44 protein-coding genes and 11 pseudogenes (2 of these 55 cut by a window edge) are annotated in these 57,671 nt (G+C 61.2%); 29 read left to right on the forward strand and 26 right to left on the reverse strand.

All coding sequences use genetic code 11. The features are described from left to right. From K307_RS05055 to K307_RS05075, 5 genes are all read right to left on the reverse strand, one after another. A protein-coding gene (locus K307_RS05055; protein WP_419187104.1) for a phospholipase D-like domain-containing protein crosses the window boundary here: on the reverse strand, window positions 1-495 show its 5' portion. 156 nt of this gene lie to the left of the window's left edge; the window shows 495 of its 651 coding nt (coding positions 1-495); its start codon is at window positions 493-495; its stop codon lies off the left edge, out of view. Window positions 496-854: 359 nt separating this feature from the next. Beyond that, window positions 855-1,166 carry a BON domain-containing protein gene (locus tag K307_RS05060; RefSeq protein ID WP_042876732.1) on the reverse strand — a complete coding sequence of 104 codons (312 nt, stop codon included), beginning with the start codon at window positions 1,164-1,166 and terminating at the stop codon, window positions 855-857. Between the two features lie 159 nt (window positions 1,167-1,325). Continuing rightward, the gene (locus K307_RS45610; RefSeq protein WP_042876734.1) at window positions 1,326-1,484 is read right to left on the reverse strand and encodes a DUF3309 family protein; all 159 of its coding nucleotides are present in this window, start codon (window positions 1,482-1,484) and stop codon (window positions 1,326-1,328) included. Window positions 1,485-1,501: 17 nt separating this feature from the next. Then, the gene (locus K307_RS05070; protein WP_042876736.1) at window positions 1,502-2,680 is read right to left on the reverse strand and encodes a fatty acid desaturase; all 1,179 of its coding nucleotides are present in this window, start codon (window positions 2,678-2,680) and stop codon (window positions 1,502-1,504) included. 384 nt (window positions 2,681-3,064) lie between these two features. Beyond that, complete coding sequence (locus K307_RS05075) at window positions 3,065-4,825, reverse strand: ABC transporter ATP-binding protein/permease (protein WP_042876738.1); 1,761 nt, start codon at window positions 4,823-4,825, stop codon at window positions 3,065-3,067. Window positions 4,826-5,219: 394 nt separating this feature from the next. Between K307_RS05075 and K307_RS47545 the strand changes: the two genes are divergently transcribed. Then, window positions 5,220-5,645 (forward strand): hypothetical protein, encoded by a 426-nt coding sequence (locus K307_RS47545; RefSeq protein WP_155301087.1) that lies wholly within the window; start codon window positions 5,220-5,222, stop codon window positions 5,643-5,645. Between the two features lie 188 nt (window positions 5,646-5,833). After that, window positions 5,834-6,085, forward strand: a complete 252-nt coding sequence (locus K307_RS05080) for a DUF1488 domain-containing protein (RefSeq protein WP_042876740.1) — start codon at window positions 5,834-5,836, stop codon at window positions 6,083-6,085. 52 nt (window positions 6,086-6,137) lie between these two features. On the opposite strand, the gene K307_RS05085 is transcribed toward K307_RS05080, so the two are convergent. After that, entirely contained in the window at window positions 6,138-6,857 is a 720-nt protein-coding gene (locus K307_RS05085; protein WP_042876742.1) for a Crp/Fnr family transcriptional regulator, read from the reverse strand. Window positions 6,858-7,250: 393 nt separating this feature from the next. On the opposite strand from K307_RS05085, the pseudogene K307_RS05090 reads away from it, so the two are divergent. The 4 genes and pseudogenes from K307_RS05090 to K307_RS05100 all read left to right on the forward strand — a co-directional run bounded on the left by K307_RS05090 (window position 7,251) and on the right by K307_RS05100 (window position 16,855). Continuing rightward, window positions 7,251-15,780, forward strand: a pseudogene (locus tag K307_RS05090) (GH36-type glycosyl hydrolase domain-containing protein). Between the two features lie 270 nt (window positions 15,781-16,050). Then, window positions 16,051-16,201: pseudogene (locus tag K307_RS45615) on the forward strand (DUF3309 family protein). Between the two features lie 97 nt (window positions 16,202-16,298). Next, complete coding sequence (locus K307_RS05095; RefSeq protein WP_042876743.1) at window positions 16,299-16,475, forward strand: CsbD family protein; 177 nt, start codon at window positions 16,299-16,301, stop codon at window positions 16,473-16,475. A gap of 128 nt (window positions 16,476-16,603) precedes the next feature. Beyond that, a complete protein-coding gene (locus K307_RS05100; RefSeq protein ID WP_042876744.1) occupies window positions 16,604-16,855 on the forward strand; it encodes a hypothetical protein in 252 nt (83 codons plus the stop codon). A 926-nt stretch (window positions 16,856-17,781) separates the two neighbouring features. On the opposite strand, the gene K307_RS05105 is transcribed toward K307_RS05100, so the two are convergent. The 4 genes and pseudogenes from K307_RS05105 to K307_RS05120 form a co-directional block, all read right to left on the reverse strand. Further along, the gene (locus K307_RS05105; protein WP_155301198.1) at window positions 17,782-18,456 is read right to left on the reverse strand and encodes a DUF1345 domain-containing protein; all 675 of its coding nucleotides are present in this window, start codon (window positions 18,454-18,456) and stop codon (window positions 17,782-17,784) included. A gap of 295 nt (window positions 18,457-18,751) precedes the next feature. Then, window positions 18,752-19,993, reverse strand: a pseudogene (locus tag K307_RS05110) (MFS transporter); the annotation flags it as partial. A gap of 40 nt (window positions 19,994-20,033) precedes the next feature. Beyond that, window positions 20,034-20,282, reverse strand: a pseudogene (locus K307_RS05115) (acetate--CoA ligase); the annotation flags it as partial. Between the two features lie 37 nt (window positions 20,283-20,319). Continuing rightward, complete coding sequence (locus K307_RS05120; protein WP_042876748.1) at window positions 20,320-20,616, reverse strand: acyl-CoA dehydrogenase family protein; 297 nt, start codon at window positions 20,614-20,616, stop codon at window positions 20,320-20,322. A 325-nt stretch (window positions 20,617-20,941) separates the two neighbouring features. Here K307_RS05120 and K307_RS49155 point away from each other — a divergent pair. The 8 genes and pseudogenes from K307_RS49155 to K307_RS05145 all read left to right on the forward strand — a co-directional run. Beyond that, window positions 20,942-21,277 (forward strand): annotated as a pseudogene (locus tag K307_RS49155) (MFS transporter); the annotation flags it as partial. Window positions 21,278-21,419: 142 nt separating this feature from the next. Beyond that, on the forward strand, window positions 21,420-21,608 hold the full coding sequence (locus K307_RS05125; RefSeq protein ID WP_042876750.1) for a hypothetical protein: 189 nt from the start codon (window positions 21,420-21,422) through the stop codon (window positions 21,606-21,608). Between the two features lie 58 nt (window positions 21,609-21,666). Continuing rightward, window positions 21,667-22,764, forward strand: a complete 1,098-nt coding sequence (amrS, locus tag K307_RS05130) for an AmmeMemoRadiSam system radical SAM enzyme (RefSeq protein WP_042876751.1) — start codon at window positions 21,667-21,669, stop codon at window positions 22,762-22,764. A gap of 37 nt (window positions 22,765-22,801) precedes the next feature. After that, entirely contained in the window at window positions 22,802-23,158 is a 357-nt protein-coding gene (locus K307_RS05135) for a VOC family protein (RefSeq protein WP_042881371.1), read from the forward strand. A gap of 134 nt (window positions 23,159-23,292) precedes the next feature. Next, window positions 23,293-23,385, forward strand: a pseudogene (locus tag K307_RS50920) (integrase); the annotation flags it as partial. A gap of 280 nt (window positions 23,386-23,665) precedes the next feature. Continuing rightward, window positions 23,666-24,547 (forward strand): iron-containing alcohol dehydrogenase, encoded by an 882-nt coding sequence (locus K307_RS50925; RefSeq protein WP_419187105.1) that lies wholly within the window; start codon window positions 23,666-23,668, stop codon window positions 24,545-24,547. Further along, window positions 24,507-24,851, forward strand: a complete 345-nt coding sequence (locus K307_RS50930; RefSeq protein ID WP_419187106.1) for a hypothetical protein — start codon at window positions 24,507-24,509, stop codon at window positions 24,849-24,851. Before K307_RS50925 ends, K307_RS50930 begins: the two co-directional genes overlap by 41 nt. A gap of 37 nt (window positions 24,852-24,888) precedes the next feature. Continuing rightward, complete coding sequence (locus tag K307_RS05145; RefSeq protein WP_042876753.1) at window positions 24,889-25,809, forward strand: LysR family transcriptional regulator; 921 nt, start codon at window positions 24,889-24,891, stop codon at window positions 25,807-25,809. An 8-nt stretch (window positions 25,810-25,817) separates the two neighbouring features. Here the strand turns inward: K307_RS05145 and K307_RS05150 are convergent, their stop codons facing one another. The 4 genes and pseudogenes from K307_RS05150 to K307_RS05160 all read right to left on the reverse strand — a co-directional run bounded on the left by K307_RS05150 (window position 25,818) and on the right by K307_RS05160 (window position 28,969). Further along, the gene (locus tag K307_RS05150) at window positions 25,818-26,786 is read right to left on the reverse strand and encodes a tripartite tricarboxylate transporter substrate binding protein (RefSeq protein ID WP_042876755.1); all 969 of its coding nucleotides are present in this window, start codon (window positions 26,784-26,786) and stop codon (window positions 25,818-25,820) included. Between the two features lie 291 nt (window positions 26,787-27,077). Continuing rightward, complete coding sequence (locus tag K307_RS05155) at window positions 27,078-27,533, reverse strand: carboxymuconolactone decarboxylase family protein (RefSeq protein WP_042876757.1); 456 nt, start codon at window positions 27,531-27,533, stop codon at window positions 27,078-27,080. A gap of 11 nt (window positions 27,534-27,544) precedes the next feature. Further along, window positions 27,545-27,664 (reverse strand): annotated as a pseudogene (locus K307_RS49160) (cupin domain-containing protein); the annotation flags it as partial. Between the two features lie 90 nt (window positions 27,665-27,754). Beyond that, complete coding sequence (locus tag K307_RS05160) at window positions 27,755-28,969, reverse strand: MFS transporter (protein ID WP_051974667.1); 1,215 nt, start codon at window positions 28,967-28,969, stop codon at window positions 27,755-27,757. A gap of 156 nt (window positions 28,970-29,125) precedes the next feature. Between K307_RS05160 and K307_RS05165 the strand changes: the two genes are divergently transcribed. Beyond that, window positions 29,126-30,091 carry a helix-turn-helix domain-containing protein gene (locus K307_RS05165; protein ID WP_042881375.1) on the forward strand — a complete coding sequence of 322 codons (966 nt, stop codon included), beginning with the start codon at window positions 29,126-29,128 and terminating at the stop codon, window positions 30,089-30,091. 92 nt (window positions 30,092-30,183) lie between these two features. On the opposite strand, the gene K307_RS05170 is transcribed toward K307_RS05165, so the two are convergent. From K307_RS05170 to K307_RS05185, 4 genes are all read right to left on the reverse strand, one after another. Further along, window positions 30,184-31,638, reverse strand: a complete 1,455-nt coding sequence (locus K307_RS05170; RefSeq protein WP_051974669.1) for an amidase family protein — start codon at window positions 31,636-31,638, stop codon at window positions 30,184-30,186. Window positions 31,639-31,749: 111 nt separating this feature from the next. Then, window positions 31,750-33,126: an MFS transporter gene (locus K307_RS05175; protein ID WP_042876759.1), complete on the reverse strand. Its 1,377-nt coding sequence runs from the start codon at window positions 33,124-33,126 to the stop codon at window positions 31,750-31,752. Between the two features lie 188 nt (window positions 33,127-33,314). After that, window positions 33,315-34,349: a GlxA family transcriptional regulator gene (locus K307_RS05180; protein ID WP_042876761.1), complete on the reverse strand. Its 1,035-nt coding sequence runs from the start codon at window positions 34,347-34,349 to the stop codon at window positions 33,315-33,317. Between the two features lie 58 nt (window positions 34,350-34,407). Further along, window positions 34,408-34,611 (reverse strand): hypothetical protein, encoded by a 204-nt coding sequence (locus K307_RS05185; protein WP_042876763.1) that lies wholly within the window; start codon window positions 34,609-34,611, stop codon window positions 34,408-34,410. Window positions 34,612-34,978: 367 nt separating this feature from the next. On the opposite strand from K307_RS05185, the gene K307_RS05190 reads away from it, so the two are divergent. Next, window positions 34,979-36,106: an AraC family transcriptional regulator gene (locus K307_RS05190; protein WP_230625499.1), complete on the forward strand. Its 1,128-nt coding sequence runs from the start codon at window positions 34,979-34,981 to the stop codon at window positions 36,104-36,106. 770 nt (window positions 36,107-36,876) lie between these two features. Here K307_RS05190 and K307_RS05195 read toward each other — a convergent pair. Beyond that, complete coding sequence (locus K307_RS05195) at window positions 36,877-37,332, reverse strand: carboxymuconolactone decarboxylase family protein (protein ID WP_042876767.1); 456 nt, start codon at window positions 37,330-37,332, stop codon at window positions 36,877-36,879. 9 nt (window positions 37,333-37,341) lie between these two features. Then, window positions 37,342-37,758 (reverse strand): cupin domain-containing protein, encoded by a 417-nt coding sequence (locus tag K307_RS05200; RefSeq protein WP_042876390.1) that lies wholly within the window; start codon window positions 37,756-37,758, stop codon window positions 37,342-37,344. Window positions 37,759-37,845: 87 nt separating this feature from the next. Between K307_RS05200 and K307_RS05205 the strand changes: the two genes are divergently transcribed. The 5 genes and pseudogenes from K307_RS05205 to K307_RS45635 all read left to right on the forward strand — a co-directional run bounded on the left by K307_RS05205 (window position 37,846) and on the right by K307_RS45635 (window position 42,928). Beyond that, a complete protein-coding gene (locus tag K307_RS05205; RefSeq protein WP_042876768.1) occupies window positions 37,846-39,258 on the forward strand; it encodes a PLP-dependent aminotransferase family protein in 1,413 nt (470 codons plus the stop codon). A 184-nt stretch (window positions 39,259-39,442) separates the two neighbouring features. Next, on the forward strand, window positions 39,443-40,429 hold the full coding sequence (locus K307_RS05210) for an NAD-dependent epimerase/dehydratase family protein (RefSeq protein WP_042876770.1): 987 nt from the start codon (window positions 39,443-39,445) through the stop codon (window positions 40,427-40,429). Between the two features lie 104 nt (window positions 40,430-40,533). Continuing rightward, the gene (locus K307_RS05215) at window positions 40,534-41,373 is read left to right on the forward strand and encodes a ferritin (protein WP_042876771.1); all 840 of its coding nucleotides are present in this window, start codon (window positions 40,534-40,536) and stop codon (window positions 41,371-41,373) included. 737 nt (window positions 41,374-42,110) lie between these two features. After that, window positions 42,111-42,305 (forward strand): annotated as a pseudogene (locus tag K307_RS49165) (transposase); the annotation flags it as partial. Between the two features lie 44 nt (window positions 42,306-42,349). Next, window positions 42,350-42,928, forward strand: a complete 579-nt coding sequence (locus K307_RS45635; RefSeq protein ID WP_230625501.1) for an IS5 family transposase — start codon at window positions 42,350-42,352, stop codon at window positions 42,926-42,928. A 97-nt stretch (window positions 42,929-43,025) separates the two neighbouring features. Here K307_RS45635 and K307_RS05225 read toward each other — a convergent pair whose 3' ends face one another. Then, window positions 43,026-44,060: an IS630 family transposase gene (locus tag K307_RS05225; protein ID WP_042876773.1), complete on the reverse strand. Its 1,035-nt coding sequence runs from the start codon at window positions 44,058-44,060 to the stop codon at window positions 43,026-43,028. A 313-nt stretch (window positions 44,061-44,373) separates the two neighbouring features. Beyond that, the gene (locus K307_RS05230; protein ID WP_042876775.1) at window positions 44,374-45,522 is read right to left on the reverse strand and encodes an IS110 family transposase; all 1,149 of its coding nucleotides are present in this window, start codon (window positions 45,520-45,522) and stop codon (window positions 44,374-44,376) included. Between the two features lie 204 nt (window positions 45,523-45,726). On the opposite strand from K307_RS05230, the pseudogene K307_RS05235 reads away from it, so the two are divergent. From K307_RS05235 to K307_RS45640, 4 genes and pseudogenes are all read left to right on the forward strand, one after another. Next, window positions 45,727-46,861, forward strand: a pseudogene (locus K307_RS05235) (IS110 family transposase). Window positions 46,862-47,830: 969 nt separating this feature from the next. Then, window positions 47,831-48,205, forward strand: coding sequence for a hypothetical protein (locus K307_RS05240; protein ID WP_042881379.1), 375 nt, complete (start codon window positions 47,831-47,833; stop codon window positions 48,203-48,205). Between the two features lie 220 nt (window positions 48,206-48,425). Then, on the forward strand, window positions 48,426-48,629 hold the full coding sequence (locus tag K307_RS05245; RefSeq protein ID WP_042881381.1) for a cold-shock protein: 204 nt from the start codon (window positions 48,426-48,428) through the stop codon (window positions 48,627-48,629). A gap of 266 nt (window positions 48,630-48,895) precedes the next feature. Further along, window positions 48,896-49,165, forward strand: coding sequence for an NUDIX domain-containing protein (locus tag K307_RS45640; protein ID WP_230625839.1), 270 nt, complete (start codon window positions 48,896-48,898; stop codon window positions 49,163-49,165). Between the two features lie 2,220 nt (window positions 49,166-51,385). On the opposite strand, the gene K307_RS05255 is transcribed toward K307_RS45640, so the two are convergent. The 4 genes and pseudogenes from K307_RS05255 to K307_RS49170 form a co-directional block, all read right to left on the reverse strand. Beyond that, on the reverse strand, window positions 51,386-51,727 hold the full coding sequence (locus tag K307_RS05255) for a hypothetical protein (RefSeq protein WP_042881383.1): 342 nt from the start codon (window positions 51,725-51,727) through the stop codon (window positions 51,386-51,388). Window positions 51,728-52,261: 534 nt separating this feature from the next. Beyond that, on the reverse strand, window positions 52,262-52,990 hold the full coding sequence (locus K307_RS05260) for an IS5 family transposase (protein WP_268989180.1): 729 nt from the start codon (window positions 52,988-52,990) through the stop codon (window positions 52,262-52,264). A gap of 512 nt (window positions 52,991-53,502) precedes the next feature. Continuing rightward, a pseudogene (locus tag K307_RS05265) lies at window positions 53,503-54,024 on the reverse strand (IS5 family transposase); the annotation flags it as partial. An 838-nt stretch (window positions 54,025-54,862) separates the two neighbouring features. Beyond that, a pseudogene (locus tag K307_RS49170) lies at window positions 54,863-55,106 on the reverse strand (integrase); the annotation flags it as partial. A gap of 10 nt (window positions 55,107-55,116) precedes the next feature. On the opposite strand from K307_RS49170, the gene K307_RS49175 reads away from it, so the two are divergent. From K307_RS49175 to K307_RS05285, 4 genes are all read left to right on the forward strand, one after another. Beyond that, a complete protein-coding gene (locus K307_RS49175) occupies window positions 55,117-55,740 on the forward strand; it encodes a hypothetical protein (protein ID WP_051974670.1) in 624 nt (207 codons plus the stop codon). 91 nt (window positions 55,741-55,831) lie between these two features. Further along, complete coding sequence (locus K307_RS49180) at window positions 55,832-56,305, forward strand: IS4 family transposase (RefSeq protein ID WP_051974671.1); 474 nt, start codon at window positions 55,832-55,834, stop codon at window positions 56,303-56,305. 216 nt (window positions 56,306-56,521) lie between these two features. After that, complete coding sequence (locus tag K307_RS05280; RefSeq protein ID WP_042876779.1) at window positions 56,522-56,815, forward strand: hypothetical protein; 294 nt, start codon at window positions 56,522-56,524, stop codon at window positions 56,813-56,815. A gap of 266 nt (window positions 56,816-57,081) precedes the next feature. Beyond that, on the forward strand, window positions 57,082-57,671 hold the 5' end (the start) of the coding sequence (locus K307_RS05285; RefSeq protein ID WP_042876780.1) for an IS4 family transposase. The gene runs 739 nt beyond the window's last position; the window shows 590 of its 1,329 coding nt (coding positions 1-590); its start codon is at window positions 57,082-57,084; its stop codon lies off the right edge, out of view.

The raw sequence follows: 57,671 nt of genomic DNA on the forward strand, positions 1-57,671 counted from the left end.
GGCGTTGACCTCGTCGTTATGCAAGAAGCTGCGCCAGTCGAGGTTGGTCGATCCGATGGTGGACCAAACACCGTCGATAACCGCTGTCTTCGAATGCAGCAGCACGTCACGCCGCTCGTAGAGCTTTACGCCGGAGCGCAACAGCTCGTCGTAAAAGGAGCGTCCGGCGAAGAACACCAGCCACGAATCGGTCTTGCTCGGGAGGATGAGTTTGACATCAACACCGCGAACTGCGGCATCCTTGAGCGCGGCTAGCAACTGCGGGTCGGGGACGAAATAGGCGTTGGTCAAATATACGCTGGTTACCGCGCTGCCGATTGCCGAGAGCAGTGTCGCGTAGATGAGGCTGTAGGGCTCATCAGGCGAACTGCCGATGGCGCGCACGACCTCCGTTCCTGTATTGCCGAGTTGTGGAAAATAATTCTTCGGCGCAAGCGGTTCCCCTTTTTGCTTACCCCACGTTGCCAGAAACAGCTTCTGAAATTCGCGGACCACCGGGCCCTCCACTTTCACGTGGGTATCGCGCCAGGGTGGGCTTCCATCGGGTCGAGGCCTGGATTTCGGCCTGAATCCCCTCAAGAAACAAGGCTGCCTCCGTCAATTACAAATATCTCGGAGTCCAACCAGGCGACTGTCATGGTAGGGCCCACTCACCCGCGTCCGACCAAGCGCACTGTGTACCGCGATCTACGCGACGACCCCGTTCCGTTGCGACGAACCGGTTCAACCTTGCCTGCGATCAGGCGATTTGTTTGAGGCGCGTCCATCGCGAGATCGCTGACGCGTGGCAACGGTACCCGCGCTCACCCGTGGACGTGAGGCGCAGGCCGGCAATCGCTCGCGGCCAGCGACTGTCATTTGATCCGCATGTCACTCTTGACCGACTTCACCCCCTTGACGCCACGTGCAACTTCGACTGCCTTGTTGGCGTCGGCCTGAGATCTGACAAAGCCGCTCAGTTGGACCACACCTTTGAAGGTTTCGACGTTGATTTCGGCGGACTTCAAGGTCGGCTCATTGAAAACTGCCGCCTTTACTTTCGTGGTAAGGACCGTGTCATCGACGTACTCTCCAGTCCCTTCTTGCTTGGGCGTCGATGCGCACCCCAGGGAAAAGGCCATCAGGACGGTTAGGAAAAAGGCGGAAAGACGGTTTAGGTATCTCATGGCTAGGCCCTCCAGATGAATGACAATGCGAAAATCCCTCTCGAAGTTCGATCCGAGTCGAGAGTCCGCCCGAATGCAAGCTCTATTGCTCGAAAAATCGAAACGTGGATCTCACTGTCTCATGAACGAGCGTCAGTAGCGCGACCTCGGCACAGCGCGCTATATCTTGCCCATCAGCAACAGTACGAGCAGGATGACCAACACCAGCCCAAGACCACCGCTGGGACCATAGCCCCACCCCCGGCTGTGCGGCCAGGCTGGAAACACGCCGATCAACAGCAAGATCAGCACGATCAACAGTATCGTTCCCAATGACATTTGATGTCTCCCAATGGTCAGGCGTAGCAGCGGAGCTTCCAGGAAAACTCCTGCAGCGCACTGATGCCGCTTTCGTCGGCGCGCCGGCACCAGTCTTCCAGCTGTTTGACCAGTTGCTCCTTCGAGGTAGCGGAATTGCTCCACAACGCGGTAAGGTCCTGGCGCATCGCGTAGATCGTGCGCAGCAACTTGCTGGCATGCAGTGTCTGGTGCAGGACTGCGCGTTCACGCTCGGGTAGCGCTTCCCCTTCCCTTTGCAGCCAGTGCTTGAGCGCTTGCCGGGCCCTGGCCTCATTCAGACCCGGTAGCGCACGCGCCCGCAGGGTGTGGATTTCCCCCAATACGGTTTGCCGCAGGGCGCTGGCGAACCTGGCCAGTACGTGGTAGCGGTGCGTGGTGATGGCCTGCAGGGTGCGCGCGTCGCAGCCTGCCCTGGCCGGATTGAAGCGGATCTTTGGTGCCACCCTGCGTACGCTGGCAAGACGGACCATCACCAGCAAACGGATGTACACCCAACCAAGGTCAAGTTCCCACCACTTGCTGGAGAGCCTGGCTGAGCTGACGTAGGCATGATGGTTGTTATGCAGTTCCTCGCCGCCGATCAGTATGCCCCATGGCACGATATTCGTGGATGTGTCATTTGGCGCGTACGTGCGGTAGCCCCAGTAGTGGCCGATGCCGTTGATCACGCCCGCGGCGAAGAACGGGACCCACAGCATCTGCACGGCCCAGATGCTCAGTCCGATCGGGCCGAACAGCACCAGGTCGATCACCAGCATGATGCCGATCCCTAACCCGACGTGCTTCGCATAAAGATTGCGCTCAATCCAGTCGTCCGGGGTGCCGTGTCCATACCTCTCCAGCGTTGCCGCGTTCCTGGCCTCGCTGCGATAGAGTTCGGCACCTTCCAACAGCACTCGCCTGATGCCATAGAACTGCGGGCTGTGCGGGTCTTCCCGGGTTTCGCACTTGGCGTGGTGCTTGCGATGGATCGCCACCCACTCCCTGGTCACCATCCCGGTGGTGAGCCACAGCCAAAAGCGCAGGAAATGGCTGGCGATGGGATGCAGATCGAGGGCGCGGCGTGCCTGGTGACGGTGCAGGAAAATCGTGACCGACGCGATGGTGACGTGGGTCAAGCCCAGCGTCACAAGCGGGTAACCCCACCAGGGGAGACTAAGCAAGCCGAAGTGCATCGCCGGCTCTTTCGCAACAGTTTCGGCGTCGATAAGCTTCAGAGATCTGTCCGAGCTCCAGAAAGCTCTATCTCAATCCGAAGTATCCAAGCACGAACAAAACGATGACGACGGCCCCGACAAGCCAGATGATGTTATTCATAATGCGCTCCTTGAACTATTCCCTGCAGGCGCGACGTGAATCCGCGCGGACATATGCGAGGTGCCCATGGCTTTTCGCAGGGGTAGTACCACTTTGTCACACACGACACGGATACGTCTGTACGGTAGCGGTCAACACCACATTGGATGACTGACGGCGCGGCAAGGCGGCATGTGGTACGGTCTGCAGGGTCCGCGCGTCGCAGCTTGCCCTGGCCGGATGAAGCGGATTCGTGGGGGGCACTACCAGTCAAAGCGGTAGTCTCTGGTCGGATGCAGTTGCCATCTCCCGTCCCCGGGCAGCTCGAGAACCTGGTGGTGATATTTAAGGAGTGTGGGTCGATGGCTAACACTGACAAGCGTCGTCGGCATGCCGGCCAACTGCGAGTATAGACCTTCCTCGTTGCCAATATCTAAGGCGCTGGTAGCCTCATCGAGCATGGCATAGCGCGGCTTTGCGAGCAGTACACGCCCGATCGTGAGGCGCTGTTGCTCTCCAACGGACAACACTTTGCCCCAATCCAGCTCCGCGTCCAGCCCGCCAAATCTGCCGACGATATCCGGCAGGTTGACCATCTCCAACAGCAGCAGGAGTTCCTCGTCGGATATCTCCCTATCATGGTTGTTCGGATACAGCAGCTGGTTGCGCAGGCTGCCGACCACCATGTAAGGGTGTTGCGGCAAAAACAACATTTCGTCCGGCTTGGGCCGCATGATGCATCCCGTGCCGCAGGTCCACAAGCCCGCGATCGCGCGCATCAGAGAACTCTTCCCACCTCCGCTGGCACCGACAATGAGCAGCCCCTCTCCCGGGTTGATCGACACGGTCAAGTCCCTGACCAGCGTCCTCTTATGATTCGGCGTCCGCAAGGTGACATGTGCTAGCGCAAGGCGGGAGTCCTGCTTGGCTTTGATCGTGCCCCCTGCATTCCGGGAGGCTGCCGCCTTCCTGGTCAGGGAGATGGAGAATGTGTCCAGTCGATCCAGCCCCGCCACAAATCGGCTCAGGTTTTCAAAGTTGTCAACGATCACGGCCAATGCGCTCAGTATGGCCGCAAACGCGCCGGCAGCCTGGATGGCACGACCGACTTCGAGCTCGCCCGAAAGAACGCGCGAAGCGACAATGGCGCTGGGCAGAATGATGGTCAGGAAGCCATAGCCATACTGAAACAAATTCAGATTCAGCTGCCAGTTGATGAGTTTGTTGAAGTTGCGGAACGCCTGTTCAAAACGCCCCCGCACATGAAAAGACTCTTGAGCTTCACCCCGATAGAACGCAATAGACTCAGCGTTCTCACGAATTCGGATCAGGCTGAATCGAAAATCCGCCTCCCGCTTTAACTGATAAAAGTTCAGACCAATCAGGACTCGCCCGAAGAAATATATCGATATCGAGGTGCCAGCGACGGCGTAGAGAACAAGAAAGAGAACAAGCGATCTGGAGATCGACCACAGGACGTTGCTAAACGCAATGAGTTGCAGCAGCGCACCCATGCTGACCAACAGAAAATATAGAGACTGCTGCGTAAACGTATTGATGTCCTCCGTCATCCGCTGATCCGGATTGTCTATCGTGGGATCTGAATTGAGTCTGTAGAAAATCCTGTCCTTGAAATATCCGTCCAGATAGTGGTTGGTCAGCCAGCGCCTCCAGCGAATGCCGAGTTTATTTCTAATATAATAGTAAAATGCATAGATCGGCACCGCCAGGATCAGAATGTAGATGCACTTTGTGATGGAGATCCAGAAACGATCCGCATCCTTGGCTGCCAATGCCGATGTAAATTCCCCGGATTGCTCGTTGAACAGTACATTGGTTTCGGTTTGTCCCAACAGCAACAGTATCAACAGAACAAGCAAGCCAACTGCCGTCCATTTATCCCGGGAGAACCAGTAAGGCTTCGCAATGGCCCAGAATCGAGTCCACAGGTGACGGTTGGAAACGCCAATACCGTTCTCAGACGCCGAACTGCCGTGCGGCCTCGGATCGTTATCGACGCTCATGTCACAACTCCCAGAACAGAACGGATCACATACTCGTCACATTGATCCCGGCGCGGGCAACACTGCAGGACGGCAGAAGATCACTATTGAAATATAGGTCAGCAATATGGTGAGACGAAGGGAAGGCGTGCTGCGCAACGAGGAGAGCCGCCTGCACTGAGCTTCTGACCGGATCTGGGCGTAATTAAATAAATAGCACGGACTGTGCGCTGGCGGACGGCGCCCGGCTCGAGTGTGAGCTATATATAAATCCGATGCAGTGCTCGCTGCCGATTGAACGCACAGGAAATCCGCGTCCGATTCTCGTCGGCGACACTCCGTTATTTTCCTTCCGGATTAAGAGGACCGGACTAATCGCGTGACTGGCCAGTCTCTTTGACTGGGCCGATTTGAAGTGATTTCTTCCGAGGTTTCCGGGTATCTTACCGGTTTTCTTGAAAAGGCAAGGAAAATGCCAACAGATTATCCCACTACCGTCATCGTCATTTATCACGGCAGCCCCCGCAATTGGTACTTTGCGGAGGTTGACCCGACGGCGTGCATCTGCCGGCTTGGCCCGTTCGACAGCGAAAATGCAATTCACGAAATCCTTTCTGTCATCTACCCTGCTGATCTGCCTCGTGAAAGCATCGACGCCCCCGGCGACTACGACGACGTCACAATCCTGCGCACAGCAAAAGGGGCTGTCGATGCCTCGTTCGTCAGCCCTTGCCCGACTGGAGATGTAGGAGCAGGGACATCCACTTCCTGGTGGAGACTTCTCTTCGGCCGCCACGCTCCTGTGCATGGCTCTCTTCGTGTACAAGGATTGAATAACTAGAACCCATCAGAAAGGGGGACGATCGTGCAACGACGTGTCACTGTTGGTGACCCCCGCTGTCCAGACGCGCAGTGGTCGAAACCCCGCTTCGAATCAGGAAACCGGTGCATACTGGGTTGGCACCGCTGTGCGGATATCTGTAGTCAAGAAGCGCCCGGCGTGCCATCACTGGATCATAGGAGTCCACCATGGCACTGAATTTCCCCAATCCCAGCCGTAGCTATGATGCGGCGCGGCACTGCGTATGCTTCTGGGGCTACGACAACGCCCGCGAGGTCGCATTTCAAGTCTCTGACAATCTCCTTTTGCGCCTGAGTCAGGAGGTGACCTCCGAAGAAGCGGCCTTTCTGGCCACATTCGACCGGTATCGCGAACGGATATTGGTGCTGGCAAAAAACCTATACGCGCCGGGCGCGCGCAACACATACACCATTTCGTAATGGCGGCGGCTTGCAGGCAGAGCAGCAATTCAGGTGCTCCAACCTTTACACCTCAAGGCGCCGACAGGTCAGGCAACAAGCGATCGAACTCCAGCTTCACGACCGCGTAGCACTCACATACTCGTTTTTCCAGGCCCATCCGGTCGAGTACCGCAATATGCCCATGGCTGTAGCGGATCAGGCCCGCGGCCTGGAGCTTCAAGGCGGCCTCGGTCACGCCGGAGCGCCGCACCCCAAGCATGTTGGCAATGAGTTCCTGCGTCATCGTCAGGTCGTTGGAGGGCAGTCGGTCGATGCTCAGCAGCAGCCATCGGCACAGTTGCTGGTCGATGGAGTGATGGCGGTTGCATACCGCGGTTTGCGCCATCTGGGTAATGAGCGCCTGCGTATAACGCAGCAACAGGCGCTGCAGAGATCCGCCCCGCACGAACTCCTGCTTCAGGATCGTTGCGCTCAGGCGGTATCCATCTCCGGCGCTTTGCACGATGGCGCGGCTCGGGGTCGTTTCGCCCCCCATGAAAATTGCAATCCCGACCATCCCCTCATTGCCCACGATTGCAATCTCGGCGGAGGCCCCGTCTTCCATCACGTACAGTAGCGAAATGATCGAATCGGTGGGGAAATAGACGTAGCCCTGTTGATCTCCTGACTCGTACACGACATGGCCCAGCGGCAGTTCCACCAGCGTCAGTTGTGGTGCGAGGCGCTCCCAATCGGCGGCCGGCAGCGCGGCGAGAAGATGATTGGACTGCGGATCGTGCATGACGCTCATGACTGGATCTCACTCAGGTTGATATCAATGACGCCTCCCTTGTCCAAGGTCTGGAGCCAGACCACGGGACGGTAGAGGATCACTTGGCCTTGTCAATATAGCTCAGCGGGTTGACAAGGCAAATGTCAGACAAGAGTGCGCCGCAAGTCACGCCCACTTCAGCGGATTCGCACTCGCGGGTTCCTCCCTGCCTGCTCGGGCAATCGGACTGCAATGGAATAAATGCCCCGATCCGTACGCCTGCGGACGGCATTCATCCCCGCTCTGGCCCATATTGGACAGCGGTGCTTACTCTTTCAATCATCGTGAAGTCAAGTAAGTAATGACGAGAGTGCCCGCGGCAAAGGGTCCCACGGCCCTTATCGCTTCCCGGACCGCTGAATGGTCCTGTCCATGAACCTGAATCTGAATCTTAACTTCCCGCTGCGCGCATTCGGCGCGCCCGCCGTGCCGTCACCCTGGGACAGCACAGCGCCGGTACGAGAGGAATTGTTCGGTATTGAACGGCTGGAGCAGCACGCGCAAAGCCTTGCCACAGCCCAGCCGGTGACAGCATCGCCGCCACGCGTTTCGTCCCTGCGCAGCCGGCTCAGGGACAATGCCGCTGTCCTGCTGGCCGCCTATCGGGCCAGCGCTGCCGAGGTGGAAGGCGGCGCCGAGGTAGCGCCGGCGGCGGAATGGCTGCTCGACAACTATCACATCGTCGAGGAACAGATCCGCGAGATCCGGGACGACCTGTCCCCCGGCTACTACCGCCAGTTGCCCAAGCTCGCCGAGGGGCCCTTCACAGGCTATCCGCGCGTCTTCGGGGTGGCCTGGGCCTTTGTCGCTCACACCGACAGCTACCTCGATCCAGACATCCTGCGCCGCTTTATCGCCGCCTACCAGCGCGTCCAGCCGCTGACGATCGGCGAATTGTGGGCGGTTGCGATCACGCTGCGCATTGTCCTGGTCGAGAACCTGCGCAGGCTCACCGGGGAGATCACCGGCGGCCGGGTTGCCCGCGCCGATGCAGATGCGCTGGCCGAGCGGCTGCTGGCCGCAGGGGGCGCCCGCACGGCACTCGAAACGGATATTGCCGCACGCCCTGCAGCGCCGCTGTCCGAGCTGTTCGCCGCGCAACTCGCCAGGCGCCTGCGCGACCAGGACCCGAGAACCATGCCGGCACTGGGCTGGCTGGAGGAGCGGCTCGGGCTGCAAGGGACTTCGGTCGACGAGGTGGTGCTGCACGCGCAGCAGCGCCAAGGCGCCTCGAACGTGACGGTGCGCAACCTCATCATGAGCATGCGGCTGATTTCCGATATCGACTGGGCTGAGTGGTTCGAGAGCGTCAGCCTGGTCGACGCGCGGCTGCGCGCGGGCAGCGCCTTTGCCGACATGGATTTTCCGACCCGCAACCTGTATCGCAACGCAATCGAGGAACTCGCGCGCGGCGCCTCGTGCCCGGAACTCAGGGTTGCCGAGCTGGCGCTCAGCGCCACGCCAATACCGGCGTCCTCCGCGGGCGAAGTGGATAATAGGGTCGACGCGACCGGGGACGGCCGCAGAGTCGATCCGGGCTATCACCTGATCGGCTCGGGCCGCTGTGCGCTCGAACGAGCCATCGGATTTCGCGCGCCGCCCCGCCTGTGGGTCAGCCGCTGCTGCAAGCAGCTGGGCCTCGGCGGCTATGTCGGCGCGCTCGTGCTGGTCACGGCCGGCCTGCTGGCGCTCGCGCTATGGCTCTTGCCTGAAGGCCTGGCGGTCGGCTGGCTTGTGCTGCTGGCGCTGTGCTGGATCGTGCCGGCCAGCGAGGTCGCCACCGCGCTGGTCAACCGCGCGCTTGCCGGGCGACTGGGGGCGACGATCCTGCCCGGCCTAGAGCTTAAGGCCGGCGTTCCGCCCGCGCTGCGCACGCTGGTGGTGGTGCCGACCCTGCTGACCGGCGAGGCGGACCTGTGCGAGCAGATTGAGCGGCTGGAGGTGCATCACCTTGCCGGCGCAGGCGGCGACCTGAGCTTTGCCTTGCTGACCGATGGCGTCGACTCGGACCAGGAGGTGCTGCCTGGCGACGCCCATCTGCTTGCCGTGGCCAGCGCGGCGATCGCCCGCCTGAACCAACGCCATGGCCCGGGCCCGGCCGGCGACCGCTTCCTGCTGCTTCACCGCCGGCGCGTCTTCAATGCCGCGCAAGGCCAGTGGATGGGATGGGAGCGCAAACGCGGCAAGCTGCTCGAGCTGAACCGGCTGCTGCGCGGCGCGACCGACACCAGTTACGTGGCCATCGATGGTCAGGCGCCGCAGGTGCCGGCCGGCGTGCGCTATGTCATTACCCTCGACGCCGACACGCGGCTGCCACGCGACGCCGCACTGCGGCTGATCGGCAAGATGGCCCATCCGCTGAACCGGCCACGCTTCGATGCGGCCCGCCAGCGCGTCGTGGGCGGCTACGGCATTCTCCAGCCGCGTGTCACGCCTTCGCTGCCGATCGGCCGTGAGGGGTCGCTCTACCAGCGGGTCTTCTCCGGGCCGGGCGGCATCGATCCCCACGCGGCTGCCTGGCGAGGGTTCCTTTACGGGCAAGGGCATCTATGACGTCGATGCTTTTGAAGCCGCGCTCAGCGGCCGGGTCCCGGAGAACGCGCTGCTCAGCCATGACCTGTTCGAAGGGGTGTTCGCCCGAGCCAGGCTGGCCTCCGACGTTGAGGTGGTGGAGGAGTTTCCCCCGCGCTACGACGTGGCGGCCAGGCGACAGCATCGGTGGACGCGTGGCGACTGGCAACTGCTTGGCTGGATCTTCGGGCACCACCAGGGCATCCACGCGGTGCCGGCCATCGGCCGCTGGAAGATGCTGGACAACCTGCGCCGCTCGCTGCTCGCGCCCCTGTTGCTCCTGGGCCTCATGCTGTGCTGGTGCCTGCCCTGGCCGGCGGGGACACTGGCGATGACCCTGCCGCTGGCTGCCATTGCCATTCCGGCTGTCCTGCCCGGTGTCCTGGCCGGGCTGCGGCACCGCAGCGGCATGCGCCTGCGCAACCATGTGCAGGCGCTGCTCGCAGACCTGCGGCTAGCCGCCACGCAGATCTTGCTGGGGCTGGCCTTCGTGCCCGACCAGACCTGGCGCGCGGGTGACGCCATCGCCAGAACGCTGGCGCGGCTGTTTTACACGCACCGCCATCTGCTCGAGTGGACCACGGCCGCGCAGTCCGCCACGCGCCCGCGGCTGGACCTGGCCGGCTTCTACCGGCTGATGGCCGGCGGCACCCTGCTCGTGCTGTCGATGGCCGCGGCCGGCGTGGGACTGTTGCCATCGTCATGGCCGCTTGTGCTGCCCTTTGTCTTGCTATGGCTGACGGCGCCGGCCCTTGCTCTATGGGCCAGCCGTGCGCCGGCCGTTGCGCGCCGGCTCGCCCTGCCGGAGGCCGACGCGCTGGCGCTGTGCCTCACGGCGCGCCGCACCTGGCGCTTCTTCGAGACTTTCGTCACGCCAGCGGACAACATGCTGCCGCCGGACAACTTCCAGGAGACGCCCAGGCCCGTGGTGGCGCACCGGACCTCGCCTACCAATATCGGGCTCTACCTGTTGTCGGCCATCGCCGCACGCGACTTCGGCTGGGCCGGGACCACCGAATCGGTCGAGCGCATGGAAGCGGCGTTCGGCGCGACGCGCAAGCTGCCGCGCTACCGGGGCCACTTCCACAACTGGTACGAAACGCTGAGCCTGCAGCCGCTGCATCCTGCCTATATTTCGTCGGTCGACAGCGGCAACCTGGCCGCGCACCTGATCGCGGTCGCCAACGCTTGTGAGGAATGGAAAAACGCTGCCGCGCCAGATCCCCGCCACGGCCTGGCGGACACTGCGCGGCTGGCAAACGAGGCCCTGGCGGCGCTGCCCTTCGCACACAGCGAACCCGGACGACAGCTCGGCGGACTTTTGGCCGAGATTGACACCGTGCTGACCGGCACGCTCTCCACGGAGATCCGGGCGCCGGCGCTCAGGCGCCTGACGGAGAAGACCGTCAGGCTGGTGCATGACATCCAGCCTGACGCTGACGATGACAGCTTTGCCGACCTGGCCTTCTGGGCCGGGGCGTTGCGGCGCGCCGTGGCCGAGCATGAGCGCGACCAGTTGCTGCAGACCGAAGCGCCGCAGGCGCTGACCACCAGGCTGACGGCACTCGCCCACACTGCGCGCGAACTGGCGCTGGCGATGGACTTTGCTTTCCTGCTCGATCCGGCGCGCAAGCTGTTGTCGATCGGCTATTCGCTTGCCGACAACCGGCCCGATGCCAGTTGCTACGACCTGCTCGCCTCCGAAGCGCGGCTCGCCAGCCTGTTCGCCATTGCCAAGGGGGACGTGTCGACCCCGCACTGGTTCCGGCTGGGGCGCATGGCGACGCCACTTGGCAAGGGCTCGGCACTGATCTCGTGGTCGGGCTCGATGTTCGAATACCTGATGCCGTCGCTGGTGATGCGCGCCCCCGCCGGCAGCCTGCTTGAACAGACCGCGCGCCTGGTGGTGGCGCGCCAGCAGGGCTACGGGCAGTCGCTGGGGATTCCCTGGGGCGTATCCGAATCGGCGTACAACGCCCGCGACAGGGAGTTCACCTACCAGTACTCGAACTTCGGCGTGCCCGGCCTGGGGCTCAAGCGCGGCCTGTCCGAGAACGCGGTGATCGCCCCCTATGCCACGGGACTGGCGGCCATGGTCGATCCGAAGGCTGCATGCGACAACTACCGTCGCCTGGCCGAACTCGGCGCCCTTGGACGCTACGGATTCTACGAGGCGCTGGATTACACACGCGCGCGCCTGGCCGACAGCGAGACGGTCGCCATTGTGCGCAGCTTCATGGCGCACCACCAGGGCATGACCATCGTTGCCATCGCCAACGCCCTGCATGATGGTCGCATGCGCGCGCGCTTCCATCGCGAGCCGATGATCCAGTCCTGCGAACTGCTGCTGCAGGAACGCATGCCGCGCAACGTCGCCGTGGCGCATCCCCGCGCTGAGGAAGTGAAGGCCTCGGCGGCAGCAGTACTGCCCCAGGACTCTGCGGTGCGACGGTTCACGGCGCCGGCAACTGGCAATCCGGTCACCCATCTGCTGTCCAACGGCCGCTACACCGTGATGCTGACCACCACGGGAATGGGCTACAGCCGCTGGCGCGACCTGGCCGTGACGCGCTGGCGGGAAGATGCCACCCGCGACGATTCGGGCTCCTTCATCTTCCTGCGCGATACGCAAAGTGGCACCACGTGGTCGGCCAGCGCGCAAACGGCCGCCGATGGCGAGCGCGGCGGCGAAGTGGTTTTCGCCGAAGATTGCGCCGAGTTCGTCCGGCACGACGGCAGCCTGACAACCATCCTGGAAGTCCTGGTTTCCGGCGAGGACGACGGCGAGGTCCGCCGCGTATCGCTGGTCAACAACGGGCGCCGCCCACGCGAGATCGAACTCACTTCCTATGCGGAAGTGGTGCTCGCCACGCGCGCGTCCTATGATGCACATCCGGCCTTCTCCCGGATGTTCATCCAGACCGCTCACCTGGCCGAGTCCGGTGCGCTGACCGCGACACGCCGCCTGCGTTCGCCCGAAGAGCCGCCGGTCTGGGCTGCCCACTTCAGCGTGGTGGAAGGCGACGTTGTCGCCGATCCGCAGTACGAGTCCGACCGCGCACGCTTCCTGGAAGGCGGCCGCACGCCCGCTGCGTGCGCAGTCGTCACAGCCGGACTGCCGCTCTCGAACACGGTCGGCACGGTCCTCGACCCGATCTTCTCGCTCAGGCAGCGCGTGCGGATTGCGCCCGGGGGCAGCGCGCGGGTGGCCTTCTGGACTGTCATTGCGACGTCGCATGCCGACCTGCTCGACCTGATCGACAAGCACCAGGACCGCAACGCCTTCGACCGGGCCAAGACCCTGGCATGGACGCAGGCCCAGGTCGAGCTCCGCCACCTTGACGTCGATGCGGCGGAAGCGGCCGACTTCCAGCGCCTCGCTGCGCCCCTGCTCTACGCCGATGCCCGCTTCAGGGCCCCGCCGGACGCCATCCTGCGCGGGGCCGGTCCGCAGTCGGCACTGTGGCCGCTGGCGATTTCCGGCGACTTGCCGGTTGTCCTCCTGCGCATCGACGAGATCGAGGACATCGTCCAGGTGCGCCAGTTGTTGCGCGCCCACGAGTACTGGCGCATGAAGGGGCTTGCCGTCGATCTGGTCATCATCAACGAGCGCGCCTCTTCCTATATCCAGGATCTGCAGATAGCGATCGAGACCGCGGTTCGCAGCAGCCACTCGCAAAGCCACGCGAGCGAGGAAGGGGTCCACGACCCGATCCACGGCTCGGTCTACACCTTGCGTGCCGACATGATGCAGCCCGAAGCCCGCGCGCTGCTGCAGTCAGTCGCACGTGTCGCGCTGATTGCCCGACGCGGCGCCATCGCGGACCAGCTCGCCCGCCTGCCCGCAGTGGCGACCCCACTTCCTGTACCTGTCCGGCGCCGCAAGCCCGCGCCACAGTCACTGCCGCCGCTGCCGCCGCAGCCCGGGCTCGAGTTCTTCAACGGCCTGGGCTGCTTCGACCAGGACGGCCGGGAATATGTGGTGGTCCTGAACGCCGGCCAGTCGACCCCTGCCCCATGGGTCAACGTGATCGCCAATCCCGGCTTCGGCTTCCATACGTCGGCCCGTGGCAGCGGCTACACCTGGGCGGAGAACAGTCGCGACAACCAGTTGACGCCCTGGTCCAACGATGCGGTTGCAGACCCGTGCGGCGAAGCGATCTATGTCCGCGACGAGGACAGCTTCCAGAACTGGAGCGCCACCGCGCAACCGATCCGGGACAACGGCACCTATACGGCCCGCCATGGGCACGGCTACAGCCGCTTCACGCATGAGGCCAACGAGATTGCGCTGGCGCTGCTGCAGTACGTCGCGCTGGACGATCCGATCAAGATTTCGCGCCTGACGCTTCGCAATCTCTCCGGCACCCCGCGCCGGCTTTCCGTGACGGCCTATACGGAATGGGTGCTTGGCACCTCCCGGGGTGCTTCGGCGCCGTTTATCACGACGGCGCCGGACCAGGCCACCGGCGCCATCCTGATCCGCAATCCGTGGAGCACGGCGTTTGCGGGTCGCGTGGCTTTTGCCGACCTTGGCGGCAAGCAGACCGCCTGGACCGCCGATCGTACCGAGTTCCTTGGCCGGAATGGCGGCCCGGATGCGCCCGCGGCGCTGCTCGGCAAGGCGCCCTTGTCCGGCACGACCGGGGCCGGTCTCGACCCCTGCACGGCCTTGCAGTGCAAGGTCGAGCTGGCAGCTGGCGAAACCGTCGAAGTCGTTTCGTTCATCGGACAATGCGCCTCGGCCGCCGAGGCCAGCGCGCTGATTGCGCGCTATCGTCAGACGGATCTCGACGCCACACTGGCGTCCGTCACCCGGCACTGGCAGCGCCTGCTTGGCACGGTACAGGTCAGGACACCGGACCGCGCCATGGACATCATGCTCAACGGCTGGCTTCTCTATCAGACGCTAGCCTGCCGCATCTGGGCGCGCGCGGCCTTCTACCAGGCAAGCGGCGCCTACGGATTCCGCGACCAGTTGCAGGACCATATGGCGCTCACCCTAACCAGTCCCGACGCCACGCGACGGCACCTGCTGCGCGCCGCCGGGCGGCAGTTTACCGAAGGCGACGTCCAGCACTGGTGGTTGCCGCATTCCGGGCAAGGCGTGCGAACCAGGATTTCCGACGACCGCGTGTGGCTGGCGTTCGCTACCGCCAGCTATATCGCCAGCGCCGATGACACCGCCGTGCTGGACGAGATGGTGCCGTTCCTGGAAGGCCAGCTGCTGGGCCCCACCGAGGCGGACGCCTTCTTCCAGCCAATGGTCTCGGATGTGTCAGCCTCGCTGTTTGAACACTGCGCGCGCGGGATTGACGGCTGCATTGCACTCACTGGCGAGCACGGGCTGCCGTTGATCGGCGGCGGCGACTGGAACGATGGCATGAACCTCGTCGGCGCCGGCGGCAAGGGCGAAAGCGTCTGGCTGGGCTGGCTGCTCGCACGCACCCTCGCCATGTTTGCACCGTTGGCGCAGACCCGCGATGCCGGGCGCGCCAACCGCTGGCGCGCGCATGCGGCCTTGCTGCGCGAAGCGCTGGAGCGAGCGGCCTGGGACGGCGACTGGTATTGCCGCGCGACCTTCGACAACGGCACCTGGCTCGGCTCGAAAGACCGTAAGGAATGCCGTATCGACGCCATCACGCAGTCATGGGCCGTGCTGTCGGGCGCGGCCGATCCCACCCGTGCCCGTGCCGCGATGGCGTCGCTGGAAAAGTACCTGGTGCGCCGCGAAGACGGGCTGGCATTGCTGTTCACCCCACCCTTCGACAAAGGGGCCCTCGACCCCGGCTACATCAAGGGCTATCCGCCCGGCCTGCGCGAGAACGGCGGGCAATACAGCCATGCCGCGATGTGGGCAGTCCTCGCATTTGCCAGGCTGGGCGCGGCCGACAAGGCCGTCGAACTGTTCTCCCTGATCAACCCCATCAACCAGGCGCTGACACCTGTAGCGGTCGAGCGCTACAAGGTCGAGCCCTATGTGGTGGCAGGCGACGTGTACTCGGTGGAGCCCCACATCGGCCGCGGCGGCTGGACTTGGTACACGGGTGCCGCGGGTTTGATGTATCGAGCCGGGGTGGAGGGCATCCTGGGCATCAGGAAAGAGGGAGAACGGCTGGTCATTGCCCCTTGCATTCCTGCCTCGTGGCCGGGTTTCAAGGCCACCGTGAACGTGGCGTCGACCCGCTACGAGATCAGCGTGGGAACGCCATTGCACTGCTCTGGCGGTGTCTCGCAGGCGATCCTTGACGGCGTCAGCATCCCCTGTAAGGACGGCCAGGCTAGCGTCCCTCTTGATGGGGGCGAGCACACGCTGCTGGTCCTGGTCTAGGTCCCCCGTAGCCGGGTAGTCAATCCGTGCCAGCGCCACGTCAAGCGTACGGCACCGGACTGACACGAGATCCCATCCGAACTACGCTTTGATCAGGATAGAGCTGTCTCTATCGATACGATGTATCGGCGATAAGTACTTCAGCGAATCCCTCGAATCGGTGTTCTGGATTCCATGGCATGGCCATCGACAACGCGATCCGCTAGAACGGCCGCCATCCGTCTGGCTGCATCGGCGGAAGGCATGTTTTTGCAGAATCAGGAGCGCATCATGTCGATTGGACTCTTGCTGTTGATTGTCCTGGCTCGTGGGGGCAATTCCCACCTGGTCGTACAGCAGCGGTTGGGGCTACGCGCCGTCCGGCGCACTCGGGGTGATTCTTGTTGTGGTCCTTGTCCTGTTGCTGCTAGGCAGACTCTAGGGCAAGCATCGGGAATATTCCCGACATCGCAAGCACGCTGTGCCGCGGCCGGATTGCCTCAGCATCTGGCAGCAACACCAATGAAGAGGAATACATCATGAACAAGGATCAAGTGAAGGGCCGGGTCACTGCGGCCGCTGGGAAAGTCAAGGAAGCCTTTGGAAAGATGACTGGAAACAGACAAATGCAAGTGACGGGAATCCTGAAGAAGGATATCGGCAAGACGCAGGCAGCGTATGGCGATGTCAAGGCGGATATCAAGAAGGCGGAATAAAACGATGCGGAGACGGGCGAGCACCCCAGCCAGCGCACCGCCGGCGGGATGGGAAAGGTGACCAGTCGGCTGGCCGCCTTCTCCCGATTCGGCTTTTCCTCGTTACATGCCGGCACCAGGAGACAACCATGCTGGACACGATGCTGAATCAATTCCCTCCCATGGAGCAGGAGGCTTTTCGCGAGACCTGCCTGCGCAATGGAGTTGCACCCGACGGATTTACCGTGACTGCAGTTGAAGACGCGGCAGGCGCTGTGCCGGCTCACGGCCGCACCGTATCGGTAGGCTTCGGGAGGGAAATCCGCCAATACAACGGAAACCTGGGTGCGCAATGGACTGTCGATTTCGAGGACGACCTGAGATCGCACGTCTTCGGCTGACGTTGTTGCCGAGGCAGGTAGCACGGCATTCCTCAAACGGACAGCAATCCTTATCTCGCCGCGCGCAGCGTGGGTCCCCTGCATTGGCACGCTTTTCGCTGCCTCCGTACGCTGTCGTACCGCATTCGCACACGCATTGGCGTACGCTGAATTGTTGCCAGATCAGCAGGCTGACCAGCCTGCTGCCGCTGGCAGGAATACTGCCGGAGCACGCCAGCCGCCCGGTTTATTCCTCGCCGCCACCCATATAAACTGACGTTGCGGTATGGATCCACCTTCCGGGCCTTCCGGGCATCAGCACGCCCGGCCAGTCGAGATACATCATGCGTACCCTGCTCTGTCTTCGCTTCAAGAATGCCGCTTCCGCTCAGAACGGCTGGGCAAAACTGCTTCCCCTCGTGCACGCGACTGCCCATGTGACCGGCCCCTGGTTCGTGGGCCGGGGGCCTCCGGCCGCTCGAGAGCTTTCCGGGCGCGGACACCACGCACACCACCTTCCGGCATGAAGGCTCGATCGCCGGCTATGCCATCTTTGCCATACTTGGCCTGGCGCTGGCAGGGTATTACGGCGACCATTCCGCCCCGCTGAGCGGCCTTACCACCTATGGCCTTGGCTTCGTGGCCTTCGGCGTCTGTGGCTGGCTCCTTGGTGCGTTGTTCGGCTCGATGTTGCCGCGACAGCGGCTGGCGCGGGCCGCTGCACTCTTGTCGCAGGACGAAATCATCATGATCGTCGGATGCAAATCTTCCGAGAAGGAAACCATCAAGACGCTATCAAGACGCTGCTATACGAGCTGGGCGGAGTCGGCATTGACGAGCACGGCGACTTCCTGCCACATCTGCGCTGGACCTAAGCGTGATCGTTCCGCAGCACCAGGCCGTGCCACCGGTGAAAGAAAGGCCTGGTGAAAGCCAGATGTCCGCTTTCAGAGATTGATCAGACCTGCTGCCACGTTTACGCACAGTCCCAGTACAGCGATATTGAAGTAGAACGAGAGCACGGACTGCGCAAGTACCGCTTTGCGGATGGGCCGCGATCTCAGTGCCACGTCCGACGTCTGCGAGGTCAACGCGATCGTGAACGAGAAGTACAAGAAGTCCCAATAATTCGGCTCAAGCGCGCTATCGGGAAAGCTGAGTGCCGGTTCATCGGTACGCTCCTGCGCTGAGCCGTAGAAGAGCCGCGCATAGTGCAGCGCGAACATTGTCGGAATCAGGAACCAGGCGCCGAACAGCGTCGCCACGGTGAAGGCGAGATGCGCCAGCCCCGCGCCGAGCCCCAAATCTTTCACCGTGGCCAGTTCGAGCACGATAGCGGCAATGCTGGCGACCGCAGCAATGCAAACGACTAGCAGAAACGTCGTGGCCGTCTCGTCCTCGCGAATGGCAATTTCCCTGACCATGTCTTGTGGCGCCCTGGCCATCAGCCACCAGATCAGCACGAGATACGACCAAACGGCGATGTCCCAGCCGAGGACGACGCGCACTAGCGGGCGCAGCGACACCGGCGCCACGAATGCGGCGACGATGCCGATCACTAGCGCGATGGCGGCACGCGGCCGGTATCGAATGAGCTTCGGGACAGGGAGAACGGGGAGCATGAGCATCAGATGGTGGGTGGAATGGCCACTTGCGCAGGCCGCCCGATCTGGCTCCGACGCGCGTTCCAACGAAAGCTCCTCGACCATCAACGGCTCGCCAGGCTACGGCTCGCGCTCCGGGCCGAGTCGACCCTTTGCACGAGGGTGGCCTATGCCCGAACGCAGCTATATGGTGAGAATCTATGCCAGCGTAGCGCGTTCCAGTCGCCCGCTCAAGCTGCCTTCACCGGTCTATCGAGTTGGCTTCCATGCCTCAATGAGTGCCTTGAGCGCTGTCGTGATTGCAGCGTTCCCGCTGCTTGAAGATGTTCTTGAAACGGTAGCCATGGTTGAACTCTTCTACCGCAAAGATCCGGAAGGTGACGTTGGCCACCGGCAAGGCCACGAACAACAACAGCAGGCCGCGCAGTACCAAGGGCGGCACCAGCCAGGACATACTGGCGCCAGGCGGCATGCGGGCCATCCAGCCCCCGATCAGCGCTGCCAGCAGGAAGCCGGGAACGATCATCCATTTCTTGTGCTCGATCAGCGACGAGCACCGGAAGTACGCGAACGCCAGCGGCAGCGAGAGTAGTGACGTGACGCCGACCAGTTGCCCCGCATTCTCCACCGGGTAGCCAAGGCCGCCCTCAAGGAAGCGCGATACCAGGTAGCCCAGGGAATGGCTCAGGTAGTAGAAGAACATGTACAGGACGATCCCGGCCTGGAACGTCTTTTCACGCAAGGCATGGAGGCGAACAAGCGGCCTCGGGTGATGCCATTGGTGCCAGACAAACCACGCCAGCGCGAGCAGGCCGGCAACGGTCAGGAACACAAGGCCGGGCGATGCGCTGAACACTTCAAAGCGCACCTCCTGCATCGCGATCAACAGGGCGCTCAGTCCGAAGGCAAACAGGATGTACGGCCAGAAATGTGCGTCGCCGCGTGCTTCGGGATGTACCTGGCCTGAATGCGGCACGGCCAGCCAAGCAAACAGCGCCAGTGCGGCACCGCCGAGTGCCGTGCCGGCGAACAGCGCGCGCCAACCGAAGTGCGCAATCAGGTAGCCACGGGGAGCGAGCGCGCTCGCCAGCAAGATCATGAGCAGGAACACCTGCATGGCCGCCGGACGCTGCTGTGGGTTGAAACTGACCTGCAGCTGGATGCGGCACACGCTCATCATCGGGCCGATAAAGTACCCCTGTACCCCGCGTGCCACTGCCAGTTCCATCGACGACTCGGACAGCGCGGATGCGACCGAGCCGGCGGCAAACAACAGCAGGCTGGTGCTAACATAACGATAACGCCGGTAGCCGACGCGCTCGACCCACCACTGCTGCTGCAGGATGCCGAGCACCGAGGTCATGGCATACATCGTCGACGCCCAGACCAGTTCATCGGGCGACGCATTGATGCCGCCCGCGATATACCGCGTGAAGAAGCCGAACATCGCGTTGTCGAAGTAGTCCAGCCCCGTGGCGAGCGCGATCGCCCAGGCGAACACATTCATGCGCGACTGCTTCCCCTCGATCTTCTGCAACCCGGCCGGTGTGTTCATTTCCTGCTTACCTCGGTGTCTATGACTCCGGAACGCCTGCACCTGCACTGAAGCGGATCGCGTCGTCGCGGCGCAGCGCCAGGTCGCCGTGCATCCAGATGCCCGGCACGGTATTCCAGTAAGCGTCCAGATAGCGCTCGTCGTCCCGCCAGAACGACTGCGTCATGCCGACAAAGGGCCGGCGGATCGCCAGTTCGCCCACGGTGTTGGTCAGCGACTTGCCGTCGGCATCGACCACCTCGGCGGCCACCGACGGCGAGGCGGTATTGAAGCCGCCCGGGCTGATCGGGAATGGCCGCGGAGAAACAGGCCAAGGCCTGACGCCCTCAGGAGAGCAAGGTTCGCGCTGCATTTTCAATGTGCCCCAGATCGATTGCCTCCTTCCCATCTCGGATCGCAACCAGCATGGCGATCACGGTGTCCTTCGCCGCCGCCCCGCTGCACCACAGCTTTTGGCCGGAGACGATCCAGTCGCCGTTCTCCTCGCGGCGGGCGCGGGTCTTGGTACTCGAGGCGTCGGAGCCGGCGTCGGGCTCGGAGATAGACACGGAGAAGCGGATCCGGCCGTCGATGAAGGGCTTGATGTACCTGTCCCATCGCGGGTCTCCTGTAGCGGACGGCACGGCGTCTTCTCCGCGTACGCTTGAAACGCAAGTGGGAAAACCATAAATCCGAAGCGTAAGGCGCGCGGTCGCATAGGCCAACTGGCCATTCTCGAAGCGTCGGTTCGTTGCGGTCGAAGCGAGCGCCCGGCTCACTGCTGCGGTTAAGGCGAGATGCGGCCGTGAAACTCAGCCCCTCACCACCAACACGGCGCCACTGCACCACAGCAGCGCGTGGGCGTCGCGGTCGAACATTTCGGTGTTCGCGCGCCGAAAGTGTCCACCAGCCGCTGCGAATGTTAGGTGTTGGGGTTACTGCAAGGCAGTTAGTGGGCTCCGTCTCTCTATCGTTGCGGCCACGCGCCTGCGCGCACGCGGGCCCGAATGGAGGGAGCAACGTCGGGCCCAGACCCGGACCATCGTCGCCACCTCTGCCGGCAACGCGCTGGAGATGTTCGACTTCACGGTGTTCAGCTACTTCGCGGGACAGATCGGCAAGGCGTTCTTCCCGGTCGACTCGGGCGTCGGCCCCTTCCTGCTCGCGACCGACGCCCTCGGCGTCGGATTCGTGATGCGTCCGCTCGGTGGCATCATGAATGGCAATTACGCCGACCGCGCCGGCCGTCGCGCAGCGCTGACCTTGACGATCCTGCTGATGATGGCTGGCACCGCCCTGATCGCGTACCGGCGCGCCATTGGTGCATGCAGGGGGCCTATACTGAACTCAGCCGACACGCACCCCGCAGCGACCGACGGGGGCACTGGCGCCTCCGCACGCGGTGCCGAGGATGAATGCCTTCACGGGCGCCAGACAAGGACCTGCCATGAGCAATCGCCACTATGTCGTCATGATCGACCAACCCAGGGATGTCTCCGACGAACAGATGGCCGAGTACATCAAGCTCGCCATCGCCAACTGGGGCGCGGGAGTGCCACCGCCGCCACCGGACAGCCCCTTCTTCGACCTGGATGTATTGTCGGTAACGGCCGTCCACAAGGCACATAAGGATTAAGCGTTAAGCGTGCGGGGCGGCACCCCCTGCAGCCACGTTCCAGTGCGGGGACAGAGCCATGAAGCAGACCCCATATCCAAGGCATTCCGGCCCTTACCCGGGCCGCTACTGGCATTTCGTGGACGATGGCCGCATGCAATGCGATCTTTGCCCGCGCCACTGCCGCCTGCATGACGAGCAGCGCGGCGCCTGCTTCGTGCACCAGCGGGCCGGCAAGGAAATGGTGCTGACCGCGTATGGCCGCTCCTCGGGATTCTGCATCGATCCCATCGAAAAGAAGCCGCTCACTCACTTCTACCCGGGCAGCGCGGTCCTGTCGTTCGGCACGGCGGGCTGCAACCTGGCATGCAAGTTCTGCCAGAACTGGGACATCAGCAAATCGCGCGAGATGGACACGCTGGCCGATGCAGCCATGCCCGAAGCCATCGCCGAAGCCGCATCGTCCCACCGTTGCAAGAGCGTCGCCTTCACCTACAACGACCCGGTGATCTTTGCCGAATATGCAATGGACGTGGCCGATGCCTGCCACGAACTGGGCATCATAGCGGTGGCGGTGACAGCCGGCTATATGGGCGCGGAGGCGCGGCGCGATTTCTACGCGAAGATGGATGCGGCAAACGTCGACCGGAAAGGCTTTACCGACGCGTTCTATCTTGCGTGCACCGGGGCTCACCTGGAGCCAGTGCTGGAGACGCTCCAGTACCTTAAGCACGAAACCGAGGTGTGGTTCGAGATCACGACACTGCTCATTCCCTGCAAGAACGACAGCGATGACGAGATTCGCGCAGAGGCCCAGTGGATCGCCAGGGAACTAGGCACCGACGTACCGCTGCACTTCACGGGATTCCATCCCGACTACAAGATGCGCGACGTGCCGCCCACGCCCTGCATGACGCTTGCGCGTGCCCGCAAGCTCGCGCTGGCGGAGGGGCTGCACTACGTGTACACCGGCAATGTCCACGACACCGCCGGTGACACCACCTCTTGCCCCGCATGCCACGCACCGCTCATCGTGCGCGACTGGCATGCGATCGAAAGCTATCGGCTGACTCCTGCGGGAACCTGTCCTGAATGCTTTGCGCCGATTGCCGGTCGCTTCGGACATTTCGAGCGCCAGTTCGGGCGGCGGCGAATTCCGGTGCAAATCGGGATCTAGTCTGATCTAGTCCGGTTAAACACGCCCCCCAATGCCGATGATTTCCTCGATCAATGCCGTGACACTCGCCACCCGCGACATGTCACGAGCCGTTGCCTTCTACCAGACGCTCGGATTCCAGATCCGCTATGGAAGCGCTGATGCGGAATTCACCAGCTTCCACGCGGGCACGGGCTATCTCAACCTGATTGCGCAGCCATCCCGCCGGCAATGGTCGTGGTGGGGACGCGTCATTTTCCATGTCGACGATGTCGACGCCATCCACCAACGGGCGCTCGAACACGGGCTGCGTCCCGAGGCCGCCCCGCGCGATGCCGAGTGGGGCGAGCGGTATTTCCATATCAGAGATCCCGACGGCCATGAGCTGAGTTTTGCGAGGCTGCTGGTGGAGTGAGCAAACGTCGTCGCTGGCTCGTGGTGACTAAGATCACCGATCTCCCTGATCACGGCAGCCATGACCTCGAGCAGAATCGCGCGCGGTTTTCAATGCTGGTGCCATATGCGTCGGCGTGAAGAGAAGTAATCGCGCTCCAGCGCGGCAAGCCGCTGTCGTCACTGAGTCATGAGGACCTGCTGGTCTACGAGCACTTCCTGTCCGACCCGCAGCCCGCTGTGCGCTGGGCGCCGAATGCTGGGTGGCGTTGGCCGGAGGCTATCTGAAACAGGTGGCGTAATGCAGCCATGCCTTACGGGCGGATTCGAAGGCTGGGCGGTGATGCGGCCCACACGCTCATCGGCAGGCTCCCGACCTGCGCACTCCGACGCGCACTAGTCGGATACAGTGGACATCGGCATCGCCATCGCGATCCGCGATGGCACGCTCTCGACTCATTGATTTGCCACCTGGGGGCTTCGGCCTTCGTCATCTGACGTACCTCCCTACCCTTCACAAGGATGTCAGATGGAAAATACAGAGCCCAAGCGCTACCGCTTCACCGGACATGAGCGGGTCTTTCACAATGTCTCAGCGATCGACGCGCTGCCGGAGATCCTGGCATTGTTCGGATACCGCCGCGTTTTCGTGGTCTGCTCTCGCTCGATCCACACAAAGACCATGTGGATCGAGCGGTTGCGAGCGCAGCTTGGCGACAAGCTGGTCGGGCTCACCGACGAAGTGGGCGAGCATTCTCCGCTGTCCAATGTCCTGAAGGCTGCAAGGCAGGCTCGCGATGCCCGTGCCGACGTCCTGGTTTCTGTCGGTGGTGGCTCGGTAATGGACATGTGCAAAGCCGTGCAGCTCTGCATCTCCGAGAACGCTTACGACCGCGACGCCCTGCTGAAGCTGCAGTTCGTTGTGTCTGCGGACGGCACCGAGATGTTGACGACGTCGCAGGCACCGGCCGCCATCCGGCAGATCGCAATTCCCACCACGCTTGCCACATCGGAATGGACACCGGTCAGCACGCCGATCGACGACGAAACTCGCCTGAAAGCGCGCTTCGTGGTGGCCAGATGGTTCGCCCGAGGCCATCATCTATGGCCCCACGCTGCTGCAGCAGACACCTGTCCGGTTGCTGTGGTCTACAGGAATACGCGGCCTGGATCACGCCATCAACACGGCATGCTCGTCATCGCCGCATCCCTTCGCAAGCCTGCTCGCCGAGCGCGCCGTGGCGCTGTACATACAAAACCTGCCAAAGCTCGACAAGGCGACCACGATCGATGCCTTTACTCAGTACCAGCTCGCGAGCTGGTACACCGGCATGGGCCAGATGTCCGTGCCGCACGGCTTCAGCCACTGGATGGTCCATATCATTGGCCCCTACGGCGGCGTCGCGCATAGCGACGCGGCGTGCGTCCTGATGCTTGCCCAGGCGAAGTGGCTCGATGGATGGGTCAAGCCGCAGCATGACCGCCTGCGCGCCGCAATCGGCCAGCCGGACAAGCCGTTTCATGCCATCCTTCACGAGTTGCTCATGGCACTGGGCATGCCGACCACGCTGGATGACCTGGGCCTGACGCGTGGGCAGGTCGATGCCATGATCCGGCCGGCACTCGAGCATCCGATGGTGACCCGCAACAATGTCCGGCCAATTCGTACCGAAGCCGATTTGCGAGCAGCCCTGGAACTGGCATGGCGCGCATAATGCGATCTGCTTCCTCTTATGGTTCCCCCTTGACACCATGAAGATCGATCCCGTTTCGCTGCGGCTGTTCCTTGCGGTCTCCGAACTCGGTACGATTGTCGCCGCCGCGGAACGGGAGCACATCGCCGCCTCTGCAGTCAGCAAGCGCATCGCCGACCTGGAGGATGCCCTGCGTACGCAATTGCTGGAACGCAGCAACAAGGGCATCGTGCCGACACCGGCCGGCATTGCCCTGCAAGGGCTGTCGCGCAATATTGTCAACGACCTCGACAACGTGGCCACGATGATGCAGGACTATGCGAGCGGCACGCGCGGCCTGGTCCGCATTTACGCCAACGTATCGTCGATTGCCCAGTTCCTGCCCACGGATCTTCATGGCTTTATCGAAAAGTACCCCGAGGTGCAGCTGCACCTGCAGGAACACATCAGCACCGCAATCCTGCGCGGCGTGGCGGAAAACTCGGCAGACATCGGTTGTTTTGCGGATCTGGGTACGACACCGCAAGGCGTGCTCACATTACCGTATCGCGAGGACGACCTGGTGGTCGTAGTGCCTCGACACCACGCACTGGCTTCCCGCAAGAAGCTGACTACGCCCGACTTACTGAATCACTACCTGATCGGACTGCAGACCGGCAGCTACATCAATCTGCAATTGTTGCGCGTTGCCAGCGAGCACGGCACACCGGTGAAATTCCGCATGCAGGTCAACAGCTACGACGCCGTCTGCCTGATGGTGGAAGCCGGCATGGGTATCGGCATACTGCCGGTCAACCTGGCCCGGCGCTATGCCAGGATATTGGGCATCCGCGTGATCCGGTTCGATGCGCCATGGGCGCATCGCCATCTGAAGCTTGGCATCCGCTCTTATGAAGGCTTGTCGATGGCGGCGCGGCAACTGGTCGACCAGGCTCGGGCCATCGTTGCAGAAGCGGGCGAGAAGCACGCCCACTTCTGAACGCACATCTAATCGACGGTAGCCCCTGCGGCCCGGACGACATTGGACCAGCGGGTCAGGTCGCTGCGAATCAGCGCCTCGAACTGCGCCGCCTCGGAAGAAAACGGCTCACACCCCTGGCGTGCCAGCGTCTCACGCACATCGGGATCCGCCAATACCTTGCCGAGCGCGGTCCGCAAGCGTGCAACCACCGCAGGCGGCGTGTGCGCCGGTGCAAACAAACCATACCAGGGTGTGGCACCGACTCCCCGCAGCGCCTCGCCGACGGTTGGCACGTCGGGCATCGCAGGCAGGCGCTTTTCGTTGGTGACCGCGAGGACCTTGAGCTTGCCGGCCCGGATGAAGGCCTGGGCTGACGTCACGCTCTGCACCGACACGGCCACCTGCCCGCCGACCACATCCGATACCGCGGCCGCAGCGCCCTTGTATGGCACGTGCACCAGCCGAATGCCGGCACTCTGTTGGATCATCTCGCCGATCAGGTGATTTAGTGTGCCATTGCCAGCCGAAGCAAACGTGACCGTGTCGGGCTTCGCGCGCGCCAGATCCACCAGCTCGCGCACGCTGCCAGGACGGAAAGCCGGGTTGGCCACCAGCACATAGCCGGCCGTGGCGGCGCTGCCGACCGGAATGAAGTCCCGTACAGGATCAAATCCGGTGCGTTTGTACAGCGCCGGATTGATGACATGTGCACTGCTCACCGTGAACAGCAGCGTGTAGCCGTCCGGGGTGGCCTTGGCTACGTAGGCTGTGCCAATATTACCGCCGGCGCCGGGTCGATTCTCAACCACCACCTGCCGGCCAAGCTTCTCGGCAAGTTTCGTTGTCACGATACGGGCGATGACGTCGTTGGCACCTCCCGGCGCCTGCGGTACCACGACCATCACCGGCTTGGCTGGATATGCCTCATCTGCAGTGGCAGCCGTCGCCAGGCTCAACACGAGCATCGCCAGACATGTGGCTTTCCTCAATTGCATGGTGTCTCCTCATGAATCGCCAGACTGAAGAAGACGAACGTCGCCGTTGCCTGGCGTATTCATCGTGAGGGACGGGCGAACCGCTGCAAAGCAACGATTCGCCATTGCACCATCGCGTGTGGAGATGGCAGGGGCTCAAGCTCATCCATCTGCCATCTGAGCGCCTGTGCTTTGTGCAAGCGCATTGGTGAAATGCCAGGGACGCCGGCAGAACAACCGAGCCATCTCCGTTGCACGCCGGCATCCCGGGTCTGTCCCCACCGTCCACCGATTATTGATGCGGCGGCCGCGTCAGACTTCCAAAGCCAACGTGGATTCGGGAGCGCGGCGGAAACTGATGGCGAGCCGGTTATAGGCGTTCATCAGACCAATGGCGATCGTGAGGTCGGCGAGCTCCTTCTCGCTGAAGATTGCCGCGGCAAGCTCGAACGCTTCGTCAGGCACATGGGTGTCAGCAACGCGGGTGACCGACTCCGCCCACGCAAGCGCAGCCTTCTCGCGCTCGCTGAACATTGCCCCCGCCTCGTGCCACGCCTGCACGAGCGCCAGCTTCACGGGCGTGACACCCTTCTTGATCAGGTCATTGGTATGCATGTCCAGGCAATAAGCGCAACCGTTGATCTGGCTGACACGCAGATAGACAAGGTCGACGAGGACATCTTCAAGGCCCGACTGCATGACATAGCCATAGACGCCCCCCATTGCTTTCACGCCGCCCGGCGATGCCTTAGTGTAGTCCAATCTCATCAAAAGCTCCCTTACTTGTGGTGGGTGGTCAGTTGCGTGTCGTCTGAATTCACAACGAACACGGCCAGAAGTTTTGCCGGCTCGCTCTTGCTCGCATTGCGGCTCACGAGATGCCGCGAGCCGGGGTTTTCCGTGCCTTGCGCGGTAGCTGCGCCGGCCAGAGCCATGCCGGCGACAGCAACAAGAGAAAGAAGAGCACGCATGTATTTCACTCCATGAGGTCAATCCAGGGCGGATCGGCGCGCGGCATGACCATGAGCCAAGTCACGGCGCCGGTCATGTTCGCGGATGCACGTGCGCGCAATGCACAGGTGCGCAGCCTCGGCGAGAACAAGAGCGATCGCAATCAATCCGGCGCCGACGATACTGAGGTATTGCCGGTCGACGAACAAAAGCACAATGCCCCCGAGAACGCCCGAGCACGCCAGCCCACCGTAGGTAGCCGTATTGTTAAGGGCGAGCAGCAACGGTGCCATTTGGGGCGCGATTTTCACCAGCCGATGCTGTTGCGGCACGATCAATCCCCATCCCACCAGCCCCCAGATAATCAAGGCGGCTGCGGCGGCGACCATATTTGCGGAAGTCCACGGCAGTGCACAGAAATTAAGGATGCCGACGCAAAGCCCCGCATTGATGATCTTGCGGCTCTCGAAGCGATCGACGAGGCGGCCGGCAAGCATGTTCCCCACTGTTGCGGCGCTACCCCAGACCAGCAGCATGCCGGCGAGCACGCGTTCGTCGCCGCCCGTCACCCGGTCCAGCACCAGTCCGGCGTAGGTATAGACCATCAGAAACCCGCCGAAGGCGAACAGGGACGTAAGAAGGGTCAGGGCAACGCGAATATCGCTTAAAGGGGTCAGCCTTTCGCGCAGGGTGATACGCGCAGGCTGAGGAATCGAGCGCAGCATGGTCCACACCCCGATCATCGCAATAAGCCCCTGGAGCGCGACGAACCATAGCGTGATTCTCCAGCTGCCGAACCCACCGATGAACGTGCCGATCGGGGCGCCCAACGCCGTTGCGCCCGCGAGGCCCGCGGTCACCGTGGCGAGCGCTCGACCTCTCCTCTCGGGATCCGCCAGCAACGTGGCAACACCCAAAGCGGTGGGAGAGAACATTGCCGCACCAAGGCCCGCCAGCGCGCGACTGAACAGCACCGTGTTCAAATCGGTTGCCAGTGCTGTGATGGCATTGCCGGCGACGAAGATACCGAGTGCGGATACCAGCAGCAGTTTTCTCGGCCACCGTCCCGCGACAGCCGCCATCACTGGCGCCAGGATTGCATAAGAGAGCGCATAGACGGTGACCATCTGGCCGGCCAGGCTGGCGGTTGTGTGCAGCGATGCAGCTACGCTTGGGAGAATGCCGGCAACAACGAAGTTGTCCGTCCCCATTGCGAACATGCCAAGCGCCAGCATGAGTAGTCGACGATCCATTTGAATGACCTTTACGTGGTTTGGTAGACGTGGCATGGTTAGCGCCGCTTCCCATGACGGTCATTCTGTGTGGATCCCACATAAGCGAACAGTGTCCTGAAGGCCTACCTTCGATATAATCGGGCCATGCGGAAAACAGCATCTTCACCCCGACGCCTGCGCATTGCTGTCGTGGCTTTCGACGGCATGACGCCTTTCCACTTGTCGGTGCCGTGCCTGGTTTTTGGCGGCAATCTTAGTGACCCAGGTGTATCGACTTTTGAGGTGATGGTTTGTGCTGCCGATGAGGTGCCGCTACGCACTTCGGCTGGCTTTACCATCGACACGCCGTACGACCTTGCCGCGTTGAAATCTGCCAACCTGGTGATCATGCCGTCCTGGCACGACGACTGCCGGGAAGCACCGACCGCCTTGCTTGACGCCCTGCGGCAGGCACACCGCCGCGGCGCCAGAGTGGTGGGCTTATGCCTTGGCGCTTTCCCTCTCGCTCAAGCCGGTCTGCTGGATGGCAGAACCGCGACAACCCACTGGGAATGTGTCGCTACGCTGGCGGAACGATATCCGAAGGTAAGCGTGGATCCGGACGTGCTGTATGTCGACCAAGGGGACGTCCTCACCTCCGCAGGCGTCGCGGCCGGCATAGATTGTTGCCTGCATCTGCTACGCCAGATTTCTGGTGCGGAAGTCGCCAACCACCGTGCGAAGAGATTGCTGGTCGCGCCCCACCGGCAGGGAGGACAGGCACAGTTCATCGAACGGCCGTTGCCGGTCACCAACAGCGACGGCCGGCTTTCCCAGGTCCTTGAATGGGTGACGCAGCATTTGGAGCAAGCGCACACGATTGAATCGCTCGCGGAACGCGCGGCGATGAGCCGGCGCAACTTTACCCGCCATTTCCGACAGACGACCGGCACGTCCTTCAAGCAATGGATATTGAGCCAAAGGCTTGCACGTGCGCAGGCGATGCTTGAAGCCAGCGATGCATCGATTGAATTGGTCGCACAGGATGCGGGCTTCGGGACGGCGTTATCCCTGCGACAACATTTCAGGGCCGCGCTTCGCATCTCTCCGTCGGCTTACCGCAGGCAATTCCGGCAAAGTTCTTCAGCGACGAGGCCTTGATCGGCAAAAGAAGCACGTGGCTCCCGTCGCGCATCATGGAATGGCAAGTCGTGAACGCCAAGCGATCTCTTGCGCAAGAGACCGCTTGACCGTTACCAGCGCCCTTCCCATAAGTGATGAATCAATGTTCCGTGGGCCGCCTCGATCATGGCACCGGCGTGCAACAATCGCATTTCGCGGAACGCCGGTGCAACAAGTTGGACTCCGACAGGCAATCCCTGTGACAGCCCTGTAGGAACGTGCAGGCCCGGCAATCCACACACGGCGACAGCCATCAGCGGGCTCTGCACTTCGAGCAAGCGGCGCATTTCTTCGACAGACCCCTGGTCCGCGCCCCACGGCAATGGCGCGCAGCACGATGTAGGCATCAGAACAAGCGGATAGCGCTGGAAAAGGATGTTCCACTGGCGGCGCATGTCATCGCGTGAAGCGATCGCCTTTGCATAACCAGCCAGGCTTGGCTCCGGCGCACAGGCTGCCATGTTGTGTACCGGCGTACTGATGGTCGCGTCGCCAATGGCATCCACGGCGGCGAGCATGCCGAGCCTGCATTCCGTCATGACGATGCTTTCCCATAACTCCATCCCTCGTATCAGATCTGGCAATGCAATCCGCTCGACCGTGTAGCCGGCGTTGGTCAGCGCGGCGGCGGCCGACGAGAGCGCTTGTCGAATCTCCGGGCTGATGTCGATGCCGCCAATTTCGTCCACGAGCGCGACATGTGTCGGCGTCTCATCGTCCTTGTAATTCAGGCGGGCATCGACCCAGACCGGATCCATGCCGCCATCACTGGCCATCGCCTCCAGTGCGAGCCGCGCATCCGAGACAGTGCGCGCCAGGGGACCCTGTGCGGACATCGCCTGAAGTCCAAAGAAGCGCTGTGGCGCAGTGGCCTGGTAGCCAGGGATGCGGCCGGTGGTCGCCCGCAGGCCGACGACACCATTGACGTACGCCGGATAGCGAATCGACCCCGCGATATCGGTGCCATGGGCGATCGGCCCCATCCCGCTCGCCACCGCCGCACCGGCGCCCCCGCTTGAGCCGCCCGAGGTGACTCCTGACGACCATGGGTTTCGAGTACGGCCATAAGCGGGGTTTTCGGTGAACCAGCGGAAAGAATGTGGCGGCGTATTGGTTCGTCCTATGACCACTGCCCCTGCACGGCGCAGGTTTGATACCACGCCACTGTCGGCTTCGGCAATACGATCGAGCCATAGCGGATTGCCATTGCTCGTCGCCTCACCGGCGACGTCAACGTTAAGCTTGATCGAGACGGGCACTCCGGCAAGTGGCCCCAGTGAATCACCCGCCTGTCGCCGCCGATCGAGCGCACCGGCATCCACCAATGCGCGCTCCCTGTCCATATGGACAATGCCGTTGATCACCGGATTGACTGCAGCGATACGCGCGTAGACGCTTTCCACCACCTCGACAGCCGAAACATCCCCTCGACGAACCGAGGCGCTGATTTCCGCGCCAGACCATCGCCACAGATCCTTCGGGCTTTCGATCGTGCAGATGCTAGTTTTTATTTGGTTTACTGACATCGTTTGTTCTCTCGTGTCTGCTGGTAACGTGGCGACCCTTGCGGACGTTGGTGGACACCAAACCACGCGACCCGCATTGTTTTCGCGAGTCAAATCTGCAAGCGTGTAGCCTTAGCCCGCGTTGCAAGCCTGGACCCCTTCTTGCTCCAGGTCCGCAGCGCGGATGGAGGGCGTGCCATCAGATCGGTCAATAAAAGCTACGGCAATCATTGCTATTGCAGCGGGGATTGCCATCAGCAGAAAATTCTGATGCAAAGGAAGTTGCATACCGACCACGGCACCAAGGATGACCGGCGCCGATATCGCGCCGATTCGGCCAACGCCAGAACCCACGCCGATGCCAGTCGAACGAATCGTCATCGGATAATACTGGCCTGCATAAGCGTAGACGACAATCTGCGTGCCAATTGTCGAAGCGCCAGCTACAAACAGAAGGAAATACAGCACCGGCGTTGATGACTTGAACCCCAATAGCGCAATCGAAGTACCTGCCATTGCAAACATGAAAACAAGCACACCGCGTATGCTCATGCGGTCCGCAAGCATGCCACCACCAATTGCGCCGAAGATTCCACCGATATTGAGAATGAGGACAAACGTCAGTGCCGATCCAAGACTATAACCAGCGGTGGCCATGAGCTTTGCCAACCAGGAGCTCAGGGCGTAAACCATGAACAGGCACATGAAGAAAACAATCCAGAACATGATGGTGCTCATGCCCCTTCCATCGCTGAAAAGAGTGCGCAACAAGGCCCCGCCACTTCGGTGTTCGCCAATGACGAATTCATCGTCATGGTGAAACACATAGGTGGAATCCAACTTCGCGCAGAGCTGGCTCAACTCCTTTTTGCGATTGTGCTTGACCAGGTATCCAATCGACTCCGGAAGATACTTCAAGATCCAGGGGACCACCAGTACAGGCGCTGCCGCGGCATAGAAAACGGCTTGCCATCCGTAGGTTCCAATGAGCCCCTTACCGAAGACGGCTGCGATCATGCCACCAACGGAGTAGCCGCTGAACATCACCGTAACCAGCGTCGTCCTGAGCTTGCGTGGCGAATACTCCGTCATCTGGGCCACGACCGCCGGCATCACCCCGCCAATCCCGATCCCGGCAATGAAGCGTGCGATGCCAAAAGCCAATGGATCGCTGGCCAAGCCGGCCATCGCAGTAAACAGACTGAACAAAGACACGCAAAGCGCAATTGCGCGACGCCGCCCGATACGGTCGGCGAGCGAGCCAAGCAGTACCGCACCGCACATCGCACCAAATAGCGCGGAACTCACCATCATGCCCGCACGGGTAGCATCGACATTCATGTCCTTCATCATGGACGGCAGCGCGATACCGGAGACAGCAAGGTCATATCCGTCGAATATAATAATCAACGCACACCATGCCAAAACCAACCCGTGAAAAGAATTGAATCTCGCGTCATCAGCGACTTCAAGTAGATCGATATATCTTCGCTGGCTTCTTTCGCTCACCGCCGTCTCCTGCTATTTTTTTGACAACATACAGAACCGCAAAACATGACTTCATTACCAACACCGAAGCCATCATCCCCGCGGATGGATGCCCACGATCGGGATTCCTGATTTTTGCCGCCGCCTCTTTCCCTGTCGCTGACAAGAACGAGGTATCATCGGGCGAGACAAGTATTGCTAGACCTTCTTCATGCGTTGGCCATCGTGTCGCGATGGCTGCTCTGATCACGCGTCGGAGGATCAGGCAGCCGTCGCGAACCCGAGGCAGGATCCAGAAAGTGCGCACGATAGTCCTGGGGTGAAATGCCCAGATTTCGTCGAAATACAGAACGCATCCGGTGTGCCGTGCAGAATCCACACTCATATGCGATTGCCTTGATTGGCTTGGATGTGGTTTCAAGCAAGCCTCGGGCCGCGTCCAGGCGGGCCGCTTCGACGAAGTCCATCACGCTCATGCCGGACTCACGCATGAAAATTCGCGTGAAATGACGAACGCTCATTCTTGCGACGTTCGCGAGAACCTCAAGGGAAAGGTCTGCGGTGAGATTGGAGAAAACGTACGCTTGAACGCGGGAAACCAATGAATTGGGCTCTACCGATGTATTGAGGTAAGGGCTGAACTGCGACTGCCCGCCTGCGCGATGCGTAAAGAGCAACAACTGCTTGGCAACATTGATGGCTAGCTCTCGGCCATGGTCTCTCGCAAGCAGGTAGAGGCTCATGTCAATTCCGGCTGTGACGCCAGCGGACGTAACGAGCTTGCCGTCCTGGATATACAGTTTGTCAGGGCTTACCACAGCCGATGGACACTCCCTGGCAAGATCGGCCGCATCATTCCAGTGTGTCGTGACATGCTTTCCATCGAGGACCCCGGCTCTGGCCAAGAGAAATGTGCCATTGCAGATCGTACAAACGCATGCCGAGTTCTCGAACGCTGCCCCGAGCCAGGTGTACAGAGAAGGCGAAAAACTCAGTTGGGGCAATGTTGGCCCTCCGGCTATCAGCAACAGGTCATAGGCGCCATCTGAGTCAGAAAATAGACGGTCTGGATGGATTTCCAGGCCGTTGGAGCAACGTATCCGCTCCGGTTCAGTTCCCAGAATTTCAAAGGCGTACTGATCTTCCGAAGAAAGAAAGCGATTGGCTTCCGCAAAGACATCGAGCGGCCCAGAGACATCTAGCCCTTGGACTTCCGGAAACACCAGAACAGCTGCGGTTTTCATGTCAACGCCGACACATCGGGTAAAGCATTCCCTATTTCGGGGCCCTTGTCGTCGGCCTCTACAGAACGTGGCCCGACGCCGTCCCATCGACTGAAGCGGAGCCAGCGTGCTCAAAGCGACCGTCATAAAGCTCGGCAAATCTTCCGCTCCGCCCTGCTTCCTCAAGAACGTCTTGCGGAATCAGTGTGGCGAGGAGATAGGTCGAGTACCCCCCGGTCAGCAGCGCCAGCAGAACATATGTGATGGCAAGTAGCGCGAACATGAACAATCCCGGTCCAGTAGCTTGAAACAAGTGCGCTAAACCGTCCTTCCGAGACGCAGAGCGACACGCGACTTGGCCCGTTGCTAACCCCTACATACCCATACGAGCCTTCAAGGGGAGTTTAGGCGGTAGCGGACGCATCCCTCGTGTCAGACAGCAAACGAATCCGGCCAAAGAGCGGTGGTTTTTGGTCTGCATTGGAGAGATAGCATCTCGCCAGGGCGACTGACTTGACCTCCCGCCAATGACCGCGGCTTTGTCATCCATGCTGCGTCACCCTGGCGCGAGTCGCACGCAGCTCGCCTCTTCCCCCTTAATGCGTCGCTCCGACTGCAAGCATGATTTTGGAATGTTTTAGACTTCAACTATGATTATCTTCAGCCCGGCAGATTTTTGGTCACGTTTGCCGGGCACAACCGATACAGATCCCCTCGAACATCCATCCGCAATGCCGCCCCGCCAAAGTATCGAGAAAGGCCCGTTTCAGGGTCTGCTGGCCGACTACACATTGCTTCGCTCCCAAGACGTTGAGGAGACACAGGGCCGGGTTGCGGCGGTGTTTTGTCCACACGTCTTGCGCGTCGTTGGTGCGCCGCAGCATTTGCACGTCCAGCACAATCTGGTGAAGCTGCATGACACCGCCATCAACTTCCTGTCGTACGGCGCGGACGTAGCGATCGACCCGGGCCGCCTGGGCAGCTTTTACCTCGCGCAGATCCCTGTCGCGGGGCACGCGGAAATCTATTGCGGCGCGCAAAGCGTAGTTTCCGACGTCAAGACAGCCAGCTTGCTCAGCCCGGACACACCAACCCGCATGCACTGGCACCGGGACTGCGCGCAAGTGTTGCTCTGGATAGAGAAGGCGGCGATGGAGCACCGCTTTGCCTTGCTGACCGGGCGCGACCCGGACGGCCCCCTCGCGTTCGATCCGTCGCTGCCCCAGCACACAGGTCTTTCCAGCCCCTGGACGCAAGCTGTACTCGACCTCGCAAGGAATATCGATCAACACGGCACCTACTGGCTGCAATTTCCCGCCGCGGTGGCGTCGATGGAGGACTATCTGTTGCGGACACTGCTCCTGCTTCAGCCGCACACCTATACCCATCTGCTGGCACGCAGCGCCGAACCTGCCAGGCCGCGTCATATGCAGCGGGTCATCGACTACGTCCACGCGAATGCAGACACGACGCTGACCGTCGCAGATCTGGCGCAGATCGCGTGCGTCAGTGTCCGTGCCCTGGAGGAAGGCTTCCGGCGTTATCTCAATACAACGCCGGTCGGGTACTTGCGCGACGTAAGGCTGGACGTCGTGCGACAGGCACTTATCGCCGCAGCGGGAGCCGAGCACGCCTCCATCACGGAGATTGCATATCGGTTTGGCTTTACTCATCTCGGCCGGTTTGCGGCCTACTACAAGAAGCGCTTCGGCGTGTCTCCTTCAACCACGTTGCGCGGCGAGGCAGCGGAACGCCATTTCAGCGATACGCGACGTTGAGGCCTACGGTCTCCCCAGCCTCACCATGACTGGGCAGAGCGCCCTTTGGCATCCTTTCAGTCGTTGATACAACAATAGCGCTGCGCACCGCGGCACTGACACCCTCTGCCCGAGCCCGGTTGGCCAGTGGCTCCTTCTTGCTGCTGCATCGCCGGCTCCTCACCTGACGGTCCGGTTCACCATTCCAGTGGATGGGTCAAGAAATCGACGAGGCGGCCGTCAATACGGGACTCCCACTCCCTGTCTGCGCCATGCGTTACATCCCGATCCGAGACCAGCACCTCGCTATCCTAGCCCGCGACCGCGATGCCTGGAGGGATCGGGCGGAACGACGCTTTGACGTCGAAAGTCTGATTTGGGCCTGCGCCCGGATGCCGCCACTTGCGATCCAGGGGTGGTGGCCGACGCTATCCGGGAGTGGTTCGATAGTTTCGACGAAGGCATTCCGACATGGTGGCTGGCTTCGCAAGATCGATAAAAAAGGGCCGCATCAGGGGCTACCGCACTTGGCCAGCCGCGGCGACCGAGACTGCCTGACTGCCGTCGGCGTCGGCAACTGTTAAGGATTGTTTGATGTCTGCCCTCGTCTGCCGGACTGTGAGAGGCGGTGGCGCCTGTGGGCAGGCGTCGAACAATCCTTAACAGAAGCGGACCTCTGAGTGGAAGCTGCGAACTGCAGCTAAGGGGTTATGTCGTGCCCCCAAGAGAAAAACGCGCATAAAGGCGCGCTTCTCAATTGACTTCACCTGGCACCCGGGGGGGAACACGCATCAGTTTTTCCCAGCCAGTGCGGAGTCGGGTGAGCGGCGGAAGCTGATGGCGAGCCGCTTATAGGCGTTCATCAGGCTGATCGCCATGGTGACGTCAGCGAGCTCTTTCTCGCTGAACGCCGCAGCAGTGACCTTGATATCATTGTCTGGCACGTGGGTGTCCGCCACGCGCGTCACGGACTCAGCCCATGCCAGCGCAGCCTTCTCGCGGTCACTGAACAACGGCCCCGCTTCATGCCAGGCTTGCACGAGCGCAAGCTTCTCGGGCGTCACGCCTTTCTTGATCAGGTCACGGGTGTGCATGTCCAGGCAATAGGCGCACCCATTATTCTGGCTCACGCGCAGATAGACCAGCTCGACGAGGACGTCTTCGAGGCCCGACTGCATGACATAGCCATACACGCCGCCAAATGCCTTCACACCGCCAGGCGCGGCCTTGGTGTAATCCAGTCTCATCTCAAACTCCTACTTGTCGTTGGTCGTCAGTTCCTTGTCGTCCGAATCGACGACAAACACCGCGAGCAGTTTTGCCGGCCTGGTCTTGCTCGCATTGCGGCTCACCGGATGGCGTGAGCCTGGCTCCTCGAAGAAGCTCTCACCCGCCCTGTACACGCGTTCCGGCTCGTCGTTCACCTTGCTGGCGACGCTGCCCGAGACGACGTATGCGTAGATGAATGACGACTTTGCATGGGTATGAGGATGCGAAGCGCCTCCGGGCGGATAAAGGACCTCCACTGCGATGAGCGACTTGCCCGGGATGTTGGGAATCGCCCGGGTGAAGTTCGGCTTGACCGTATCGCCGACGGTGTGAGCGGCGGCAGCCCCGGTGAAGGCCATACTCGTAGCCGCCACGAGAGAGAGAAGAAAGCGTTGAAGTTTCATGTTTATCTCCTGAAAGGCTAGAATCATGCTCTCCCGGAGGTTCATGAAAAAGAACCAAGAATGCAATTTCTTGATGCACCAGACGCTATGCAAATCCTGGATCTGAAACTTGACCGTGCGTCCAAGACTTCGCTGGCGGAGCAGATTCGGCTCGGCATTACCGGTGCAATTGAGAATGGGGTACTCGTTCCCGGTGCCAGACTGCCATCCTGGGTGGATCTTGCCGCACAGCTTGGTGTTGCTCGAGGCACCGTCAAGACTGCATATGAGCGGCTGACCGACGCACAATTGGTCGTTTCATCACGCGCTGGCGGGACCAGAGTCTCGGAGCATGCTGCCGTCGCGAGCCCAATCACGGAACGTGCGCGTTCCATCGAGTCCGATCTGCAATCAGCGCTGTACCAGCATTTCCTGCCCGGGCCTGCGGTCTTTCAAATGGGCGTGCCGGCATCGGACTGCTTTCCGGCAGCATTGTTCTCGCGGCTGCGAGCCCGTGCGGCACGCGACGAAGTCGAAGCGCCTGCAGCGTATCCAGACCCGAGAGGCGAACATGAACTCCGACGAGAGATCGCAGCGCATCTGGCCTTGGCACGCGGCATTGAATGCCAGCCCTCGCAGATTTTCATTACGGCGGGATGTTCAGGAGCGCTCGGTGTGGTGCTGCGAGTGATTCAGGCCGAAGGCCGAAAGGCATGGGTCGAGAATCCGGGATTTTTTCCCAGCCGCAGGGCATTGGAAATTTCCCAGCTCGCAACGGTTCCCATCCCGGTAGACGAAGAAGGCATTGATGTCAGCTACGGCGAAATGCACGCACCAGATGCCGCGGTGGCTTTGGTCACCGCCGGGCAACAAGCGCCACTGGGTCCGACATTGTCGCTCGCGCGCCGAGTGCGAATCCTCGAATGGGCGACACGCGTGAATGCCTGGATCATCGAAGACGATTACCTGGGCGAACTCCAACTGACACGCCGCGCGGCTCCCGCACTGGCGTCACTCGATCGTGCGGGGCGGGTGATTCATATTGGGTCTTTCAGCAAGACGGTCAGTCCGACGCTGCGGCTTGGATTTGTCGTGGTGCCGCCCACCTTAGTAGCCCGATTCGATGAAGCCGTGGCCTGCCTTGCGTCAGCGCCCGGACCGGCAGTGCAAATGGCGACTGCTGAATTCATGCGGGATGGTCACTATATTCGACACTTGCGCCGTATGAAGCGCATTTATGCAGGCCGAAGCAATGCACTGCTGGCTGCGCTGAGATCCAAGGGATTCCAGGCCTATCCGGCCGGACTTGCCGTGGTGATGAGGCTTCCAGATGGCGCCGACGACAAGACGATCGCTCGAGAAGCCTATGCCTATGGACTTGCGCCCGCCCCATTGTCGGGGTGGTATTGCTCGGCGTCTACTCAGCGATCGGGATTACTCCTCGGTGTTGCGACAGCAATTGAACAGCAGGTGCCGACTGCCTGTGATCGCTTGCAACACCTGATCAGGAAGTTCTCCTAGTGCAAAGGCACTGGCAACACATGGGAAGGGTGGTACACGACTTCTTCAGGTTTTTGGTGCTTTTTAAGGGCCCAACAAACGGACACAATGCTTTCACCGAATCAGAACGGGGCGTCACTCCGCTCCGCTGTGTCGTTGGCTTATCGCTGCGCTGCCAGGCTGCGCAGCTCCGAGGAGAAAGCTCATGAAGATTTTCGTTGCAGGCGCCACTGGCGCTATCGGACTGCCGCTTGTGCGCGTACTTCGCGCGCTGAACCATGAAGTCACAGGAATGACTCGCGCCGGCGCCGGCGCCGGCGCCGGCGCAGGCGCAGGCGCAGGCGCAGGCGCAGGCGCCGACAGACTGCGCGAGATCGGCGCCACAGTGTCCTTTGCGGATGCCTTTGACCCGCAGTCTGTTCGGAACGCCATCGAAGCAGCTTCGCCCGACGTGGTTATCGACCAACTTACGTGGCTTCCCGCGAATCCGGCCGACATCATCAAATCGATGCCCAACGATACCCGCCTGCATCGGGAGGGGGGCAGCAATTTGCTGGCCGCTGCCGAGGCAGGGGGCAGCAATTTGCTGGCCGCTGCCGAGGCGCTGGGCGTGAAACGCTATATCGTGCAATCGCGTGGCTTTTACCTGAATGCCCCGCCCGGGGAGCTTGCCGACGAAACGGCCGGGCTTCGCTGTGACGCCCCTGGCGAAATCGGCGAAAGCGCGCGGGTCATCGGCGCGTATGAGGACTCCGTCACGGGCTCGGCCTCGGTGGAAGGCGTGGTCCTGCGCTATGGATTCTTCTATGGTCCTGGCACGTGGTACAGGCCTGACGGAGCCATTGCGGAGCAGGCACGGAGAGGCGAAACGTCGATCATTGGGGACGGCAATGCCGTCTGGTCGTTTGTCCATATCGATGATGCGGTCGCGGCGACCGTTGCTTCGTTGATGGCCGAACCCGGCGTGTACAACGTGGTCGATGATGACCCGCTCCCCGTCGCCAAATGGATGCCAGCATTCGCGCGCTGGGTCGATGCGCCAGAGCCTGCCCGCGTTAGCGTCGTGGAAGCCCGGAAGGCCGCAGGTGACGAAGCGGTCTACTACCATACCTGCCTGACGGGCGCCTCGAACAGTGCGGCGAAGGCGAAGCTGGGGTTCGCCCCGCGGCCGTTGCTATGGAAGGATGCTTGAGCGTGACTTGCCCTCTTGGGATGTCCTCAGGCGAGTGCCCTGAAAAAATTGGGACTCTTGCGAGTCCCATCCCAGATCCGCAACCCCGAGTGGTCGCTTTACCTATGCTTTTCAACGATCTATTCAAGTCCCTCGAAGCCGTCCGCTGGCACATGGACAAGGACATCCCATGGGATTCGTTCGACGCCAGCCTGCTGACCGATGACCAGGCGAAAACCATCCGCATGAATGCCATCACCGAATGGTCCGCCCTGCCGGCCACGGAGATGTTCCTGCGCGACAACCGCCACGATTCCGACTTTTCGGCGTTCATGAGCATCTGGTTCTTCGAGGAACAGAAGCACTCGCTGGTGCTGATGGAGTACCTGCGCCGCTTCCGCCCGGACCTGGTGCCGACCGAAGAAGAATTGCACGCCGTGCGCTTCGAGTTCGACCCGGCCCCGCCGCTGGAAACGCTGATGCTGCATTTCTGCGGCGAGATCCGCCTGAACCACTGGTACCGCCGCGCCGCCGAATGGCACTCGGAACCGGTGATCAAGCACATCTACCGCACGCTGTCCCAGGACGAAGCCCGCCACGGTGGCGCGTACCTGCGCTACATGAAGAAGTACCTGGCCCAGTTTGGCGATCCGGCACGCGCCGCGTTTGCCAAGATCGGCGTGCTGATGGCATCGGCCCGCCGCACGGAAAAGCCGCTGCACCCGACCAACCTGCACGTGAACAAGGCGTTGTTCCCCCACGACACGGTGCAGTCCCGCCTGCCGGATCCGGACTGGCTCGTGCACTGGCTCGACGAGCAGATCCGCTTTGATGAGAGCTGGGAGAAGAAGGTGATCGAGCGGATCCTGCACAACATGTCGCTGCTGTTCGAGGGCAGGTTCGACAGGGTGCAGGACCTGAACCGCTACCGCAAGGAGCTAAGAGTAAGCAGTCAGGCTGGCTAGCAAAGTGGCAGTCGGCCTATTCGAGTGGACGGCTTGTAGGACTCAGTCATCCAAGGGCGGACCGGCTGCTTTTGCGGCAGCTACTGTTGCAGATCGCTATTTCCGCTAATGGCGGTCATTATTTCCGCCAATGTTGAAATTCGAACCCCGTCACCTAACCCTGGGCTGACGCTTCCCAAGCTCACGAAGCACTGCCGAAAGGTTGCGGCAAATGCGTAGCGTGGATGCCGGTGCCGTATTGAGTCTATGGCCTGGGACTTGGCAGACAGCCGTGTGCGGATCTAGCCAATCCTGCTTCCAGCGAGGCGAGAAAACGTCGACTGGATTCAGCACAAGGCAGTCGAAGCAGTATGGGAGCCGATCTCGGTCTGAGACCCATGCCATTGGCGTTTGAAGCGCCGCCAACCTTGGGATACCAACATGGGTCAGTCGCGCGAGGCGGCACAGTGCGTGCTCGTCCATCGGAGGGAATAGATGGATACGTACCAAGGTCGCCAATCTCCCACAACTGGTCAACACTGATCTCATACCTCGCAGCCAGGCGACCGAGCCAACCGCCAAACGCTTCGTCATCGAATGGACGCGGAGCAACAGGCCAAGGCCTGACGCCCTCAGGAGAGCAGGTTCCGAGCTGCATTCTTGTGACTAAGAGACCGTTTCAAAAAGACCCCCGGGGGGCTGTTAACCTTTTCGGCAAGCTGTTAACCTTGGCCACCTGAACAACGGGAACCGAGGGGATGAGCGCGCCGATCATTGATGACGAGCTGTGGGCACTGATCGAACCTTTGCTACCGCCGCCGAAACCGCGACGCGAGAAGTATCCAGGCCGGCGCCCGGTTTCGAACCGAGCTACACTGAACGGCATCCTGTTCGTGTTCAAGACCGGGATACGCTGGTGCGACATGTCGACCAAGTTGGGATTTGGTTCGGGTTCGACCTGCTGGAGGCGCTTGCGCGACTGGCACAAGGTCGGCGTATGGAAGCGATTGCACGAGCTACTGCTGGCGAAGTTACGCGAGGCCGGCGAACTCGATTTCTCGCGAGCAGCCGTCGATTCATCGTCGGTGCGAGCCGTTGGGGCGGGCGAAAAACTGGTCCGAACCCCACGGATCGTTCGCGACCTGGTTCCAAGCATCACATCCTCGTCGATGCGAATGGCGTCCCCATCAGCGCAATCCTGACCGGCGCGAACCGCAACGACGTCACCCAATTGCTGCCGCTCGTTGATGCGATCCCGCCAATTCGCGGCGTGCGCGGCCGGCCGCTTCAGAAGCCCAAAGTCATCTACGCAGACCGTGGCTACGACTCCGAGCCGCATCGTCAGCGGCTCCGCGAGCGCAGTATCAAACCGGTGATCGCCAGGCGCCGGACAGAACACGGCAGTGGTCTGGGCAAATTCCGCTGGGTTGTCGAACGTACTCATGCGTGGCTTCACAACTTCCGTCGTCTTCGTATTCGCTTCGAGCGTCGGGCTGACATTCACGAAGCCTTCCTTAAACTCGGGTGCTCACTCGTCTGCTGGAACATCTTCAGGCGCGCTGAGCCGTCTTTTTGAAACGGTCTCTTCTATGGGGGCGAGGTTGTCAAGCCCCTTCGGTATTGGATTTCAGTCGGTATCTGGGCGGCGATACTTTCTCCTTGCAAGCCATTACTCAGCAGTCCGAAATATAGGCGACAGATGGGGCGTCGAAGAATGAGCGCACAAGCCGGCGGTTCTTCTTCACCTCGTGCAGGTGCTGCTCAACGCGGATTTCCAGTTTCTCGCCCGCTCGCAACGGATTGCGCGCCACACCAGTTCGCTTGAGATGACTCCACACGAACTCGTCGGGATTCAGGTCGGGCGCGTATCCCGGCAGCACATGCATCGTGAGCTTTCCCTTGGTCGATTCGATGTACTCGCGCACATTGGCCTTCTTGTGTGCTGGCAGTCCATCAACGATCAGATGCACTGGGCGGTTGCGGCCCTTCATCATCTTCTTGAGCAATTCGATGAATAGCTCCGCGGTCAAGGCCCCTTTGTAGATCGCAAACCAGAAGGCACCTTTGGCGTTCACCGCGGACGCGGCGGAAATCGATTGGCGCTGCCCGGGGCGCTCAATCACCGGTGTCTCGCCTTTGACCGCCCAGGTCTTGCCATGCACCGCGTCGGCTCGAAATCCTGATTCGTCCCAGAAGTAGATGTCCGCACCGCTTTGCTTGGCCGCAGCCGCAATGCCCGGAAATGATTCACGCTGCCAGCGTTCGACGGCCTGCGGATCTCGTTGGTACGCCCGCTGCAATGGCTTTTGCGGGCTCAAGCCCAGTCCCGCCAGCAGCCTGCCCACCGCTGTGACACCCATCTTCACATCAAATTTCTCATCGATGAGCGTGGCCACAATCTGTCGTGTCCACAGCCCGAAGTCCAGACCGTATTGCCGAGGATCCCGCCCGTTGATCCACCGAAAGACCTGCGCCTGTTGCGCTCGCGTGAGCTTGCGTGGCCGGCCTGTCGCTGGACGCGATGCCAGCGCCCGCGCGCCTTTGCCCGGGCCCGAGGCCGCCTTGAGCCAACGGTAGATTGACGTTCGGTTCATGCCCAGCGACTTCACCACCACCGATGGTTTCTCGCCTTCGCGAACCCGGCGCAAGGCAAGTCGGCGGAATTCCTCTTGCGTCGCGCGATCCAGCGTACGGCCATCTCGTTTCATGTTGAATGAGACTAAACGGTCGTCACGAGGTTCCAATTTTTGTCGCTTTATTTACGGACTGGTGAGTAATTTTCGTTGGCGGACTGACGCGGCACGAAGCCGGAGGTCGGGGTGCTCAATGGCCGGGCTACTGCCCGGACTATCTTCTATCCGTGCCGGCGCAGGGCCTGGCACCACATACCACATGCGCAAAGCGCTGGAACTGCCCCTGTTACCTGCGCGCCCCATCTAAAACGACGGCCACCCGTGGAGGTAGCCCGGACCGTTTACGGGCGCGCTGACCTGCTATCGTTACCGCATAGCCCTGACACGCTCAGGGCCGGCGTCCCGTCGCTACTGGTTTGAGGCTTGCCCCGGAGGGAATCTCGCCGTACTCGAGATAGCGCCACAGGGCAATTGCTAATCTGCGGGCAACTGCGACAATTCCGACGCGCCGCATGCGCTTGCTGCCTGGCGCGAAGCGGTCATTGAACCATTGCGTGAGCTGGCTCGTTGGCTGGTGGCGTAGCCAGCTCCAGGCCAGTTCAATCATCAGCCAGCGCGCTCGTTTGTTGCCCGCCTTACTGATGCCTTGCTCGACCTGGCTTTCGCCGCTGCTATAGGGCGTCGGCGCCAGCCCGAGGCAGCCTGCGAGTTCGCGCCGGTTGTGAAAGCGGCGCCAGCCAAACAGTTCCTTGACCAGGACCCAGGAGCTGCCCACGCCAATCCCGCTGAGCCGCGCGAGCAGCGCAATGGCTGGCTGCGTGCTGAGCTTCACCGCCTCGCGCTGCTGGGCTTCAATTGTCTTGATCTGCGTTTTCACCAGCGCCAGTCGGACGACTTCACGTTCGATCTCGGCACGCAAGCCAGGGGGCAGTTGCGCGCCATGTTGGTTCCACCATGGCTTCCAAAGGCGGTCACCGATGTGGGCGACCCGCAGGTTATGCAATATCAGCAGCGAACGAACCCGGTTGCTGTGGGCCGTGCGTTCCTGTTTGAGCCGCCCGAGCTCGCGGTGCAAACGCCGCTCATCTTCCTGCTCTGGTGTTGGGACCCGCGCGACTGCCCAGACCCGCCGCTCGCCGGCGTGGTAGCGCATCAACATCGACAGCAGCTTGTCACCGTCGAGCCGGTCCGTCTTGGCGCGCCGTGCACGGCGGTTGACTTCAATACTGGCCGAATCGACCACGAGGTTATGGATACCTTGCTCCGTGAGCCAGCGGTGCAACCAGAAGCCGTCACGGCCGGCCTCGTAGCAACTGCGCACCGGCGCTTCCGCGGCCAGGCCGCAACGTGCCTTGGCCTTCGAGATCGCTGTTAGGACCGACGCCATATCACTTGCCGCGACCGTGCAGCGGCTCGGCGCGTACACGCCGTCACCCAACGACAGCTTCCAGCTCTTGTCGCCCAATTCAAAGGCTATATACAGCCGACCGATGACTGCCGTATCCTGTCCTTGAAGGGCTGTTTCAGGCGCATTCATTTGCGTGCTCCTTTCGAAAAACGGGGTTGTTCGAATCCTCGTTTTACTCCAGGGGCTTACCTGGCCAGCCCTTCCATAGACAGTATGACTTCCGTGAGGCAGAGGCTGGCCTGCCGCGAGGAATCAAACGCGGGTTAGCATTGCTGCCAGAGCCGCACGGTGCGGACAGGGCCGCACCCGGCGATTTCCGGCACGGAGGCCAGCATGGACCACGATAGCACGCTTTATGTAGGGCTCGACGTTCACAAGGAATCGATCACGGTCGCCTATGCGCTCGGCGAGGGCGAGGTTGAACTGCTCGGCAAGATCGGCACGACGAAGGCGGAAGTCGAACGCTTGTGCAAGCGCCTGCAGTCCAAAGCGCGACGGGTCAGGGTCGTCTACGAGGCGGGCCCATGCGGATATGGTCTTTACCGACAGCTTGCAGGGAAGGGATTCGACTGCATGGTGTGCGCACCGTCGTTGATTCCCAAAAAGCCGGGTGAACGCGTCAAGACTGATCGACGTGACGCCGTGAAGCTCGTGCGTGCGCTCCGCGCGGGCGACCTGTCGAGGGTCTATGTGCCCACCGTGGAGGACGAAGCGTTCCGCGATCTCTCACGTGCGTGGGTAAGTGCCAAAGACGATCTGAAGCGTGCCCGGCAACGGCTGAAGGCCTTTCTTTCTGCTCTCGCATGGGGTGCGCTATGCGGGCCGGGCCGACTGGGGGCCGGCGCACCGGCGCTGGCTGAGCACGTATGCCTTCGACAGCGCGTGGCAGCAACTGGCGTTCGAGGAGCATCGGCGCACGATCGAGGACCGCCTCGCGCAATGCGCCCGGCTGGAGGCCGCGTTGCGCGAGGCGGTCGTCAACTGGCACTTCTATCCGGCCGTGCTCGGCCTGCAAACGATGCGCGGCGTGCAATTCACCACAGCAGTGGGCATGCTCGCGGAGTTGGGCGATCTCTCGCGCTTTGAGCATCCGCGCCAATTGATGGCATGGCTGGGGGTGACACCATCCGAACACTCCTCCGGCGATAGGCGCCGTCAGGGCAGCATCACCAAGACCGGCAACAGCTATGCAAGGAAGCTGCTCGTGGAGGCCGCCTGGAGCTACCGGCATCCGGCACGCGTAAGTCCCGACATTCAACGTCGGCACGAAGGCCTCCCGAAGGCTATCATCGATCGCGCCTGGGACGCGCAGGTCCGGCTATGCCGGCGCTATCGCAAGCTGGCCGCGCGAGGCAAAAACGCGAACATCGCGGTAGTCGCGACGGCTCGCGAGCTGGCCGGCTTCATCTGGGACATCAGCCGGCTGTCCATGTCCTTGGCCGTATCGGAAGAGGCGCCCGCCGTGTAACACAGCGCTTCGTCAACCACCCCACAACCCACTGGAAGAGTTTCCTGAAGGCGGCGTAGCCCGGGCATCCGAGTAACCCGCGAAGATACTACGCAAGGAATGTCATCCGATTTGCGACCATAGGTAGCGGCAGGCTCGTTGGACGGACTTCTGTAATGCGGTAGCCAACCCGCGAATATCAGTGTGATCCACCGTCGAGAATTACTGCTACGTCGCCCTCAGGAAATTCAGATCAAATGCACTGACCACAAACCGAACCAATCCGATTGACAACGGAAGTCATATCAGTATCTAAGCTATAGATCTATTTTTGCTACGGGACTTCACTACCGTCCGTGAAAGCCGGCCTGGCTCGTACAGGCCGCTCTTCCTCTCGGACTTGAGGTCTGGCTGGTGGGTGCTTGTTCTCGCACCCGGAACTTTCATCCTAGCTACTCGCCTCCGACAGTTCAACACCACCGGCCGTAATGTTCGGGATAGTCCCTAGTACGCTTCTCCTTCGCCTCCCAACGTGTGTGAAGTCCTTTCCTGGGTGGCCCAACGATATGTCGCGACATGATATGTATTCAGTTCGCCAGTAGCTGTTCGTCGGCCGAAGGACAGTACGGGTTAGCGCGACTGGTTGAAGTCGGCTAACGAAAGCGGTTAGCTAACGCACGCCGTGGCATCTCGAACTGAAAGGAGGGTCGCCGCTAGCTGACCTAAAAAAACGATGAGAGAACCCTCGTTACTGGGGCGGTTATGGGGGAGGCCACAAGGACATCATCGCCAGTACATATTGACTTCGAACTTTTTTACGTCAGAATTAAGTAACACTTGGATGACGCATCTAGGCAAGCTGCACCTCTCGCAAACACGTTCGAGCAAGGCCGGCGAGAGGCCTGCCGTTGTTCAAAGCAGACAAAGTCAATAGCGCATACAGAATCAGTCCGGTAACCCAGACGCCGGGTGATGTCAGGGGAGGCAGAAATGACGACGGCACGGGCTGGAACCAAAGGGGAAGCCATCAGGCTGCTAGCGGCAGAGGGGATAGCACGAGTTGAGCTTGACTACGAATCAGGTTGGCAAGATGCTATTGAACTCGGGCGCTTGGGACAGAAGGCGGGCATCCGCGTGGAGTATCACGGACACGAAAACATTGCCGTGAAGTCCCGCACTGCCCTCATTGCGGGCCTCAGTCGACCGAAGGTGTCCTTCCGGCAACGGAACCTTTACTGCCTGTTTGCATTAGACGAGCTGACCGCCGACGAATTGGCGGCCTTGGAGACAAAGGCCATGAATGTCGGAGACTACATCCTGGCCGGGCACCTACTGCGGGACGTCGATGCCATTTGGACTGAGTAGCTTGGGCTTGAATTCCCGGCTTTGGCGGTCCGAAAATTGCGAATCCTCATCTCTCTAGCCCAGAGGTAAACCCTGAGAAGTGGCCAGCTTGTGGCCAGCGCACCTCTTCAGCTATGCTGGCAGTTCGTAGAGTCATCAACCATATTTGCGCGTTGCGATGATTCTAGGGCGGCGATTTCTCAGCACACAATCTGTGTGTGCACCAAATTTCGAGGACGAGATGGCGACTGGTATTGTGAAGTGGTTCAACAACGAGAAGGGCTTTGGGTTCATCACGCCAGACGATGGCGGCGCGGACTTGTTTGCCCACCAATCGGAAATCCAAGGTTCGGGATACCGGTCGCTAGACGAAGGCGCCAAGGTTGAGTTTGAAATCAAGCAAGGGCCAAAAGGTCTGCAAGCCTCGCAGATTCGCAAACTCTAGTCACCTGCTTACCTGAGTGGCCCGAAAGAGAAAGCCCTCCGCTAATGCGAAGGGCTTTTTTATTTTGGCGTGCGGGGGGCGCTTAACAATCGCTTACAGCAGGCACCCGCACTCAATGATAGTCTCCCGGAGCTAATAGGGCTGCCGTGACAGGCTTCGCCCAGCGAGAGCAAGCGCCGAGCCAACAAGGCCAAGGTCCGATGCGGTGACGGCAGCAGCGCGCGGCTACCAGAGCCACGGTAGTTTGTTTTCGCGGCGATCGTGTACTGCTTGTATCGAAAGATGGATCCAAATGGGCTCTGCCTGGCGGACGTCCGAGCAAAGACGAGTCATTCGCCGATGCGGCTGGACGAGAATTAGAGGAAGAGACGGCTCTAAGCGCCAAAGGCTTGGGCTTCCTGTTCCAGGTACTCGGCCCAACCACAGTGCATCACGTTTTCGTAGCCAATATGGGCAAGACCGCCGTCCCCGGCAGGCAAAGGAGATCGCACGTTGCCAGTGGTTCTCGCTTTTGGAAATGGATGAGGTGGTCGTGAGCGCTACAACGCGCCAGATCGTGAATTCGCTCCTGGCGGGACACCGACGTTAGCTTTGCAGGCGGCTGCCGAACCCTAACCGGTAAGGAAGCTGGCCTGGCGCTACCCGTGTCGCGGTCATTCGCGCCCCCATATTCGAACGACAGAAGTTCGGTGAGGATTCAACTGGTCGATGCACAGACGATGGGATAGCCCCGCGGCGGCCGGCCGACCGAAGATGGAGTCGTTCCATTAGTCAATGATTGAAGCCCGGCCTTTGGCCAGTAGCGTCGTACTCGACGTTGGCGGTTCGGCTTCGGGGATCCGAGGCCCCGCCGGCGCAACGAGGGGGCAAGTTTGGGACCTCAGTTTCCCAACACCGACGAAGCCGTGGCAGGATGATCTTGACGCCGGTTCGGCCGCACGTGCAGCAGTTCATCGGGCAGCGCAGGGTTGGCGAGGGAACGATGTCACCCCTCCGAATCTTGTGTGTCGCCGGCCGCCGCACGTAGATGAACCTCACCGTCTTGGCGGTGTGTATATGCAATTCGGCGCTCTCTCGTTTTGCCAAGGCCCATCCTGCCGCAGCCGCTTCCAGTGTCGGAAACTGTTGAGGCCTGGAGAAACTCCCCGATTCCAGCCTCCAACCAGAGCCTGCCGGCATAACACGAATGATTCGCGCTTGCATATCGCCTCCTGGATCCACCATGCAGCGTTGCTCGGCCGGCATCGCGGCCACTTCCGGCGTTGGCAGGCAACGGGCGAACGTCACCACGTCGGCACACCCCAGCTCTGTCGCCACCGGTACTGCGTACGGGCGGCCCGTCACCGATTATCGTCAGGCGGACCTCGGCTCGAAGCTCGTGCAGCTTGGCGAAGCTGCGGATTAGTGGATCAACGCCCTTCTCCGTCACAGTCGCCCGACAAAGACGAAGCTGCCCGCGGGGCGAGCCACCGGCGACGGCACGAACAGGTCATCGCGATAGCCGTTGTGGATCACCAGCGGCTGGCCGGGCATCCATCCGGCCAGAGAATGGCTGACGCAGATGTTGTCATAGAAGCGCGACGTGCAGCGCCTGACGTTACCTGCGTGAAACGACGCGTCTCGCCGTAGTGTGCATAAGGGCCGTGATGAGTCAGCACGATGCGGCGGCGCAGCGCGCTGGCCAGTAACACGTCGTAGAAGGTCAGACCGACGAACACTACCAACCGCCCACGGAACCCACGATCAGGCGAGCCGACGTCTGTACGACAAATAGCGGAGTTCGGCGTCTTTTCGCATGGCCATCCTGCAGCGATCGCCGCCTCCAATGTTGGAAACCTGTGAGGCTTCTCGTTGAAACCTGCTATTTCCAGTGCCCAACCATACTCTGCGGCTTAACGCGAATGATTGGCGCTTCCATGGTGTTCCCAAACGATGCAGGCAGCAGTTCGCAACCGTGGCGGAAAAGAAGGACTCGCTACATGTAGCGGGCGTCGCGAAAGCCATACGACTGGGCGCTCGACAGGGTCGATTTTGCCCACCTATGTTCACCGTAGCATATCCCCGCTTATGAGGGTGCGCGTTGCCCTTGGCACGCGGCGCTGTTCACGCCGAAGTAGCGTTCAAAAAACAAGCAGGTGCGGCGACACGAATCTACCCTTCTAGCGCGGGGTACAAAGTATCTCGCGCGAGCTCCTACTATTCCAAGTCTATTCGAGGGGGTAGAAGAGCAGTAGCCATAAGGGCCCTGGCCGACGTAGCCGGGGCCTCTTCTTTTAGTGTAGTGTAAGTACTACATTGCCCCACAGAGGCATCACCTCAAATGTCGTCGCGCGGGGATTGCTAAAGGATTTGCGACTGCCGGTTCGTCCGTCCCCAGGGCACGATCACCTGGCGGTCGCCCGCGGCAATCAGGGCACGGGCGCGTTCGGTGAGTGCCGAGTGGCTGGCGAAGAAAACCTCGATCTGCGTGGCGCTTGGCCGGGCCCAGACCGCGGCCGCCAACCGGCGGCGCCGCCGCGGAACGCGCACGGTCAGCGCCCGCCAAGCGTGTCGATGCCGTGGCGCGCGGCGCCTGCACGACCCCAGGAGCCAATTACTGGGCGATGCCGTCGGCGATCTGCGGGGCTGTGGTGGCGGCAGGCGGCGCAGCGTCTCGATCGCGTGGCCGGCCGGCCTTGGCCCGCCCGACCCGCTCAGCCGCGGAACAGGACATTGGGAGTTCTTGGCGGCGTGCGGTAGACGGCCCGCGCGCACAATCATTTATCCGCACCGCTCGATTTTTTTTGCAAGTCCTTGCCGGACTGGTAGAGCGAATCGAAGTACTCGCGCAGCTTACCGATTTCCTGCACGATCTCGAACGAAAACCCTTGGCGGCCGCCGCGGCGGTCGTCCATCTGAAGGCTGTCAAGGTAGCGCGGGCAGTCGACGAAATCGACCCATTTCGTTGCAATGGTGTTGACGATACGTGGGTACTTGCGCCCCAATTCTAGGGGGCGCACTTCTTCCGGCAATTGGGCCAGCCAGCGGATGGCATTGCGGTTGAGCGCATAGTCATCTGGGCCGGCCGGCTTTCGCTGTGACGAAGGATCGTTTGGCATGGTGTCTCCGGTGCCGGCCTGGAGGCCGGCCTGCATATTGCAGCGTCGCCGACACGACAAAGTTGCCTACAATGTAGGCTGTTTGCGTTCTGGTGATCCCCCCCGATCCGAGGGATTGACAAATACTGTTGAGATGGATTATTCGCCTATGCTGGATTGGGGCGCGAAGCCTCGAAGGCATGAATTATCGACCCTAGGTAACTGTTTCCCAAGCGCTCCCCGGATGCAATGGTGTCGGAATATGAATTTGCATTGCCGATGAATTGCGCGCAATGACGAAGGGGCGGGCTAGTTAAATCACCTTGCCCACCAGAAGGCATTCATGTTCTATCCATGGTTAATGAAATTATTAAAAAGAATATCTGGATAAATAGACGTGATGACGCTAGGGAATTGCTGATCAATAGCAGCCGCGCTGGAGGTCGACGGCTGTTTGGCCTCTGATTTTCACCATGCGGAAGAAGAGAGAGATCTGAGCCCGATTTCGCGCCGCATGCCCCCCATCTCGTGCCCTTTCGGGCTCGATTTGCATGTTCAAGACGGATTGCTTCCCTGAAACGCCAACAACGGCTTTTTGGCGATCACCAGATTTGCGAGACCAAACAGGCTGAACATCTGTGCCGTGTTCTTGGCCAAGCCCTTGTAGCGGGTCTTCTTGTGACCAAACAAGTTCTTCACCACGTGAAAGGGATGTTCCACCCGCGCCCGAATCTGGGCCTTCTTGCGCTCCACTGCCTTCGTCAGGTCCTTCCACCGACCTGCCGGCATCTTTTCAACCTTGCTGCGCTTTGCCGCTACATGCCAGCTTATGTCAGCGCGGATCGTCCCTTGCCCTTGGGCTTGTTTGATCTCATCCCTGCGCTCCACACCTGTGTAACCCGCATCAAGATGCACTTGGCTTTCCTCGCCATGCAGCAGGTGATGGGTGTGAGCGATATCGCTTTCGTTCGCCGCCGTCGTGTGCAAGCTGTGCACCAGTCCCGAGTCGGCGTCGGCGCCAACGTGCGCCTTCATCCCAAAATGGTATCTCGTGCCACCCGACGCCTTGGGAATCTCCACCTGCTTGACCGGTGGCGGGAAATACGACCCCGATGACATCCGGTTCCATAGCTTGTACAGATTCTTCGACAGGTTCTGCTCGAACTCGACGATAGTTTCATCGTCGATCCCAGCAGCTCCCCGGTTGGCCTTGACCTGCCGGTATGCCTCCCATACCGTGCGCTTCGCAATGTTGTATGGCTTCGCCGACTCCACGCCGCTCATCCCCGCAGGTTGACCGCGTTCATCGGCAGGATAACGCCGCCCCTTCGCTCCATCTCCATTACAGAGACTTCCTCACTACTACGGGCGACTCCGTCCCTCACTCCAGCATCGGCTTCCTCATGGTTTCTGCCATTTGTCATTTCCCTTCACATCTGAAGCAAGGTTCTCACGTTCCGTACCAAAGCCTGCACTGAGATCATGCCGCCTATACACCGGCTGCCACCGGGCCCGTAAACAGGTGCCGTCCCGGTTTGTCCTGAAGCAAGTGGCCAGCCTCAGTTTCGACAGCGTCCTGGGAATAACGATGCGTCATCGGACGGTTTGCTTTCGCTCATCTTCTCAGCACGTACCCGCCATCCTCTGCGGATGACTTCGCCCGGTCGCTCACCACCACGCCTTTTGAACGCAGCAGCACCGGGTGGTTTGGAGCCTGCTCCTGCAAGCCGACTCCGGGAGGCCTTCTCCCATCTTCAGTACAGCATCGCAGACTCAGCCTGCGTTCGTGACACACGCCACTCGTTTCCCTTCTTCGTCTGGTGCATCTCCGGATCACGCGACTTGCCCTTATTCTTGGTCGAACTCGGTGCCGCGATCAGCGTGGCATCGACCATCGTGCCCTCTCGCATCAGCAGCCCCCGCTCACTGAGCACGGCCTTGACCTCATCGAACATCGCGGCAGTCAACGCGTGCTTCTCGAGCAACCGGCGAAACTTGAGCAGCGTGGTCGCATCCGGCGCCGACTCTTGCGACAGATCCACCCCCACGAATTGACGCAGCGCCTGGCTGTCGTAGAGGGCGTCTTCCACGGCCTCGTCACTGAGACTGAACCACTGTTGCAGACAGTACATCCGCAACATCCTCTCCACGCCAATCGGCTGCCGCCCAACACGGCCGCTCTTCGGATACAGCGGCTCAATCAACGCGGTCCACCGTGCCCACGGCACGATCCGATCCATCTCCCCGAGAAACTTCTCGCGCCGTGTCACGCGCTTCTTCTTCGCGAACTCAACATCGGCAAAGCTCGTTTGTTTCATCCTTGTCTTTGTTTTCCATGCCTTCACCTTCAACGCGCGACGCTTTCCGCCAGATGACCTGTGGCTGAATTGATCAGCATTTCCCTAGAGCACGTCCTGCTAAGCAGCCTCATTGAAGCTTCCGCTTATAGGCTCTGTATCGCGACGATGAGAATAGGCCCACTGGAAGCGGCATAGGACTCGACCTCATCGAAGACGAAGCACCGTTGCTTGCTGCACGGATCAGTTCCCGGATTCTGTTTGGTACCACTGGCATTGTGGGGATGCTGTCGTCCGTCATGCTGTGGCGCCCTGGCGTTATTTTCGAACGGCCGCCTTGTGGTGACCAGGCATCGCAGGTCTGTTTGGTGGACTGCTTGGGGCTGCCTCGCAGCACTTATTGCCAGGCATAACGGCTCTGGCTTGGGGAAATGACAACATACCTCGTCGGAGCTAGCCTTCGGAAGCTTGGCTGGGACTACGGGCGCCTTTACGTAGCGATCAAGAGCTATCCGTACTGGTGGCACCACCTTGACTCCACGTGGATCATCGTTACCAACAAGACAGTCGTCCAGGTTCATGACCATTTGACCCAATACATCGATGCGAAAGACAGGCTACTGGTTGTGAAACTCGAACGTGAGGCTGCCTGGACAGGCTTCGACGTGAACGGATAAGAGTGGCTCAAAGAAAACCTATAGTCTGAATGAGAACGAAGCGTGTTTGGGCTGGCTAGCGTTCCCCGAGGCGTAGCGCCTGATCCTGTGGGCGACGTCGAATATGAGCGTAAGCGTAGCCCAACCGACCGCGGCAACTGGTTCCGATATAAGCACGGTCCTGGCGGTGCGCCAAATGCTCGAGAAGCGAAGGCGGCACCGATCTGCCGCGCCCGTTTGACCTCGTCGCCGTGCAGGTAGATCGAGGTGGTCGAGACGAGACGTGCCTCAGATTGTCACGTACCGCCCCGCGCCCCGCTCCCCACGCCAGTGCGTACGTCGCATGGGTGTGCAGCATCCATGCGGACTGGCTTGCCGCTGCTTCTCGGCTACCGCCGGACTATCGGCCTGGAGCATATCCGCGACTTGTGTGAAGGACCGCCGCAGCGCGCCCCCTATGCCGCGTGCCGGTGATGCCGTTTGCCGGTTCCTGACCCAGTCCGCCTTCTTCCGCGCTGCCGCCAGCGGAAATAATTACTCGGGCCATCCGATAGTTTTGGTGGCCATCGGCTTGCCCGCGACTGAGGGGCTTGGTCACGGCACAGGCGGCAATTTGCACGGATTCATGTTGCACAGCGTGCTGGCGGTAACTCCTGAGGGTCTGCCACTGGGCGTGTTGAGCATGAAGACGTGGGTGCGTGCGCCACAAGACTCGGGCAAGACCAGGCAGCGCCGGGCGCTGTCCATTCGCGAGAAGGAAAGCGTGAAGTGGCTGGAGGGTCTGGAATGCCTCGAGCCGCTCAAGCCGCAGTGTCCGGACACGCGCCTTGTTGCCGTCAGCGATCGCGAGGGCGACATGTATGACGTGTTCCTGGCGCAGCGCCCAGCCGGGGTGGACTGGTTGGTGCGGGCCGCCTGGAATCGAGGCGTGGACCATCCAGAGAAGTATCTGTGGGAGACGGTTGCTGCGGCCACCGTACTGGGGCAGACCGAACTGCAGGTGCCTGCGAGCGTTGGCAGGCAGGCACGTCGCGCGGCTGGCTGTGCGCTGCGTGCGGGTCCAGCTGCGACCGCCGCGTAGCCGCGGTGCAGAGGGCCTACCCAGGCTCGAAGTGTTTGCCATTCACGCGCTGGAAATCGAGCCGCCACAAGGGGTATAGCCGCTTGAATGGATGTTGCTCTGTTCGATACCCACCCAAACGCTGGAAGAGGCGCTGGAGCGGCTGAGCTGGTATGCCCGGCGCTGGACCATTGAAACTTGGCATCGTGTCCTGAAAAGCGGCTGCCAGATTGAAGCCCGGCAGTTCGGCACGCTGGAGCGGTTCCTGCGTGCCACGGCGCTATTCGCAGTGATCGGCTGGCGCATTATGTGTGCGACCATGCTGGGCCGGCTCGAAGCCGATATTCCTTGCTCAGTGCTATTGCAATCGCTTGAATGGCGAGCCTTGTACTGCCGCACACACGGCACAACCAAACCGCCGGAAGAGCCGCCCACACTCGGCGATGCGGTCCTTTGGATCGCCAAGCTCGGTGGCTATCTGGGTCGCAAGAGCGACGATCCTCCAGGAGCCACCGTCCTCTGGCGTGGCTTCCTCGCCCTGCATGAAATCACCGAGATGTATCGGATCTTCCAGAAGAGCGAGTAAGCCTCTTGGATTTGTGGGTAAAGCCAAGACTTTGGAGGGATCGCAGTATTCAGTGCGCCGGTAGAATCAGGTTTCGGCGATTTAATGCGAGGACTGATCTATGACCATCTTTCTTCTTGGCACCATGTTCGGGGCCATCATCGGCGTTATGGCCATGGCATTCGTGGCCAGGCGCAAATTTTCCGAAGCGCAAGCAGACGCCAGCAAGGATCAATCATGAGTGAAAAACCGATACGAAGCGCGGCGGACGCCGTCAACGATTTGCTGACAACCGCTCGCGCCACCACCGTGGGCGATGCACCGGGCCAGTCAGCCCAAGAGGCGCAACGCTATCAGGAGAAACCGCAGCACCCGCGCTGCGCTGACTGCAAGCACCTCACCTCAAAGCGATTCGAGCGCACCAGCTACTTCGGCGGCCACTACGTTGACCACAGGAATTTGCGCTGCGGACTCGGTGGCTTCAGGGTCACGAGGACGGCGGTATGTGATTGCTTCGAGCGCGCGGGTTGATGAGCGCCCTACCCCTCTGGCCGGGCTACATTGGCGTGCGCCCTATCAGCGCCCGAAGTTGTTGCAGTATTCGGAAAACCGGCACGCTTTCAGAGACTTTTAGTTTAGCAGGCTGTTGAATTTGGCCCCCGAGTAAACGCATCTCCTTATACAGAAGTAGTACCGTGTCCGCAGCGGCGGCATGGAGCATGCGGCCGCGGAAATTTCGAGGTAAGGGGTTGTTAACTTCGCCAGACTCGCGTTTACTCTCGGATTTTCGGGCAGCAATGGGCAACGAATCGGGGGCATGGGTGGACGAGGAATTTGAGAGTCTGGATCTTGGTGATCCGCGGCGGGATCGGCGCGCCAAGGAATTGCTCAAACGGTTTGCGGCCCTGCCTACGGCCAGCATTCCCGGCGCATGCGATGACTGGTCGCAAACCATTGCGGCGTATCGGTTTCTCGGCAATGAGCAGATCGATTGGCGGGACGTGATGCGGCCGCATTGGGAACGCACGGCGAACAGAGTCGCGCAGTTTCCGGTGGTGCTGTGTATCGCTGATACGACCGAGCTGAACTTCAATGGTCAGGAAATAGAGGGGCTGGGGCCGCTGAGCTACGAAGCCCAGCGAGGCATGTTCTTGCATCCGACCTACGCGGTGACGCCTGACCGTGAACCGCTGGGGGTGATCGATGCCTGGATGTGGGCTCGGGAATCAAAGGACGCCGACGGCAACCGCGGCGGGATCAAGGAAAGCGTACGCTGGACTGAAGGGTATGAACGCGTTGCGGAGCAAGCCGCGCTGTTGCCCCGGACACGGTTGGTGTATGTGACGGACCGCGAGGGTGATATTGCCGAGTTGATGGCGCGCGCCCA

The organism is Cupriavidus necator A5-1 (assembly GCF_000744095.1).
Classification (GTDB): Bacteria; Pseudomonadota; Gammaproteobacteria; order Burkholderiales; family Burkholderiaceae; genus Cupriavidus; species Cupriavidus necator_A.

Excerpts from the sequence above, each read along its gene's own strand:
- K307_RS05060 (WP_042876732.1), bottom strand. The coding sequence starts at position 1,166 with ATGAGATACCTAAACCGTCTTTCCGCCTTTTTCCTAACCGTCCTGATG.
- K307_RS45610 (WP_042876734.1), bottom strand. The coding sequence starts at position 1,484 with ATGTCATTGGGAACGATACTGTTGATCGTGCTGATCTTGCTGTTGATC.
- K307_RS05070 (WP_042876736.1), bottom strand. The coding sequence starts at position 2,680 with ATGCACTTCGGCTTGCTTAGTCTCCCCTGGTGGGGTTACCCGCTTGTG.
- K307_RS05075 (WP_042876738.1), bottom strand. The coding sequence starts at position 4,825 with ATGAGCGTCGATAACGATCCGAGGCCGCACGGCAGTTCGGCGTCTGAG.
- K307_RS05080 (WP_042876740.1), top strand. The coding sequence starts at position 5,834 with ATGGCACTGAATTTCCCCAATCCCAGCCGTAGCTATGATGCGGCGCGG.
- K307_RS05085 (WP_042876742.1), bottom strand. The coding sequence starts at position 6,857 with ATGAGCGTCATGCACGATCCGCAGTCCAATCATCTTCTCGCCGCGCTG.
- K307_RS05095 (WP_042876743.1), top strand. The coding sequence starts at position 16,299 with ATGAACAAGGATCAAGTGAAGGGCCGGGTCACTGCGGCCGCTGGGAAA.
- K307_RS05100 (WP_042876744.1), top strand. The coding sequence starts at position 16,604 with ATGCTGGACACGATGCTGAATCAATTCCCTCCCATGGAGCAGGAGGCT.
- K307_RS05105 (WP_155301198.1), bottom strand. The coding sequence starts at position 18,456 with ATGCTCCCCGTTCTCCCTGTCCCGAAGCTCATTCGATACCGGCCGCGT.
- K307_RS05125 (WP_042876750.1), top strand. The coding sequence starts at position 21,420 with ATGAGCAATCGCCACTATGTCGTCATGATCGACCAACCCAGGGATGTC.
- amrS (WP_042876751.1), top strand. The coding sequence starts at position 21,667 with ATGAAGCAGACCCCATATCCAAGGCATTCCGGCCCTTACCCGGGCCGC.
- K307_RS05135 (WP_042881371.1), top strand. The coding sequence starts at position 22,802 with ATGATTTCCTCGATCAATGCCGTGACACTCGCCACCCGCGACATGTCA.
- K307_RS50925 (WP_419187105.1), top strand. The coding sequence starts at position 23,666 with ATGGAAAATACAGAGCCCAAGCGCTACCGCTTCACCGGACATGAGCGG.
- K307_RS50930 (WP_419187106.1), top strand. The coding sequence starts at position 24,507 with ATGGTCCATATCATTGGCCCCTACGGCGGCGTCGCGCATAGCGACGCG.
- K307_RS05145 (WP_042876753.1), top strand. The coding sequence starts at position 24,889 with ATGAAGATCGATCCCGTTTCGCTGCGGCTGTTCCTTGCGGTCTCCGAA.
- K307_RS05150 (WP_042876755.1), bottom strand. The coding sequence starts at position 26,786 with ATGCAATTGAGGAAAGCCACATGTCTGGCGATGCTCGTGTTGAGCCTG.
- K307_RS05155 (WP_042876757.1), bottom strand. The coding sequence starts at position 27,533 with ATGAGATTGGACTACACTAAGGCATCGCCGGGCGGCGTGAAAGCAATG.
- K307_RS05160 (WP_051974667.1), bottom strand. The coding sequence starts at position 28,969 with ATGGATCGTCGACTACTCATGCTGGCGCTTGGCATGTTCGCAATGGGG.
- K307_RS05170 (WP_051974669.1), bottom strand. The coding sequence starts at position 31,638 with ATGTCAGTAAACCAAATAAAAACTAGCATCTGCACGATCGAAAGCCCG.
- K307_RS05180 (WP_042876761.1), bottom strand. The coding sequence starts at position 34,349 with ATGAAAACCGCAGCTGTTCTGGTGTTTCCGGAAGTCCAAGGGCTAGAT.
- K307_RS05185 (WP_042876763.1), bottom strand. The coding sequence starts at position 34,611 with ATGTTCGCGCTACTTGCCATCACATATGTTCTGCTGGCGCTGCTGACC.
- K307_RS05190 (WP_230625499.1), top strand. The coding sequence starts at position 34,979 with ATGATTATCTTCAGCCCGGCAGATTTTTGGTCACGTTTGCCGGGCACA.
- K307_RS05195 (WP_042876767.1), bottom strand. The coding sequence starts at position 37,332 with ATGAGACTGGATTACACCAAGGCCGCGCCTGGCGGTGTGAAGGCATTT.
- K307_RS05200 (WP_042876390.1), bottom strand. The coding sequence starts at position 37,758 with ATGAAACTTCAACGCTTTCTTCTCTCTCTCGTGGCGGCTACGAGTATG.
- K307_RS05205 (WP_042876768.1), top strand. The coding sequence starts at position 37,846 with ATGCAAATCCTGGATCTGAAACTTGACCGTGCGTCCAAGACTTCGCTG.
- K307_RS05210 (WP_042876770.1), top strand. The coding sequence starts at position 39,443 with ATGAAGATTTTCGTTGCAGGCGCCACTGGCGCTATCGGACTGCCGCTT.
- K307_RS05215 (WP_042876771.1), top strand. The coding sequence starts at position 40,534 with ATGCTTTTCAACGATCTATTCAAGTCCCTCGAAGCCGTCCGCTGGCAC.
- K307_RS45635 (WP_230625501.1), top strand. The coding sequence starts at position 42,350 with ATGGAAGCGATTGCACGAGCTACTGCTGGCGAAGTTACGCGAGGCCGG.
- K307_RS05225 (WP_042876773.1), bottom strand. The coding sequence starts at position 44,060 with ATGAAACGAGATGGCCGTACGCTGGATCGCGCGACGCAAGAGGAATTC.
- K307_RS05230 (WP_042876775.1), bottom strand. The coding sequence starts at position 45,522 with ATGAATGCGCCTGAAACAGCCCTTCAAGGACAGGATACGGCAGTCATC.
- K307_RS05240 (WP_042881379.1), top strand. The coding sequence starts at position 47,831 with ATGACGACGGCACGGGCTGGAACCAAAGGGGAAGCCATCAGGCTGCTA.
- K307_RS05245 (WP_042881381.1), top strand. The coding sequence starts at position 48,426 with ATGGCGACTGGTATTGTGAAGTGGTTCAACAACGAGAAGGGCTTTGGG.
- K307_RS05255 (WP_042881383.1), bottom strand. The coding sequence starts at position 51,727 with ATGCCAAACGATCCTTCGTCACAGCGAAAGCCGGCCGGCCCAGATGAC.
- K307_RS05260 (WP_268989180.1), bottom strand. The coding sequence starts at position 52,990 with ATGAGCGGCGTGGAGTCGGCGAAGCCATACAACATTGCGAAGCGCACG.
- K307_RS49175 (WP_051974670.1), top strand. The coding sequence starts at position 55,117 with ATGCCGCGTGCCGGTGATGCCGTTTGCCGGTTCCTGACCCAGTCCGCC.
- K307_RS49180 (WP_051974671.1), top strand. The coding sequence starts at position 55,832 with ATGTTGCTCTGTTCGATACCCACCCAAACGCTGGAAGAGGCGCTGGAG.
- K307_RS05280 (WP_042876779.1), top strand. The coding sequence starts at position 56,522 with ATGAGTGAAAAACCGATACGAAGCGCGGCGGACGCCGTCAACGATTTG.